Origin of the sequence: Micromonospora sp. NPDC005206, assembly GCF_040608175.1 — a bacterium.
Taxonomy (GTDB): Bacteria; Actinomycetota; Actinomycetes; order Mycobacteriales; family Micromonosporaceae; genus Micromonospora.
On sequence record NZ_JBEXHU010000006.1, the window covers coordinates 281687 to 339191 of the forward strand.

The 57505-nt window shown below is 70.9% G+C and carries 51 protein-coding genes and 3 pseudogenes (1 of these 54 only partly in view); 39 read left to right on the forward strand and 15 right to left on the reverse strand.

Translation table 11 applies throughout. The features are described from left to right. Nucleotides 1-253 precede the first annotated feature (253 nt). From ABZU69_RS11405 to argH, 11 genes are all read left to right on the forward strand, one after another. The gene (locus tag ABZU69_RS11405; RefSeq protein ID WP_354964263.1) at nt 254-1465 is read left to right on the forward strand and encodes a nucleotide sugar dehydrogenase; all 1212 of its coding nucleotides are present in this window, start codon (nt 254-256) and stop codon (nt 1463-1465) included. Continuing rightward, nucleotides 1462-2256 carry a glycosyltransferase family 2 protein gene (locus ABZU69_RS11410; RefSeq protein ID WP_354964264.1) on the forward strand — a complete coding sequence of 265 codons (795 nt, stop codon included), beginning with the start codon at nt 1462-1464 and terminating at the stop codon, nt 2254-2256. Before ABZU69_RS11405 ends, ABZU69_RS11410 begins: the two co-directional genes overlap by 4 nt. 8 nt (nt 2257-2264) lie before the next feature. Next, nucleotides 2265-3290: an NAD(P)-dependent oxidoreductase gene (locus ABZU69_RS11415; protein ID WP_354964265.1), complete on the forward strand. Its 1026-nt coding sequence runs from the start codon at nt 2265-2267 to the stop codon at nt 3288-3290. A 173-nt stretch (nt 3291-3463) separates the two neighbouring features. After that, on the forward strand, nt 3464-4465 hold the full coding sequence (gene argC / locus ABZU69_RS11420) for an N-acetyl-gamma-glutamyl-phosphate reductase (RefSeq protein WP_354964266.1): 1002 nt from the start codon (nt 3464-3466) through the stop codon (nt 4463-4465). 55 nt (nt 4466-4520) lie between these two features. Beyond that, entirely contained in the window at nt 4521-5693 is a 1173-nt protein-coding gene (gene argJ, locus ABZU69_RS11425) for a bifunctional glutamate N-acetyltransferase/amino-acid acetyltransferase ArgJ (protein WP_354964267.1), read from the forward strand. After that, nucleotides 5690-6631 (forward strand): acetylglutamate kinase, encoded by a 942-nt coding sequence (argB, locus tag ABZU69_RS11430; RefSeq protein ID WP_354964268.1) that lies wholly within the window; start codon nt 5690-5692, stop codon nt 6629-6631. The genes argJ and argB overlap by 4 nt, the downstream gene beginning before the upstream one ends. Further along, nucleotides 6628-7899, forward strand: a complete 1272-nt coding sequence (locus tag ABZU69_RS11435; protein WP_354964269.1) for an acetylornithine transaminase — start codon at nt 6628-6630, stop codon at nt 7897-7899. The genes argB and ABZU69_RS11435 overlap by 4 nt, the downstream gene beginning before the upstream one ends. Beyond that, a complete protein-coding gene (gene argF / locus ABZU69_RS11440) occupies nt 7896-8843 on the forward strand; it encodes an ornithine carbamoyltransferase (protein ID WP_354964270.1) in 948 nt (315 codons plus the stop codon). The genes ABZU69_RS11435 and argF overlap by 4 nt, the downstream gene beginning before the upstream one ends. Further along, nucleotides 8840-9355: an arginine repressor gene (locus ABZU69_RS11445; protein WP_074318603.1), complete on the forward strand. Its 516-nt coding sequence runs from the start codon at nt 8840-8842 to the stop codon at nt 9353-9355. Before argF ends, ABZU69_RS11445 begins: the two co-directional genes overlap by 4 nt. Next, nucleotides 9352-10563, forward strand: coding sequence for an argininosuccinate synthase (locus ABZU69_RS11450; RefSeq protein ID WP_354964271.1), 1212 nt, complete (start codon nt 9352-9354; stop codon nt 10561-10563). The genes ABZU69_RS11445 and ABZU69_RS11450 overlap by 4 nt, the downstream gene beginning before the upstream one ends. Before the next feature lie 8 nt (nt 10564-10571). Beyond that, nucleotides 10572-12035 carry an argininosuccinate lyase gene (argH, locus tag ABZU69_RS11455; protein ID WP_354964272.1) on the forward strand — a complete coding sequence of 488 codons (1464 nt, stop codon included), beginning with the start codon at nt 10572-10574 and terminating at the stop codon, nt 12033-12035. 46 nt (nt 12036-12081) lie between these two features. Here the strand turns inward: argH and ABZU69_RS11460 are convergent, their stop codons facing one another. After that, nucleotides 12082-12435: an MmcQ/YjbR family DNA-binding protein gene (locus ABZU69_RS11460; protein ID WP_354964273.1), complete on the reverse strand. Its 354-nt coding sequence runs from the start codon at nt 12433-12435 to the stop codon at nt 12082-12084. 101 nt (nt 12436-12536) lie between these two features. Next, nucleotides 12537-12962 (reverse strand): DNA-binding protein, encoded by a 426-nt coding sequence (locus tag ABZU69_RS11465; RefSeq protein ID WP_354964274.1) that lies wholly within the window; start codon nt 12960-12962, stop codon nt 12537-12539. 99 nt (nt 12963-13061) lie between these two features. On the opposite strand from ABZU69_RS11465, the gene ABZU69_RS11470 reads away from it, so the two are divergent. From ABZU69_RS11470 to ABZU69_RS11480, 3 genes are all read left to right on the forward strand, one after another. Next, nucleotides 13062-13697 carry a DNA-3-methyladenine glycosylase gene (locus ABZU69_RS11470; protein WP_354964275.1) on the forward strand — a complete coding sequence of 212 codons (636 nt, stop codon included), beginning with the start codon at nt 13062-13064 and terminating at the stop codon, nt 13695-13697. 85 nt (nt 13698-13782) lie between these two features. After that, nucleotides 13783-14868 (forward strand): exo-alpha-sialidase, encoded by a 1086-nt coding sequence (locus tag ABZU69_RS11475; RefSeq protein ID WP_354964276.1) that lies wholly within the window; start codon nt 13783-13785, stop codon nt 14866-14868. Between the two features lie 10 nt (nt 14869-14878). After that, a complete protein-coding gene (locus ABZU69_RS11480; RefSeq protein ID WP_354964277.1) occupies nt 14879-15145 on the forward strand; it encodes a ubiquitin-like small modifier protein 1 in 267 nt (88 codons plus the stop codon). 16 nt (nt 15146-15161) lie between these two features. Here the strand turns inward: ABZU69_RS11480 and ABZU69_RS11485 are convergent, their stop codons facing one another. Together ABZU69_RS11485 and ABZU69_RS11490 are read right to left on the reverse strand one after the other, a co-directional pair. Next, nucleotides 15162-15284 (reverse strand): DUF3224 domain-containing protein, encoded by a 123-nt coding sequence (locus tag ABZU69_RS11485; RefSeq protein WP_354964340.1) that lies wholly within the window; start codon nt 15282-15284, stop codon nt 15162-15164. Nucleotides 15285-15331: 47 nt separating this feature from the next. Beyond that, a pseudogene (locus tag ABZU69_RS11490) lies at nt 15332-15463 on the reverse strand (DUF3224 domain-containing protein); the annotation flags it as partial. Nucleotides 15464-15636: 173 nt separating this feature from the next. Here ABZU69_RS11490 and ABZU69_RS11495 point away from each other — a divergent pair. Both ABZU69_RS11495 and ABZU69_RS11500 read left to right on the forward strand, forming a co-directional pair. Next, nucleotides 15637-16776 carry an LLM class flavin-dependent oxidoreductase gene (locus tag ABZU69_RS11495; RefSeq protein ID WP_354964278.1) on the forward strand — a complete coding sequence of 380 codons (1140 nt, stop codon included), beginning with the start codon at nt 15637-15639 and terminating at the stop codon, nt 16774-16776. Then, complete coding sequence (locus ABZU69_RS11500) at nt 16773-17471, forward strand: FMN reductase (RefSeq protein WP_354964279.1); 699 nt, start codon at nt 16773-16775, stop codon at nt 17469-17471. Before ABZU69_RS11495 ends, ABZU69_RS11500 begins: the two co-directional genes overlap by 4 nt. Here the strand turns inward: ABZU69_RS11500 and ABZU69_RS11505 are convergent. Continuing rightward, nucleotides 17401-18288, reverse strand: a complete 888-nt coding sequence (locus ABZU69_RS11505) for a universal stress protein (protein ID WP_354964280.1) — start codon at nt 18286-18288, stop codon at nt 17401-17403. The genes ABZU69_RS11500 and ABZU69_RS11505 overlap by 71 nt on opposite strands. Nucleotides 18289-18592: 304 nt before the next feature. On the opposite strand from ABZU69_RS11505, the gene ABZU69_RS11510 reads away from it, so the two are divergent. Beyond that, nucleotides 18593-19054: a cyclic nucleotide-binding domain-containing protein gene (locus ABZU69_RS11510; protein WP_354964281.1), complete on the forward strand. Its 462-nt coding sequence runs from the start codon at nt 18593-18595 to the stop codon at nt 19052-19054. A gap of 75 nt (nt 19055-19129) precedes the next feature. Beyond that, a complete protein-coding gene (locus tag ABZU69_RS11515; protein WP_354964282.1) occupies nt 19130-19630 on the forward strand; it encodes a GNAT family N-acetyltransferase in 501 nt (166 codons plus the stop codon). A gap of 196 nt (nt 19631-19826) precedes the next feature. Here ABZU69_RS11515 and ABZU69_RS11520 read toward each other — a convergent pair. Then, nucleotides 19827-19994, reverse strand: a pseudogene (locus ABZU69_RS11520) (hypothetical protein); the annotation flags it as partial. A gap of 174 nt (nt 19995-20168) precedes the next feature. Here ABZU69_RS11520 and ABZU69_RS11525 point away from each other — a divergent pair. The 9 genes from ABZU69_RS11525 to ABZU69_RS11565 all read left to right on the forward strand — a co-directional run bounded on the left by ABZU69_RS11525 (nt 20169) and on the right by ABZU69_RS11565 (nt 34252). Next, on the forward strand, nt 20169-23123 hold the full coding sequence (locus tag ABZU69_RS11525) for an AAA family ATPase (protein WP_354964283.1): 2955 nt from the start codon (nt 20169-20171) through the stop codon (nt 23121-23123). Nucleotides 23124-23204: 81 nt separating this feature from the next. Then, nucleotides 23205-23366 (forward strand): hypothetical protein, encoded by a 162-nt coding sequence (locus ABZU69_RS11530; protein WP_354964284.1) that lies wholly within the window; start codon nt 23205-23207, stop codon nt 23364-23366. Nucleotides 23367-23380: 14 nt separating this feature from the next. After that, nucleotides 23381-29569 carry a S8 family serine peptidase gene (locus ABZU69_RS11535; RefSeq protein WP_354964285.1) on the forward strand — a complete coding sequence of 2063 codons (6189 nt, stop codon included), beginning with the start codon at nt 23381-23383 and terminating at the stop codon, nt 29567-29569. Between the two features lie 123 nt (nt 29570-29692). Beyond that, nucleotides 29693-30334 (forward strand): hypothetical protein, encoded by a 642-nt coding sequence (locus ABZU69_RS11540; RefSeq protein ID WP_354964286.1) that lies wholly within the window; start codon nt 29693-29695, stop codon nt 30332-30334. Between the two features lie 83 nt (nt 30335-30417). Beyond that, a complete protein-coding gene (locus ABZU69_RS11545; RefSeq protein WP_354964287.1) occupies nt 30418-31143 on the forward strand; it encodes an ATP-binding cassette domain-containing protein in 726 nt (241 codons plus the stop codon). After that, nucleotides 31140-31910 (forward strand): ABC transporter permease, encoded by a 771-nt coding sequence (locus ABZU69_RS11550; RefSeq protein WP_354964288.1) that lies wholly within the window; start codon nt 31140-31142, stop codon nt 31908-31910. The genes ABZU69_RS11545 and ABZU69_RS11550 overlap by 4 nt, the downstream gene beginning before the upstream one ends. A gap of 18 nt (nt 31911-31928) precedes the next feature. Next, nucleotides 31929-33254, forward strand: coding sequence for a sensor domain-containing protein (locus ABZU69_RS11555; protein ID WP_354964289.1), 1326 nt, complete (start codon nt 31929-31931; stop codon nt 33252-33254). 14 nt (nt 33255-33268) lie between these two features. Further along, the gene (locus ABZU69_RS11560) at nt 33269-33916 is read left to right on the forward strand and encodes a response regulator transcription factor (RefSeq protein ID WP_354964290.1); all 648 of its coding nucleotides are present in this window, start codon (nt 33269-33271) and stop codon (nt 33914-33916) included. Nucleotides 33917-33934: 18 nt separating this feature from the next. Continuing rightward, on the forward strand, nt 33935-34252 hold the full coding sequence (locus ABZU69_RS11565) for an NAD(P)H-dependent oxidoreductase (RefSeq protein ID WP_354964291.1): 318 nt from the start codon (nt 33935-33937) through the stop codon (nt 34250-34252). 43 nt (nt 34253-34295) lie between these two features. On the opposite strand, the pseudogene ABZU69_RS11570 reads toward ABZU69_RS11565, so the two are convergent. Beyond that, nucleotides 34296-34478: pseudogene (locus tag ABZU69_RS11570) on the reverse strand (universal stress protein); the annotation flags it as partial. Here ABZU69_RS11570 and ABZU69_RS11575 point away from each other — a divergent pair. After that, nucleotides 34478-34870 carry a GNAT family N-acetyltransferase gene (locus tag ABZU69_RS11575; RefSeq protein ID WP_354964292.1) on the forward strand — a complete coding sequence of 131 codons (393 nt, stop codon included), beginning with the start codon at nt 34478-34480 and terminating at the stop codon, nt 34868-34870. The pseudogene ABZU69_RS11570 and the gene ABZU69_RS11575 overlap by 1 nt on opposite strands. On the opposite strand, the gene rfbD is transcribed toward ABZU69_RS11575, so the two are convergent. The 4 genes from rfbD to rfbA are packed head-to-tail and all read right to left on the reverse strand — an operon-like array spanning nt 34867 to nt 38259. Next, on the reverse strand, nt 34867-35736 hold the full coding sequence (gene rfbD, locus ABZU69_RS11580) for a dTDP-4-dehydrorhamnose reductase (RefSeq protein WP_354964293.1): 870 nt from the start codon (nt 35734-35736) through the stop codon (nt 34867-34869). The genes ABZU69_RS11575 and rfbD overlap by 4 nt on opposite strands. Further along, the gene (gene rfbB, locus ABZU69_RS11585) at nt 35733-36746 is read right to left on the reverse strand and encodes a dTDP-glucose 4,6-dehydratase (RefSeq protein WP_354964294.1); all 1014 of its coding nucleotides are present in this window, start codon (nt 36744-36746) and stop codon (nt 35733-35735) included. The genes rfbD and rfbB overlap by 4 nt, the downstream gene beginning before the upstream one ends. Continuing rightward, on the reverse strand, nt 36743-37375 hold the full coding sequence (gene rfbC / locus ABZU69_RS11590; RefSeq protein WP_354964295.1) for a dTDP-4-dehydrorhamnose 3,5-epimerase: 633 nt from the start codon (nt 37373-37375) through the stop codon (nt 36743-36745). Before rfbC ends, rfbB begins: the two co-directional genes overlap by 4 nt. After that, complete coding sequence (rfbA, locus tag ABZU69_RS11595; RefSeq protein ID WP_354964296.1) at nt 37372-38259, reverse strand: glucose-1-phosphate thymidylyltransferase RfbA; 888 nt, start codon at nt 38257-38259, stop codon at nt 37372-37374. The genes rfbC and rfbA overlap by 4 nt, the downstream gene beginning before the upstream one ends. Before the next feature lie 481 nt (nt 38260-38740). On the opposite strand from rfbA, the gene ABZU69_RS11600 reads away from it, so the two are divergent. From ABZU69_RS11600 to ABZU69_RS11615, 4 genes are all read left to right on the forward strand, one after another. Beyond that, nucleotides 38741-40135, forward strand: a complete 1395-nt coding sequence (locus ABZU69_RS11600; protein WP_354964297.1) for a sugar transferase — start codon at nt 38741-38743, stop codon at nt 40133-40135. Nucleotides 40136-40208: 73 nt separating this feature from the next. Beyond that, nucleotides 40209-41561, forward strand: a complete 1353-nt coding sequence (locus ABZU69_RS11605; RefSeq protein ID WP_354964298.1) for a UDP-glucose/GDP-mannose dehydrogenase family protein — start codon at nt 40209-40211, stop codon at nt 41559-41561. A 170-nt stretch (nt 41562-41731) separates the two neighbouring features. Beyond that, entirely contained in the window at nt 41732-42808 is a 1077-nt protein-coding gene (locus ABZU69_RS11610) for a GNAT family N-acetyltransferase (RefSeq protein ID WP_354964299.1), read from the forward strand. A gap of 30 nt (nt 42809-42838) precedes the next feature. Next, nucleotides 42839-43771 carry a glycosyltransferase family 2 protein gene (locus tag ABZU69_RS11615; RefSeq protein ID WP_354964300.1) on the forward strand — a complete coding sequence of 311 codons (933 nt, stop codon included), beginning with the start codon at nt 42839-42841 and terminating at the stop codon, nt 43769-43771. Between the two features lie 6 nt (nt 43772-43777). Here the strand turns inward: ABZU69_RS11615 and ABZU69_RS11620 are convergent, their stop codons facing one another. The 4 genes from ABZU69_RS11620 to ABZU69_RS11635 form a co-directional block, all read right to left on the reverse strand. Beyond that, nucleotides 43778-44470, reverse strand: a complete 693-nt coding sequence (locus tag ABZU69_RS11620) for a polysaccharide deacetylase family protein (protein WP_354964301.1) — start codon at nt 44468-44470, stop codon at nt 43778-43780. Then, nucleotides 44451-45317: a glycosyltransferase gene (locus tag ABZU69_RS11625; RefSeq protein WP_354964302.1), complete on the reverse strand. Its 867-nt coding sequence runs from the start codon at nt 45315-45317 to the stop codon at nt 44451-44453. The genes ABZU69_RS11620 and ABZU69_RS11625 overlap by 20 nt, the downstream gene beginning before the upstream one ends. After that, the gene (locus tag ABZU69_RS11630; RefSeq protein WP_354964303.1) at nt 45314-46645 is read right to left on the reverse strand and encodes a glycosyltransferase family 4 protein; all 1332 of its coding nucleotides are present in this window, start codon (nt 46643-46645) and stop codon (nt 45314-45316) included. Before ABZU69_RS11630 ends, ABZU69_RS11625 begins: the two co-directional genes overlap by 4 nt. A 183-nt stretch (nt 46646-46828) precedes the next feature. Beyond that, complete coding sequence (locus ABZU69_RS11635) at nt 46829-47461, reverse strand: hypothetical protein (RefSeq protein WP_354964304.1); 633 nt, start codon at nt 47459-47461, stop codon at nt 46829-46831. 241 nt (nt 47462-47702) lie between these two features. Here ABZU69_RS11635 and ABZU69_RS11640 point away from each other — a divergent pair, with 241 nt between their 5' ends. From ABZU69_RS11640 to ABZU69_RS11670, 7 genes are all read left to right on the forward strand, one after another. Continuing rightward, nucleotides 47703-48677 carry a hypothetical protein gene (locus ABZU69_RS11640; protein ID WP_354964305.1) on the forward strand — a complete coding sequence of 325 codons (975 nt, stop codon included), beginning with the start codon at nt 47703-47705 and terminating at the stop codon, nt 48675-48677. Beyond that, entirely contained in the window at nt 48652-50019 is a 1368-nt protein-coding gene (locus tag ABZU69_RS11645) for an O-antigen ligase family protein (protein ID WP_354964306.1), read from the forward strand. Before ABZU69_RS11640 ends, ABZU69_RS11645 begins: the two co-directional genes overlap by 26 nt. Then, nucleotides 50016-51491 (forward strand): oligosaccharide flippase family protein, encoded by a 1476-nt coding sequence (locus ABZU69_RS11650; protein WP_354964307.1) that lies wholly within the window; start codon nt 50016-50018, stop codon nt 51489-51491. Before ABZU69_RS11645 ends, ABZU69_RS11650 begins: the two co-directional genes overlap by 4 nt. Nucleotides 51492-51505: 14 nt before the next feature. Next, nucleotides 51506-52309 carry a glycosyltransferase family A protein gene (locus ABZU69_RS11655; protein WP_354964308.1) on the forward strand — a complete coding sequence of 268 codons (804 nt, stop codon included), beginning with the start codon at nt 51506-51508 and terminating at the stop codon, nt 52307-52309. A gap of 25 nt (nt 52310-52334) precedes the next feature. Continuing rightward, on the forward strand, nt 52335-53540 hold the full coding sequence (locus ABZU69_RS11660) for a hypothetical protein (protein WP_354964309.1): 1206 nt from the start codon (nt 52335-52337) through the stop codon (nt 53538-53540). A 399-nt stretch (nt 53541-53939) separates the two neighbouring features. Then, nucleotides 53940-56933 (forward strand): N,N-dimethylformamidase beta subunit family domain-containing protein, encoded by a 2994-nt coding sequence (locus ABZU69_RS11665; protein ID WP_354964310.1) that lies wholly within the window; start codon nt 53940-53942, stop codon nt 56931-56933. Nucleotides 56934-57005: 72 nt separating this feature from the next. Further along, nucleotides 57006-57505, forward strand: the 5' portion of a protein-coding gene (locus ABZU69_RS11670; protein ID WP_354964311.1) for a glycosyltransferase family 2 protein. It continues 547 nt past the right edge of the window; 500 of the gene's 1047 nt are visible here — the first part of the coding sequence; its start codon is at nt 57006-57008; the stop codon falls past the right edge of the window.

Below are 57505 nucleotides of genomic sequence, written 5' to 3' on the forward strand. Positions count from 1 at the left end.
TAACGAAGGTTCAGGTGCGGTCGGGACGACGGATCCGTCGATGCGCCGGCGGACCGCGGGCCGTGCCGCGGCTCCCGAGGGCGCTCAGCCCGTCGCGCTACGTCACCGGCTGCGTTCACCGCGGGGGCTATCGGCCGAAAGGGCACCGGCCTCGGCATGTTTGGCTACCCGCGAGTCACCTCCGAGCGGTTAGCCTGCTTGGATTCCGGCGACCACCGGAACACACCCCCACCACCCCCATGGGAGTTGATCCATGTTCGAGGATCAGGCCGCGCAGGTCACGACGGCCGACGTCTGCATCGTCGGTGGCTGCGGTCGGGTGGGTCTGCCGCTGGGCATCGCCTTCGCCGCCCGCGGCCTCTCCGTGGTTCTGTACGACATCAACGCCGAAGCGGTGGCCACGGTGAACTCGGCGCAGCTCCCGTTCGCCGAGCCCGGTGCGGCGGAGCCGCTGGCGGAGGCGGTCGCCGCCGGGCGACTGCGGGCGACGACCGATCCGGCCAGCGTGGGCGGCTCCGAGCACCTGGTGGTGGTCGTCGGCACGCCGGTGGACGAGCACCTCAACCCGGACCTCGGCGCGGTGCCCCGGGCCTTGGAGCGGTGCGCCGAGCACCTGCGCGACGGGCAACTCGTGGTGCTCCGCAGCACCGTCTACCCGGGAGTGACGGCGCTGACCGAGAAGCTGCTGGTCGGCAAGGGCATCCGGGCCGACGTGGCGTTCTGTCCGGAGCGGATCGCCGAGGGCCGGGCGATGACCGAGCTGTTCGCGCTGCCGCAGATCGTGGCGGCCCGGACGCCGGCGGCGCTGGCCCGGGCCGAGAAGCTCTTCCGGCACCTGACCGAGGAGATCGTGCCGCTGGAGCCGGAGGAGGCGGAGCTGGCGAAGCTGTTCACCAACACCTGGCGCTACATCAAGTTCGCCACCGCCAACCAGTTCTGGATGATGGCCAACGACTTCGGGCTCGACTTCGCCCGGATCCGGCACGCCGTGGCGTACGACTACCCGCGCGCGGCGGACCTGCCGATGCCGGGCTTCGCCGCCGGGCCGTGCCTGTTCAAGGACACCATGCAGCTGGCCGCGTTCAACCGCAACAACTTCGTCCTCGGCCACTCGGCCATGCTGATCAACGAGGGGCTGCCGCTTTACCTGGTGTCCCGGTTGGAGGACCGGTTCGACCTGTCTGAGATGACCGTCGGGATCCTCGGCATGGCGTTCAAGGGTGGTAGCGACGACCCGCGGGAGAGCCTGGCGTACAAGCTGCGCAAGATTCTGGCGTTGAAGACCCGGGAGACGCTCTGCACCGACCCGTACGTGGTCGACGAGCGCTTCGTCGACCTGGACGAGGTGCTGCGCCGGGCCGACCTGCTGGTCATCGCCGCCCCGCACGAGCAGTACGCGCGGCTGGAGACCGACACCCCACTGATCGACATGTGGGGGCTGACCGGGCAGGGAGTGCGGGTATGACGCCGCGGGTGTCGGTCATCGTCCCGGTCTACAACGAGGGCGAGGCGATCGTCCGCTGCCTTGAGCGGATGCTGCGGGAGATGCTGCTCCCGGCCGAGGTGCTCATCGTGCACGACATGCCGGAGGACACGACAGTTCCGTACGCCGAGCAGATCGCCCGGCAGGATCCCCGGGTCCGGGCCGTGCTCAACACCTACGGTCGGGGGCCGGCGAACGCGATCCGGTTCGGCGTCGACGCGGCCCAGGCTCCCGTCGTGGTGGTCACCATGGCCGACGGCTGCGACGACCCGCGCCAGATCGACGAGCTGGCCCGGCTGGTGGACCGGGGCGTGGTGGTGGCCGCCGCCTCCCGGTACATGCCGGGCGGGCAGCAGGTGGGCGGGCCGCGGCTGAAGCGGATGATGTCCCGGTGGGCCGGGCGCAGCCTCTACACCTTCGCCCGGGTCGGCACCCGCGACGCCACCAACAGCTTCAAGGCGTACGACACGGCCTTCGTCCGCGAGGTGGGCATCGAGTCCCGGACCGGGTTCGAAATCGGCCTGGAGTTGACCGCCAAGGCCACCCGGCTGCGGCTGCCGGTGGCCGAGATCCCGACCATCTGGCTGGACCGGCCGCTGGGCGAGTCCCACTTCGACCTGGGCCGGTTCCTCCCCGGGTATCTGCGGTGGTACTTCTTCGCCTACGGTCGGCGGCTGGGCCGGGCGAAGCCCGTCGCGGGCACCGTCACGGCGGACGTACCGGCCCCGCGCGACCCGCAGGACAACAGCACCGAGTACGAGAAAACCGCTTAGGAGCGCACGTGGCGAAGGTCCTGGTAACTGGTTCGGCCGGATTCATCGGTGGCTACCTCGTGGAGGAGCTGTTGGACCGGGGCCACGAGGTGGTGGGGGTGGACAACTTCTCCAAGTACGGCCCCGTGACGCACAGCTACGACGATCATCCCGGCTACCGCTTCGTCGAGGGTGACGCCCGCGACGTCGACCTGCTCACCGATCTGCTGGACGGTTGCGACCACCTGGTGGCCGGGGCGGCGATGATCGGCGGCATCTCCTACTTCCACGCGTACGCCTACGACCTGCTGGCCACCAATGAGCGGATCATGGCGGCGACCTGCGACGCGGCGATCCGGGCGCACCGGGAGGGGCAGTTGGCGAAGGTCACCTACCTCTCCTCGTCGATGGTCTACGAGTCGACCGAGCAGTGGCCGAGCCGGGAGGGCGACGAGCGGCGCGTCCCACCGCCGCTGTCGTCGTACGGGTTCCAGAAGCTGGCCGTGGAGTACTACGCCCGCGCCGCCTGGGAGCAGTACCAGGTGCCGTACACGATTGTCCGGCCGTTCAACTGTGTGGGCGTTGGCGAGGGGCGGGCGCTCGGCCAGGCCGAGGTGCTTTCGGGCAACGTCAAGCTGGCCATGTCGCACGTCGTTCCGGACCTGGTGCAGAAGATCGTCAAGGGGCAGGACCCGCTGCACATCCTGGGCGAGGGCAACCAGGTGCGGCACTACACGTACGGCGGCGACCTGGCTCGGGGGATCGCCACCGCGATCGAGCATCCGGCCGCCCGGAACGAGGACTTCAACCTCTCCACCGCGGAGTCGACCAGCGTGCTGGAGCTGGCCGAGCTGATCTGGCACAAGATCAAGGGGCCGGACGTGCCGTTCCGGTACGTCAGCGACGAGCCGTTCCGCTACGACGTGCAGAAGCGGGTGCCGGACGTCACCAAGTCCCGTGAGGTGCTCGGGTTCACCGCGACCACGTCGCTGGACGTGATGCTCGACGAGGTCGTTCCCTGGGTGACCCGTGCGGTCGCGGAGGGTCGCCTCTGACCGTCGTCCCGTTCCGTTCCATTTCCGCCCGTCCGGCCCGGTCTCGCCCCCGCGACCCGGGCCGGACGTGTGTCCGGCGACATGCATCCCATTCCCATGCAATGGACTGCATGAACTTGCAGTGCCGCGATCATGGCTGCTAACCTTCGTTGCATAGTCATGCGGAGGTGAGTATGGGAATCCGAGTCGCGGTCGCCGGAGCGAGCGGCTACGCCGGGGGCGAGCTGCTGCGCCTGGTCACCGGGCACCCGGAGTTCGACCTGGTCGCCGCCACCGCGCACCGCCAGGCCGGGCACCGCGTCGACGTGGTGCACCCGCAGCTCACCGGGCTCGACCTGGTGCTCGGCGAGACCGACCCGACGACGCTCATCGACGCGGACCTGGTCTTCCTGGCGCTGCCGCACGGCGAGTCGGCGGTGCTGGCCGCCCAGATCCCGCCGCACGTGCGGATCGTCGACCTGGGGGCGGACCACCGGCTCGCCGACGCGTACCACTGGGCCCAGTACTACGGCGGCCCGTACGCCGGCCAGTGGACCTACGGCCTGCCCGAGCTGCCCGGCCAGCGGGAGCTGATCGCCGCCTCCACCCGCGTGGCGAACACCGGCTGTTACGCCGCCGCGATCACCCTGGCGCTCGCGCCGCTGATCGCGGCCGGTGCGGCCAACCCCGCCGACGTCGTGGTGGTCGCCGCGTCCGGCACCTCGGGCGCCGGACGGGCGGCCAAGCCGCACCTGCTGGCCAGCGAGGTGATGGGGGACCTGTCGCCGTACCGGGTCGGCACCCACCAGCACGTGCCGGAGATCAAGCAGGCGTCCGGGGCGACCGGTCTGTCGCTCACCCCGGTCCTGGCGCCGATGCCACGCGGCATCCTGGCCACGGTCACCGCGGCGCCGACGCACGGCGTCGACCCGCAGCACGTGCTGGCGCAGGCGTACGCGGACGCGCCGTTCGTGCACGTGCTGCCAGAGGGCAGGTGGCCGCACACCGCGGCCACGCTGGGCTCGAACTCCTGCCACCTGCAGGCAACCGTCGACGTGGACTCCGGCCGCCTGATCGTGCTCAGCGCGCTGGACAACCTCGGCAAGGGCGCCGCCGGTCAGGCCGTCCAGAACGCCAACCTGATGTTCGGCCTGCCGGAGACCACCGGCCTGTCGGTCTGGGGGGTCACCCCGTGAGCGCGAGGAGTGCAGCGCAGCGAAGCCCCGCAGTCGCGAACGAAAGGCCAGCACCGTGAGCGTCACCACCCCACGGGGGTTCCGGGCCGCCGGCGTGGCCGCCGGCCTCAAGGCCAGCGGTGGCACCGACATCGCGCTGGTGGTCAACGACGGCCCGGACGCCGGCGTCGCCGGTGTCTTCACCACCAACCGGATCAAGGCCGCGCCGGTGCTCTGGACCCAGCAGGTCGTGCACGGCGGCGTGGTCCGCGCGGTCGTGCTCAACTCCGGTGGCGCCAACGCCTGCACCGGCCCGGCCGGCTTCCAGGACACCCACGCCACCGCCGAGCACACCGCCGCCGCGCTGACCTCGGTCAGCCCGCGGCTGATACTCGGCGCGGGGGAGGTGGCGGTCTGCTCCACGGGGCTGATCGGTGAGCGACTCCCGATGCCGAAGCTGCTGCCCGGCGTCCGCTCGGCGATCCGGGGGTTGTCCCGCGACGGCGGCACCGCCGCCGCCGAGGCCATCATGACCACGGACACCCGATCGAAGACCACGGTGGCCCGGGGCAGCGGCTGGACGGTCGGCGGAATGGCCAAGGGCGCCGGGATGCTCGCGCCGGGGATGGCCACCATGCTCTGCGTCCTGACCACCGACGCGGTGGCCGGGCCAGCGATGCTGGACGAGGTGCTGCGCGCGGCCACCCGGGTCAGCTTCGACCGGGTCGACTCCGACGGCTGCATGTCGACCAACGACACGGTGCTCCTGCTGTCCAGCGGCGCGAGCGGCATCGAGCCGACGCCGGCCGAGCTGGCCGCCGCGGTCACCGCGGCCTGCCACGACCTGGCCCAGCAGCTGGTCGCCGACGCCGAGGGCGCCACCAAGCAGATCGCCATCGACGTGGTCGGCGCCGCCGACGAGGACGACGCGGTCGAGGTGGGCCGCACGGTGGCCCGCAACAACCTGGTCAAGACCGCGCTGTTCGGCAACGACCCGAACTGGGGGCGGATCCTCGCCGCGGTCGGCACCACCACCGCCGCGTTCGAGCCGGACGGGGTGGACGTGGCCGTCAACGGGGTGTGGGTGTGCCGGGGCGGCGGCGCCGCCGAGGACCGCTCGAAGGTCGACCTGACCGGGCGGGACGTGACCATCCGGATCGACCTGCACGCCGGCACGTCGGCCGCGACGATCTGGACCAACGACCTGTCCCACGCGTACGTGCACGAGAACTCGGCGTACTCCACATGAGCCTGAGCACCGACCTCACCCGCGCCCAGGTCAAGGCGGAGACGCTGATCGAGGCGCTGCCCTGGCTGGCACGCTTCTCCGGCTCCACGGTGGTGGTCAAGTACGGCGGCAACGCCATGACCGACCCCGAGTTGCAGCGGGCGTTCGCCGCCGACATGGTCTTCCTGCGGTACGCCGGTCTCAAGCCGGTGGTGGTGCACGGCGGCGGCCCGCAGATCTCCGCCATGCTGGGCCGGCTCGGCATCGCCAGCGAGTTCCGTGGCGGCCTGCGGGTGACCACCGCCGAGGCGATGGACGTGGTCCGGATGGTGCTGGTCGGGCAGGTGGGCCGGGAACTGGTCGGGCTGATCAACTCACACGGGCCCTTCGCCGTCGGCCTCTCCGGCGAGGATGCCCGGCTGTTCACCGCGGTGCGCCGCCCGGCGTACGTGGACGGGCTGCCGGTCGACGTCGGCCAGGTCGGCGACGTCGAGTCGGTGGACGTGTCGGCGGTGACCGACCTGATCACGGCCGGCCGGATCCCGGTGATCTCCACGGTCGCGCCGGACGCCGACGGGGTGCTGCACAACCTCAACGCGGACACCGCCGCCGCCGCGCTGGCCGTCGCGTTGCAGGCCCGCAAGCTGGTCGTCCTCACCGACGTGGCCGGCCTGTACGCCGACTGGCCGGACACCACCAGCCTGGTCTCCGAGATCGCCGCGGACGACCTCGCCACGCTGCTGCCCAGCCTCGAGTCGGGAATGGTGCCGAAGATGGAGGCCTGCCTGCGGGCGGTGCGCGGGGGAGTCCCCGCCGCGCACGTCGTCGACGGTCGGGTGGCGCACTCCACGTTGCTCGAGGTGTTCACCTCGGAAGGGTTCGGAACGATGGTCGTGAGCGCGAGGAGTGAGCTTGCGAGCCCCGCAGTCGCGAACAAGGAAGGCTCGGTTCCGTCATGAGTACGCTCGTACAGCGTTGGTCGCAGTCCATGATGGACAACTACGGCACGCCGCCGATGGCGCTGGTTTCCGGCGCCGGCGCCGTCGTGGTCGACGACGCCGGCCGGGAGTACCTCGACCTGGTGGGCGGGATCGCGGTGAACGCCCTCGGCCACGCCCACCCGGCCGTGGTGGCCGCCGTCTCGAAGCAGGTCGCCACCCTCGGGCACGTCTCCAACCTCTACGTGGCCGAGCCGCCGGTCGCGCTGGCCGAGCTGCTGCTGGCGCTCGCCGGCCGGCCCGGCCGGGTCTTCTTCGCCAACTCCGGCGCGGAGGCGAACGAGGCGGCGTTCAAGCTCTCCCGGCGCACCGGCCGCAGCCACGTGGTGGCCACGCGGGGCGGGTTCCACGGCCGGACCATGGGGGCTCTCGCGCTGACCGGCCAGCCAGCCAAGGCCGACCCGTTCCGGCCGCTGCCCGGTGAGGTGACCCACGTCGACTACGGCGACGTCGCCGCCCTCGAGGCCGCGGTCACCGACGCGACCGCCATGGTGATCCTGGAGCCGATCCAGGGTGAGAACGGCGTGGTCGTACCGCCGGCCGGTTACCTCGCCGCCGCGCGGCGGATCACCGCACGACACGGGGCACTGCTGGTGCTCGACGAGGTGCAGACCGGCATCGGCCGTACCGGGCACTGGTTCGCCCATCAGGCCGAGGGCGTGGAGCCGGACGTGGTCACCCTGGCCAAGGGGCTGGGCGGCGGGCTGCCCCTCGGCGCCACGCTGGCGTTCGGCCGGGCCGCCGATCTGCTCACCCCCGGCTCGCACGGCACCACCTTCGGCGGCAACCCAGTCAGCTGCGCCGCCGCGCTCGCCGTGGTGGCGACCATCGCCAACGAGGGGTTGCTCGATCACGTGAAGAGGGTCGGCGAGCGGCTGCGCAGCGGGATCGAGACACTGGGTCACCCGCTGGTGGCCGGTGTGCGCGGCGCCGGCCTGCTGCTCGGTGTGGCGCTCACCGCGCCGGTGGCGAAGGTGCTCAGCGAGGCGCTGCGCGAGGCCGGCTTCCTGGTCAACCCGGTGCAGCCGGGCGTGGTCCGGCTGGCCCCGCCGCTGATCCTCACGACCGCCCAGGCGGACGCCTTCCTCGCCGCGCTACCCGCCGCCCTGGCCGCGGCGGCTCCGGCAGCCGCCGGCAGCGCAGATCTTGGAGCGAAAGCGCCCCTGCAGGGGTCGGCATCTTCCAAGATCTCGACGCCGACCACGACCACGACGGGGACGACCGCATGAGCCGGCATTTTCTGCGCGACGACGATCTCTCGCCCGCCGAGCAGTCCACCGTGCTCGACCTGGCGGCGCGGATGAAAGCGGACCGGTTCGGCCATCGGCCGCTGTCCGGGCCGCGCTCGGTGGCGGTGCTCTTCGACAAGCAGAGCCTGCGCACCCGGATCTCGTTCGACGTCGGGATCGCCGAGTTGGGCGGGCACCCGCTCGTGGTGGACACCCAGGTCACCCACTTCGGCCGGGGCGAGTCGCTGGCCGACGCCGGGCGGGTGCTGTCCCGTTACGTCGCGGCCATCGTGCTGCGCACCCACGGCGACGACCGGATCGCCGAGGTGGCGGCGGGCGCGAGCGTGCCGGTGATCAACGCGCTCACCGACGGTTTCCACCCCTGCCAGCTGCTGGCCGACCTGCTCACCGTGCGCGAGCGGTGCGGCGGCACGGCCGGCCGCACCCTGACCTACGTGGGGGACGGCGCGAACAACATGGCGCAGTCGTACCTGCTGGCCGGGGCGACCGCCGGGATGCACGTGCGGGTCGCCGGGCCGGCCGGCTTCGCACCGGATCCGACCGTGGTGAGCCGGGCGGCGGAGATCGCCGCCGGCACCGGCGGGTCGGTGCGGGTGCTGACCGATCCGGCCCGGGCGGTACGCGACGCCGACGTGGTGGCCACCGACGCCTGGACCTCGATGGGGCAGGAGGACGACGGGCTGGACCGGATCACCCCGTTCCTGCCCTACCAGGTCAACAAGGAGCTGCTCGGCCAGGCCGCGCCGGAAGCGATCGTGCTGCACTGCCTGCCCGCGCACCGCGGCGAGGAGATCACCGACGAGGTGCTCGACGGTCCGCAGAGCGCGGTCTTCGATCAGGCGGAGAACCGGCTGCACGCCCAGAAGGCGCTGCTGGCGTTCCTGGTGGGCGCCGGGGCCGCGACGATCGGGGAGCCCCGGTGACCGCCCCGCTGACCCGCGCCGCGCGGCACGCCCGAATCGTGGAGCTGATCCGTGACAAGGCCGTCCGCTCGCAGACCGAGCTGGCCGACCTGCTCGCCGCCGACGGCGTCGGAGTCACCCAGGCCACCCTCTCCCGGGATCTGGAGGAGCTGGGCGCGGTCAAGGTGCGCGGCGGCGACGGGCCGGCGGTCTACCTGATCCCCGAGGACGGCCACCGGCCGCTGCGCGACGCCGAGGCGGCCCCCGCCCGGCTGGTGCGGCTGCTGCGCGAGCTGCTCAACGGGGTCGACTCCAGCGGCAACATCGCCGTGCTGCGTACCCCGCCGGGCGCAGCCCAGTACCTGGCCAGCGCGTTGGACCGAGCGGGCCTGCCCGAGATCGTCGGCACCATCGCCGGCGACGACACCATCCTCGTCGTGGCCCGCGAGGCCGTCGGCGGGGCCGCACTCGGCGAGAAGCTCGCCGGCTGGGCCCGCAGGGAAGACAACGTTGAAGGGAGCACGACACCATGACCGAGCGGGTCGTCCTGGCATACTCCGGAGGTCTCGACACCTCCGTCGCCATTCCTTACCTGGCCGAGCAGACCGGCGCCGAGGTGATCGCGGTGGCGGTCGACGTCGGGCAGGGCGGTGAGGACCTCGACGCCATCCGGCAGCGTGCGCTGGACTGCGGCGCCGCCGAGTCGGAGGTGGTCGACGCGCGCGACGAGTTCGCCGCCGACTACTGCCTGCCGGCCATCCGGGCGAACGCCCTCTACATGGACCGCTACCCGCTGGTATCGGCGCTGTCCCGGCCGCTGATCGTCAAGCACCTGGTGGCCGCGGCGCGCAAGCACGGCGGGACGATCGTCTCGCACGGCTGCACCGGCAAGGGCAACGACCAGGTCCGGTTCGAGGTCGGCCTGAACGCGCTCGCGCCCGACCTGAAGATCATTGCGCCGGCCCGGGATTTCGCCTGGACCCGGGACAAGGCGATCGCGTTCGCCGAGGAGAAGGGGCTGCCGATCGACGTGTCGGCCAAGTCTCCGTACTCCATCGACCAGAACCTGTGGGGCCGCGCGGTGGAGACCGGCTTCCTGGAGGACATCTGGAACGCGCCGATCGAGGACCTCTACTCGTACACCTCCGACCCGGCGCAGGACCGCGACGCCGACGAGGTCGTGATCACCTTCGACGGCGGCGTGCCGGTCGCCATCGACGGTGAGACGGTCACCCCGTACCAGGCGATCCTGGAGCTGAACCGGCGCGCCGGCGCGCAGGGTGTGGGCCGGCTCGACATGGTCGAGGACCGGCTGGTCGGCATCAAGAGCCGCGAGGTGTACGAGGCTCCCGGCGCGATCGCGCTGATCACCGCCCACCAGGAGCTGGAGGCGGTCAGCGTGGAGCGGGACCTGGCCCGGTTCAAGCGGGGCGTCGACCAGCGCTGGGGTGAGCTGGTCTACGACGGCCTGTGGTTCTCGCCGCTGAAGGACTCGCTGGACGCCTTCATCGACGACGCGCAGCGGCACGTCAGCGGCGAGGTGCGGATGACCCTGCACGGCGGTCGGGCCACCGTCACCGGTCGGCGCTCCGAGGCGAGCCTCTACGACTTCGGGATGGCCACCTACGACACCGGCGACACCTTCGACCAGTCCCTGGCGAAGGGTTTCGTGCAGCTGTGGGGCCTGCCGAGCCGGATGGCCGCCGCGCGGAACGCCCGGCTGGGCGACTCCGGCCAGTGAGCCCCACAATGGGCGGCGTGGACGACAAGAGCCTGACCGAGAACAGCGCCGCCACCAACCGGACGAGCCTGTGGGGTGGCCGGTTCGCCGGCGGTCCCGCCGAGGCGCTCGCCCGGCTGTCGGTGAGCGTGCAGTTCGACTGGCGCCTGGCCCCGTACGACATCGCCGGTTCCCGGGCGCACGCGCGGGTCCTGGCGGGCGCCGGCCTGCTCGACCCCGAAGAGCTGGGCCGGATCCTGGCGGCCCTGGACGACCTGGAGGCGGCCTGCGCGTCCGGGTCGTTCCGGCCCACCGTTGACGACGAAGACGTGCACACCGCGCTGGAGCGCGGGCTCCTGGAGCGGCTGGGCAGCCTCGGGGGCAAGCTGCGCGCCGGCCGGTCCCGCAACGACCAGGTCGCCACGGACCTGCGGCTCTACCTGCGCGACCACGCCCGGGGTGTGGCCAGCCGGCTGGTGGAGCTGGCCGAGGCGCTGGTCGAGCAGGCCGAGCGGCACGTCGACACCGCCGCGCCCGGCATGACCCACCTTCAGCACGCCCAGCCGGTCACCTTCGGGCACTGGCTGCTCGCCCACGTACAGCCGCTGCTGCGCGACCTGGAGCGGCTGCGCGACTGGGACCACCGCGCGGCGATCAGTCCGCTCGGCGCCGGCGCGCTGGCCGGCTCCGGGCTGCCGCTGGACCCGGTGGCGGTGGCGAAGGAGCTCGGCTTCCGCACGTCGTTCGCCAACTCGATGGACGCCGTCGCCGACCGGGACTTCGTCGCCGAGTTCCTCTTCACCACCGCCATGATCGGGGTGCACCTGTCCCGGCTCGGCGAGGAGGTGGTGCTCTGGACCTCGCACGAGTTCGGCTGGGTGGAGTTGGACGACGCGTTCGCGACCGGTTCGTCGATCATGCCGCAGAAGAAGAACGCGGACATCGCCGAGCTGGCCCGGGGCAAGTCCGGTCGGCTGGTCGGCGGGCTGATGACCGTGCTGACCATGCTCAAGGGTCTGCCGATGACCTACGACCGGGACATGCAGGAGGACAAGGAGCCGGCCTTCGACGCGGTCGACACGCTGGAACTGCTGCTCCCGGCCCTGGCGGGAATGATCTCCACGATGACGGTCCACGTGGACCGTCTGGTGGCCGCCGCGCCGGTCGGCTTCTCGCTGGCCACCGAGGTGGCCGACTGGCTCGTCCGCAAGGGCGTGCCGTTCCGTGACGCGCACGAGATCACCGGACGTCTGGTGGCGCTCTGCGCTGTCCGGGACTGCGAGCTGGAGGAGGTCTCCGACGCCGATCTGGCCGCGGTCAGCGACCACCTCGACCCGTCGGTGCGCGACGTGCTCTCGGTCCGTTCGGCCCTCGCGGCCCGGACCACCCCCGGCTCGACCGGCCCCGGGCCGGTCGCCGACCAGCTCGCCGCCGCCGCGGACCGGCTGGTCGGCTGGCGGGAGTGGGCCACCGAGCGGGTCGTCCCGCGCTGATCTCGCCGTGGCGCCGGAGCTGCCCGCTTCCGGCGCCGCGGCCGGCTCAGGCCGTCGGGTGCTCCCGCTTCGGAAGCTTGGCGACGACCATGTCGTACGACGCGTCGACGGCCTCGGAGAGCTCCTCCTCGTCGATCCCGCCGTCCAGGCGCAGCGTGTTCCACCCGGACCGGCCGATGTAGGCCATCACCCGGGCGTCGTCGGGGTGCCGGTGCAGCCACTCGTCGGCCACCTCGCGGGTCGGGCCGCACTTCACGCCGATGGTCGGGTTGCCGTCCCCGTTGCCGAGGAACGCGAAGATCCGGCTGCCCACCTTCACCACCTCGTCGCCCTCCCACGGCCGGTCCAGCCACGCTCCCGGCTTGGCAAGGCAGTACGCCAGCATCTCCGCGCGCTCCATGGTGCCTCCTCCCGGAATCGTCGTGCGCACAGTCTGCCCGCCCGGCCGCTGGTCGGCGCGCGCCGTGCCGGTCGGGTCGCCACCTCTGAGGGGTGGCGGGGTCAGCCGGTCTGGTCGGCCGAGCGGGCGGCGACCCGCTCGTAACGCTGCCGGGCGGCCTGCGCGCTGCCCAGGCCCAGCCCGTACGCGATGGCCTGCCAGGTCAGCCCTCGGTCGCGGGCCAGCGTCAACAGGCCGGCCTCCAGGGCGTCCAGCTCCGCGCGGACGTGCGGCAGCAGGGTCAGCGCGGCGGTGAGGTCGGCGCCGTCGACCGGCTCCTCCGTGGGCTCGCGCTCGGCCCCGCCCGCGGCCAGCGCGGTGACCAGGGCCACCGCCTCCCACGGATCCAGCACGTACGGGTGGGCCCAACGCCCTCGTCGGGCTTCGGTGCCGGCGTGCCGCTCGCTGATCCGTTGCAGCGCCTCGTGGGTGCGGTGGGTGCGGGCGCGGGCCGGGTCCGGCGCGGTGAACGGGTCGTTCGTCGTCATACCCCGATCACAACCCATCAACGAGGCCTTGTCAACAGATTGTTGAAAGACCTGCGCCCGGCTGCGGCGACCGGGCGGTGGGCTGGGTACCGTCGGGCCATGGACCTGCTGCCCGGTGACCGTGACGCCGACCTGGCGACGCTGGCGGATCTGCTCGCCGGCCCGCTGCTGCCGGCCGCGCGCGGGCTGCTCGGCTGTCTGCTGCACGCCGGCGGGGTCACCGTCCGGATCACCGAGGTCGAGGCGTACGCCGGCACGGCCGGGGACCCGGCCTCACACGCGTACCGCGGGCGCACCCCGCGCAACGCCGTGATGTTCGGGCCGGCCGGGCACACCTACGTCTACTTCACCTACGGGATGCACTGGTGCATGAACGTGGTCACCGGGGTCGAGGGGGAGGCCGCCGCGGTGCTGCTGCGCGCCGGCGCGGTGGTCGACGGGCTGGACACGGCACGGGCCCGCCGACCGGCCGTACGTCGGGACGTGGACCTGGCCCGGGGGCCGGCTCGGCTCTGCGCCACGCTCGGCATCGACCGCGCCGCGTACGGCGGGTACCTGCTCGGCGACGGGCCGGTCCGGTTGCGCCCTCCGGCGGGACCGGTGCCGGCGGAGGCGGTCGCCGCCGGTCCACGGGTCGGCGTGACCGGAGCGCACGACCTGCCGTGGCGGTTCTGGCTGGACGGCGACCCGACGGTCAGCGCGTACCGCCGGCACGTGCCCCGCGCCCGGCGCTGAGCGACCACGGCGTGTGCCCTGGCGAATCTGTCGGGGGGTGTGGCCATAATCACCGCACCTGCTCACCGACGGTTCGGAGGACGTCATGGCAACGCTGCTCGCGATCGGCACGGCCAAGGGATTGTTTCTCGCCACCAGCGCCGACGACCGGCGCAGTTGGGAGATCACCGGCCCACACTTCCCGATGACCGGCGTCTACGCGGTCGCGGTCGACACCCGCCGCCCCACCCCGCGGCTGCTCGCCGGGGTGACCAGCTCACACTTCGGGCCCAGCGTGGCCACCAGCGACGACCTCGGCGCCTCGTGGGACGAGCCCGACCAGGCCCCGGTCGCCTTCCCGGCCGACACGGGCGCGACCCTCGGGCGGGTCTGGCAGCTGATGCCGGCCGGCCCCGACGAGCCGGACGTGGTCTGGGCCGGCACCGAGCCCTCGGCGCTGTTCCGGTCCACCGACGGTGGCCGCAGCTTCGAGCTGGTCCGGTCGCTCTGGGACCATCCGCACCGCCCTGAGTGGGGGGCCGGCTTCGGCGGCCAGGCCGTGCACACCGTGCTGCCCCACCCGCGTGACCCGGCTCGGCTGCTGGTCGCGATGTCCACCGGCGGGGTCTACCGCTCGGAGGACGCCGGGGCGAGCTGGGCGCCGGGCAACACCGGCATCCGCGCCTACTTCATGCCCGACGAGTGGCCGGAGTTCGGCCAGTGTGTCCACAAGGTCGCGCGGGACGCCGGCAACCCCGAGCGGCTATACGCGCAGAACCACCACGGCGTCTACCGCTCCGACGACGACGGCCGCACCTGGTCCTCGATCGCCGACGGGCTCCCCAGCGACTTCGGCTTCGCGATGGTGTCCCACCCCGGGCGTGCCGGGACGGTGTGGACGTTCCCGCTGGTAGCCGACAGCGAGCGGTTCCCCACCGACCACCGCTGCCGGGTGTTCCGCTCCGCGGACGCCGGTGGCAAGTGGGAGCCGCTGTCGGTGGGGCTGCCCGAGGGCCCGTTCTACCCGGCGGTGCTGCGCGACGCGATGTGCGCCGACGACGCCACCCCGGGCGGGGTCTACTTCGGCACCCGCTCCGGCGAGGTCTACGCGAGTCGCGACGAGGGCGACTCCTGGTCGTTGGTGGCGGCGCACCTGCCCGACGTGCTCAGCGTCCGGGCCGCGGCGGTGTGAGGTGGTCACCGTGCTGCTGCCCGGTCCGCTGCGCGGCGAGGCCGGCGGCGCCAGCCGGTTGAGCGTCACCGCGGCCGGGACGCTGGGGGCGGTCCTCGACGAACTGGCCGCCGACCACCCGCGGCTGGCCCGGCGAATCCGCGACGAGCGCGGCGAGTTGCGTCGCTACGTCAACGTCTACGTCGACGGGGAGGATTGCCGGCACTCCGGCGGGCTGGCCACCCCGGTCGGCGATGACGCCGAGGTGCAGGTGCTGCCCTCGGTCGCCGGCGGCTGAGCCGGCCGGGCGGCGGTCAGGTCAGGTCGTAGTCGAGCAGGCAGGCGTGGCCGCCGTCCGGGCCACCGATGATCTGCCCGCCGCCGCGCAGGCCACGCAGCTCGCCGGTGCCCGAGTCCGGCACCACGGTCCAGGCCAGGCGGCGACGGCGACGGCTTGGCCCTGGCCTGGACCGTGGTGCAGCACGAAACCGCCGACCCGGCCGGCGAGCGAGCCGGTCAACCGCTCGAACCCCACGTACGCCGCCGACGTCTCCACCGGCGTGCGGCACATCAGGATCCGAGTGCGGCTGGTGGCCCCCCCGGCGCGTTCGGTCATGCCGTCCCCGAGTGACTGACACCTTCCGTCACGTTCCGGGCGGCGTGACCGGCCGCGGACGTGACCGGCGCCACCGGGGAACCGTCCGCCAGCGGAATAGTTGCGCCGTCAAATAAGTTGTGCGCAATGTTCGGGTACCACGACGGACCCGGTAGTCACGCGAGGAGCTGGTCATGCAGTTCGGAGTCTTTACCGTCGGCGACGTCACGGTCGACCCGACCACCGGTCGGGAGCCGACCGAGCATGAGCGGATCAAGGCGATGGTCGCCATCGCGTTGAAGGCCGAAGAGGTCGGTCTGGACGTCTTCGCCACCGGCGAGCACCACAACCCGCCGTTCGTGCCCTCGTCGCCGACCACCATGCTCGGTTACATCGCGGCGCGTACCGAGCGGCTGCTGCTGTCGACCGCGACGACGCTGATCACGACGAACGACCCGGTGAAGATCGCCGAGGACTACGCGATGCTCCAGCACCTCGCCGACGGCCGGGTGGACCTGATGATGGGCCGTGGCAACACCGGCCCGGTCTACCCGTGGTTCGGCAAGGACATCCGCGCCGGCATTCCGCTGGCGATCGAGAACTACGACCTGCTGCGCCGGCTGTGGCGCGAGGACGTGGTCGACTGGAAGGGGCGCCATCGCACTCCGCTGCAGTCGTTCACCTCGACGCCGCGCCCGCTCGACGGGGTGCCCCCGTTCGTCTGGCACGGCTCGATCCGCAGCCCGGAGATCGCCGAGCAGGCCGCGTACTACGGTGACGGCTTCTTCGCCAACCACATCTTCTGGCCCAAGGAGCACACCCAGCGGATGATCGAGCTCTACCGCGAGCGGTACGCGCACTACGGCCACGGCTCCGCCGACCAGGCCATCGTCGGCCTCGGCGGGCAGGTGTTCATGCGGCGCAACTCGCAGGACGCGGTCCGGGAGTTCCGTCCGTACTTCGACAACGCCCCGGTCTACGGCCACGGGCCGTCGATGGAGGAGTTCACCCGGGAGACCCCGCTGACCGTGGGCAGCCCGCAGCAGGTCATCGACCGCACGCTGGGCTTCCGGGAGTACGTCGGCGACTATCAGCGGCAGCTGTTCCTGATGGACCACGCCGGGCTGCCCCTCAAGACGGTCCTGGAGCAGCTCGACCTGCTCGGCGAGGAGGTCGTGCCGGTGCTGCGCAAGGAGTTCGCCGCGCTGCGTCCGGCGCACGTGCCGGAGGCGCCCACGCACGCGTCGCTGGTCGCCACGGCGGGCGGCGCCAAGGACAAAACCGTCCACGCCGTCGACGACGTGACGGGCAAGGCGCCGGAGGTGGCGCGATGACCCACCGCACCCTGGCCGTGGTCTCCGCGGGGCTGAGCCAGCCCTCGTCGACCCGGCTGCTCGCCGACCAGCTCGCCGCGGCCACCCGCGACGAGTTGGTCCGGCGCGGCTCCGAGGTGGAGCTGCGCGTCGTCGACCTGCGGGAGTACGCCCACGACGTGGTGAACAACATGCTCGCCGGTTTCCCGCCGACCGCACTGCGCGGGGCCATCGACGCGGTGACCGGTGCTGACGGGATCATCGCCGTGACCCCGATCTTCAGCGCGTCGTACAACGGGTTGTTCAAGTCCTTCTTCGACGTGCTGGACGCCGAGTCGCTGGTCGACCGGCCGGTGTTGATCGGGGCCACCGGCGGCACCGCCCGGCACTCGTTGGCGCTGGAGCACGCCGTCCGCCCGATGTTCAGCTACCTGCGGGCGGTCGTGGTCCCCACGGCGGTCTTCGCCGCCCCGGAGGACTGGTCCGACGGCACCGCCGACGGCGCGCTGCGGGCCCGGATCAGACGTGCGGCCGGGGAGTTGGCCGACCAGGTCGAGCGTCGACTACCGGCCACCGGCCCGGCCGACCCGTTCGCTCTCACCACCGACTTCCTGCAGATGCTCGGCCGGGCCGACGACGCCCCGGTCACCCCGCCCGGTCGTACGGGTGCGCCACCAGCACCGGGCAGTGCGCGTGCTGGATCGCCGCCTGGCTGACCGAGCCGAGCAGCATTCCGATGAATCCGTGCCGGCCCCGGGTGCCCACGACCAGCAGCGACGCGGTGCCGCTCGCCTCGATGAGCCCCTGGGCCGGCCCGGCCGCCCGGACCGGATGTTCTCGCACCAGCAGGCCAGGATGCTCCGCCCGAACGGTGAGGGAGGCGTCGGCCAGCAGCCGCACCGCCTCGGCCTGGTACGCGGCCTGAGACTCCTCCACCCCGTCCGGCACCGACCGGTCGCCGGCCGCCGGGCTGACATGCACCAGCACCAGCGGGACCTCGCGACGTGCCGCCTCGTCGGCGCCGTACCCCACCGCGAGCCGGGACGACTCCGACCCGTCCACGCCGACCAGCACCGGCGCGTCCATCGGGATCGGCTGCTCATCCGGGCGCACGACCAGCACCGGGCAGTGCGCGTGCGCGGCCACCTGCGCGCCGACCGACCCGAGCAGCAGGCCGGCGAACCCGCCAATCCCTCGGCTGCCCACCACCACGAGCTCGGCCCGGCGGGATTCCTCGACCATCGTCGCGCCGGGGCCGCCGGCGATCTGGCGCACCTCGACGGTGAGGCCGGGCCAGCGGTCGGTCAGGTCGGCCGCCGTCCGCTCCAACATCTTCTGCGCCTCCTCGGAGGGCGCCGGCACCCCGAGGTCGTACGGGTTGAGCGGCACGCCGTACCCGAGTGGGTGCAGGTAGCCGTGCACCAGAAGCAGCGGCCGGGCCCGGAGCAGGGCGGCGCGGGCCGCGTGCTCGGCGGCGACGAGGCTGGACGGCGATCCGTCCACACCCACCACGACAGGTCGGTTCATCGGCACTCCCAGGGTCGGTCAGGTCATTGTCGACCGCGCACCACCGCCGCGGTGCCGGGACGCGCCGTCTGGCCGGCGCAGGACGCGGTGTCACGCCCGGTCCGGCGTGGGTCCGCGCCGGCCGGGAAGGGGCCGGCGCGGACGAGGGAACAGCGGAAGGATCCCGCCTCGTCCCACCCTCCCGCCGCGGAATCACGCACGGCAGAGGCGTTGCGCCCGTGGGGCCCGGGACTCAATGGCCCTCGCGCGGTGTACCCGAAAGGAGTCGGATGGAGCAGGGACCGATCGCCGCGACGGAAGGGACCGCACCATGACCCCACTGGATCTGCTCCGGGAGCATCCCTTCCTGGCCGGCCTGCCGCAGGAGTGGCTGCCGAGACTCACCGGGTACGCCCGACCGGTGGTGTGGCACCCCGGGCACCGGGTGTTCCGCGCCGGACAGCCGGCCGAACGGTTCTGGCTGATCTCCGGTGGAGAGGTGGCGCTGGACTTCCCGGTGCCCGGTCGGGGCGACGTCGGCATCGAGCCCATCGGCGCGGGCGGAGTGCTCGGCTGGTCCTGGATCTTCCCGCCGTACCGGTGGCAGTTCGGCGCGGTCGCGGTGCGCCGCACCACGACGCTCGAGTTCGCGGCTGAGGGTGTTCGGCGGCTGATCGAATCCGATGATGCCCTGGCTCGGCAGGTCACCCTCCGGTTCATGGCCGTCGTGGTGGACCGCCTCCAGGCGTCGCGGGGCCGGCTGCTGGAGCTGTACGGCTACCCGAGTCAGTAGACGCACCGGTCCGCAGGTACCCCCGCCGGACGGTACGGTCGGCGGGCCGGAGGTCCCGCCGCGTACCCTCGGCCGATGACCTCCGACGTGCAGCTGCGCCCGGTCCGCGAGGACGACCTCGTCGAGTTCTTCCTGCACCAGCAGGATCCGGAGGCCAACCGGATGGCCGCGTTCGGCCCCGTCGACCCGTCCGACCACCGCGAGTTCGCCCGGCACTGGGCGCGGGTGCTCACCGACCCGGCGAACCGGGTCCGCACCGTCGAGGTCGCCGGCGAGGTGGTCGGCCACGTCACCGCCTTCCCGGTGGGTGACCGCACCGAGGTCAGCTACTGGATCGACCCGACCCGCTGGGGTCGGGGTTACGCCACCGCAGCCCTGGCCGCCCTGCTGCGCGAGCTGCCCCGGCCGGTGTGGGCCCGCGCCGCCAAGGACAACGCCGCGTCGCTCGCGGTGCTCCGCAAGTGCGGCTTCGTGGTGGTCGGCGAGGACTCGGGGTACGCCAACGGCCGCGGCGCCGAGGTCGCGGAGTGGCTGCTGGAGCTGCCCGCCGACGCCCCTGAGCAGGGTGGGCACTAAGGCGTGTTGCATAAGCCGGTCAGAGCCACTCGGTGATGATCGTGATGTCCGGCTGGCCCGGGTCCAGGTCGGCGCATCGGCGGATGAGCTTGGGGCTACTGAGCCCGGTCATCGAGTCGCACAGCGCCGGGTCGGCGTCAACGAGGACGGCTTTGAGCTGGTTGATGGCCTGCGCTCGTGATTTGGTGGCCGAGGCTTTGGCCAGCTTGAACAGCCGTATCCGCTCGACATGGCCGTCGCCTGCCTTGGCGAGGGCGGTAGCTCTGCCGGAAAGGACTGCTCGAGCTGCTGTTTCGGCATCGATGGCGTCGGTCTTGCCGCGGCGGCGCCGGGCCTCGGTGAGGCCTGCGCCCTGCCGCGTCAGCTCCCGATAGGTCCGGCCTGTATCCGGCGGTGGTGGGAAGCGTCTGACGTCCGGTGTCGGGCAGGCTGGCGAACAGGTGTGGGTGCGGCGGGGTGCCGCACAGGTCGAGCGCGAGGGCCTTCAGTCGCCGCGATGCTACTTGCGCACGAGCATCGAAAAGCGAGATCATCACGCATGCTCGACCCCTCGCCCGAGGACGACCGGGCTTCACCGACGGTTTCTACGCCGGATTTCGTGGGTCGTGATCGGGAGCTGGCGGCGCTCAGGGCCGCCTTGGCCCGGCCACCGGCGATCGTGCTGGTAGAGGGCGAGGCGGGGATCGGGAAGAGCCGACTGCTGCGAGAGTGGTTGGCCGCGCCGGACCAGCGCACTGCCTTGGTCTCGGTGTGCCCACCGCTTCGCGAGTCGCTGACGTTGGGGCCGATCGTCGACGCGTTCCGTGGGATCGACCGCCCGGTGTCGCGATTGCGGCTCACCGAGCTTGCGGGTGCGTTACGGCCCCTGTTCCCTGAATGGTCCTCGGACCTGCCGCCCGCACTGCCGCCCTTGGACGATGCGAAGGCGGCACGGCATCGCCTGTTCCGCGCCCTGGACGAGCTGCTGCGGGCCCTGCGTGTCGACGTTCTCGTGCTCGAGGACGCGCACTGGGCCGACGAGGTGACCTTGGAGTTCCTGCTGTTCGTCACCTCCCGACAGCAATCGGACGGGCCGAGCCTCGTGATCTCCTATCGGCCGGAGGAGGTGGACGTCGGATCGCTGTTGCTGCGGCTGACGTCCCGGTTGCCTGCTGGCGTGACCCAGCTGAGGATCGCCCTGGCGCCGATGCGACCCAACGACACGGCAGCGCTGGTGTCCTCGATGTTGGACGGCAACCCGATATCGCAGGAGTTCACGACGTTCATGCACGAGCGGACCGGTGGCGTTCCTCTGGCGCTGGAGGAGTCGGTTCGCCTCATGTGCGACCGCGCCGACCTGGTCTTCCGCGACGGACAGTGGGTCCGGCTGAAGCTGCGCGAGCTACAGGTGCCGCCAACGGTGCGCGACTCCACCCGGGAGCGGGTGGGCCGTCTGTCGCCGACGGCGCAGCAGGTGTTGCGAGCGGCGGCGACGTTGGCTGAGCGGACATCGGTGGCCACGATCGCGGTGACCGCCGGTCTGTCACCAGCTGCGTGTCGCGGCGCTATCGCGGAGTCGGCCAGCGCCGGCGTCCTGGACGGAGACGACCGCGGCCAGTGGCGATTCCGGCATGTGCTGGCCGCCACGGCTGTCTACGAAGCGATCCCGTTGACCGACCGCAGACACTTCCACCTGCTGGCCGGCCGGGCCTTGGAGGACATCCATCCGCCGCCTGTCGCACGCCTTGCCCACCACTTCCGTGAGGCGGGCGAGACGCAGTCCTGGGCGCGGTACGCCGAGCAGGGTGCCGAGCTGGCCATGGCCTCGGGTGACCACACCAAGGCGGTCGACTTGCTGGTCGATCTGTTGTCGTGGGCCGTGTTGCCGCCGACGGATCGGGCACGAGTCGCGCGCATCGCCGGAGTTGCCGCACTGGGCCGTCGTGAACCGGTCGACGAGGTCTACCACCGCGTGATCCGTACCTTGCGCTCGGTGCTGGAGACCCCCGGTCTCTCCGCCCGCCAGCAGGCCGAGATCCGCAACCCCCTGGGTCGGCTCCTGATCACCGGGGGTGAGGCGCAGGCCGCACTCAGCGAGCTCGAGCAAGCGGTGGCCAACCTCGACCATGACCCGGTCGAGGCGGCTCGGGCAATGACCTATCTAGGATGGGCCTATGCGGGACCGTGGCCGGCGTCGACCCATCGGCGTTGGCTGGATCGCGCCGCTGAGCTGACCGCCGAATTCGATTCTCCCGCAGAGCGGCTGAACCTGGCCGGCAACCAAGCCGCTGCATTGCTCATGCTCGGCGACGAGGAGGCCTGGGACGTCGTCGCTGACCTGCCCATCGACGGCGCGACCTCGGCGGAGCGTCTCGACGTGGCCCGCATCCACGCAAATGTCGGGACCGGCGCACTGATCTGGGGTCGGTACGCCGACGCGGAAAAACACCTCGCCGTGGCCATGCGCCTTGCCGAGGCCGAGCAGGCGTTCCGGCTGCAACACAACGTCCGACTCGAACAGGCCAACCTGGCGTGGCTCACCGGCCGGTGGGAGGGTCTCGCGGAGCGAAGCGCGGCACTCGCCGATGCCGACCGAGACCGGCCGGCGTACTACCTCGGCAGCATTCGCCTCGCGGCCCGGCTGGCAGCCGCAGCCGGACGGCGGCGCGCTGCGGAGGAGCAGTTCCGGCTGGTCCTCGAGGAGTCTGCCCGTCTCGGCGCAGCCGACGACACGATGGAGGCCGCCGCTGCGCTGGCCAGACTGTGGCTGACGGACGGAAACAGCGGCCGGGCGCTGCAGATCACGAACGAGCCGATGGACACCGTCCGGAGAAAAGGCATCTGGGTCTGGGCCACGGACCTCGTCCCCGCCCGGATTGAGGCGCACCTCGCCGCGGGCGACCTGAAGGCCGCTGCACGCCTGGGCGACCAGTTCGCCAGAGGACTGCGTGGCCGTACGGCGCCTGCGCCTCGCGCCGCCCTCACCGTATGCCGTGCTCTGCTGTTCGCCGCAGCCGGAGACCACGCCCGCGCGGCGACGGCATACGACCGGGCGGCGCGCGCCTGGAACGCGTTGCCGCGCCCCTACGACGCCATGCTCGCCCGCGAGCGTCAAGCCGAGGCACTCGTGGCGCAAGGCCAGATCGAACAGGGCCGAGAGCTGCTGGCCGCACAGTACGAGCAACTGTTCAGGCTCGGAGCCCGCGGCGATGCGGACCGTGTCGCACAGCGGCTTCGCGAACACGGCGCCGAGGTCCCGCGATTGTGGCGCGGCGGTCGACGGGGGTACGGCGACCGGCTCTCACCTCGTGAGCTCGACGTGGTCCGACTGGTTGTCGCCGGCATGACCAACCGGGAGATCAGCCGGATTCTGGCCAAGTCACCGGCCACGGTGGATCAACAGCTGCGTGCGGCGATGCGCAAGTTGAAGGTGACCTCCCGGACCGCGCTCGCGGTCAAGGCAGTGGAGGCCGGAGTGTTCGCAGAAGAGGACTCCCTCGACGACCCGTCGTGAAAATTGACGTATCCACTGGATAGCGACGGACACTCGTCCCCCCCGAGCATGACTCCATGATCCATAGCCCGACGGCAATGCATGCCTGAGCGACCTGTCGCGCGTGACGACTCCGCCATCGAGCACCAGCCACCACCCGAGCTGTCCCGCGAGCCGCGCGTCAGCGCCCCCGACGCCCCCGACGCCGACGGTGCCGACGGTGCCGACGACCACAAGAACCACGACCCCTATCAACCCCTGTAGGTCAAAGGACCCATATGAGACTCAAAGCCCTCGCGGCTTCGCTGGCCGTAGCGGTCGGCCTGAGCATGATCCAGCCATCACCGGCGTCCGCCGCTGAGCCGGATCCCGGCGCGGCCGCCAACAAGATCGCGTCGAACCTGAAGGACCGCTTCCGCACGGAGCCGGCGTCCGACTTCTGGATCACGTTCGACACCAAGGCCGACCTCGCGCCGGCGAAGAAGATCGCCGACTGGACCACTCGCGGTCAGTTCGTCTACGACGCGCTGAAGGCCTCGGCCAAGGCCTCCGCGGCGTCCGTCTCCGCCGAGCTCGACGCGGCGGGCGTGAAGTACACGTCCTACCCGCTCGTCAACGCCGTGCTCGTCAAGGGCGGCACGCAGAAGCTCGCGCTCGACGTCGCCTCGGTCGGGCAGGTCGCCAAGATCCACGCGTCGCCACAGGTCGCGCTGGTCGAGCCCGTGGACGAGAAGAGCCCAGCTGACCAGGCTGCCCGCCCCGCCGCCCCGAAGGCCGCCGCCGAGGCAGGCACCGCCACGTGGGGTCTGGACGCCATCCACGCCCCCCAGGCCTGGGCCATGGGAGCCACCGGTGCGGGCATCACCGTGTCCAACCTCGACTCGGGCGTCCAATTCGACCACCCCGCTCTGATGCACCAGTATCGCGGCACGAAGCCCGACGGCACCGTCGACCACAACTACAACTGGATGGCCACCCGGGGCACGTGCACCGGCGCACCGTGCGACGACAACGGACACGGCACGCACACCATGGGCACCATGGTCGGCGACGACGGCACCAACCACGTCGGCGTCGCGCCGGACGCGCAGTGGATCGCGACAAACGGCTGCTGCGACAGCAACGGCGTCGAGTCGTTGCTCCAGTCCGGCTGGTGGTTGCTCGCCCCGACCGACGTCCAGGGGAACAACCCTGACCCGTCCAAGCGCCCCCACGTCATCAACAACTCGTGGGGCCAGACCGTCGAGCACAACTTCGACGACTTCTTCCAGGCCATCGACGAGGCCTGGAGCGCCGCGGGCATCTTCAGCGCCTGGTCATCGGGCAACACCACGCCGTACGCGGCCTGCGACACCGTCTCCTCGCCCGGCTCCGCCGAGAGTGCCTACTCCGTCGGCGCGTACGACTCGAGCGGCACGCTCGCGTCGTTCTCCCGCAAGGGCGAGGGTGAAGGTGGCCGGATCAAGCCCGAGATCTCCGCTCCGGGCGTCGCCGTCCAGTCGTCCTACCCGAACAACAGCTACACCGAGATGTCCGGCACATCGATGGCGGCTCCCCACCTCGCTGGCGCCGTCGCGGCGCTGTGGAGCTATGACCCGACCCTCATCGGACAGGTCGAGGAGACCCGCCGCCTGCTCGCCGAGTCGGCCGTCGACGTCGATGACACCGAGTGCGGCGGCACCGCCGCCTTCAACAACAAGTACGGCGAAGGCCGGCTCGACCTCGTCCGCCTGCTCGAGCTCGCGCCCCGGCAGGGCGGCACCCTCACCGGTGTCGTCACCGCCAACGGCGCCCCGGTCCCCGCCGCCGAGGTGACGATCAGCGGACCGTTCAGCCGGTCGATCGGAACCGACAAGGACGGCCGGTTCACGACAAACCTCCCGGTCGGCGACTACCAGCTCAGCACCAAGGTCTTCGGCTACCTGACCGCGACCGCCAACGTCACGATCTCCCTCGGCCAGGACACCTCCGTCAAGCTGCCGCTCACGGCCGCCGCGAAGCACGACATCAGCGGCAGGGTCGTCGACGACAAGAAACAGCCCGTCCCGAACGCCGACGTCTCTGTCAAGGACACGCCGCTAAAGCCGGTACGCACGGATGCCAACGGCGCGTTCACGATCGCCGCTGTCCCCGAGGGCGGGTACACGCTGAACATCAAGCCCAACGCCTGCTACTCGCCCACGACCGTCCCGCTGACCGTCGGCGCGCAGAACGAGTCGCGCGAGATCCCCGTCGGGCTCGTCGTCGACAAGGGCGGCTACAGCTGCGCCGTCTCCGAAGGCGAGTACCTGCGCGGCACCGACCCGGTCGCGTTCACCAGCGGCGTGTGGGCGACGGTGAAGCTGCCGTTCCCGATCGCGCTCTACAACGGCAGCCACGACACCCTCGGTATCAGCCTGCGCGGCGTGATCTCCCCGGACACCGGCACCGGACCCGGCAGCGGCGGTGCGGGCATCTTCCCGTTCTACGTCCAGACCCCCGTCGAGTTCGCCCCCGGCGGGGGAGTCTTCACGGCAGCCACCAAGGTCAACGGCGAGGACGCGTTCGTCGTCGAGTTCCGCAACGCCAAACTCTGGGCCTATCCGACCCGGTCGGAGTACACGGAGCCGGTCAACTATTCGGCCACGCTCACCCGCTCCGGCACGGTGATCTTCGGGTACGGCGACGGCATCGGGACCAACGACCTGGTGACCGCCGGCGCGCACGCCATCACCGGCATGCAGGGCTGGGCCGGCGTCGACGGCATCCGGTTCTCCGACAGCGCCCCGGTGCTGCACGACGAGATGATCGTCACCTACGACATGCCTGACTTCGGGTACCTCGACGCGACCGTCGTTGACCAGAACGACGGGCTGCCGGTGGCCGGGGCCAAGGTCTCTTTCACGAACAAGAATGGGCTCGTCGAGACCGTCACGACCAACGGCACCGGCATCGTGCATCGCCAGCTTCCGGTTGGCGACTACACCATGACGGTCGACGCGCCGAACTACACGACCGCGGCATACCCCTTCTCCCTCGACAAGCTCTACGCGAAGGCCAAGATCGACGCGCGTCTGACCACGGGTGTCGCCGGCCTGAAGGCTGACGGCCTCGACGCGCTGTTGGGTACCGACCAGAACGGTGTGGGCTCGCTGACGCTGACCAACAACGGTTCCGCCCCACTCACGTACAACCTGGGCGAGGCCGCGCGCCACCCTGACCTTGACGACGCCGGCGCCACCGGGCGCACCGGGAAGGGTGCGGACAGCACGATCGACCTCACCACGTGGAAGGCCGGTGCGAGCGGCATGAAGCCGTCGAACGTCGACGGCAAGGCTGCGACGGCGAAGGCCGCGGAAGCACAGGCGGCCGGCAAGGTCGGCCCGACCTCCGGCGGGGACGTCATCACCCGGATCGCCATCCCGGGCACGATCGCTGAGAAGGAGCCCTCCGGCGTCGGGTACGACGGCGACGTCTGGGTCCACGACTACAACGCGCGGACCAACACCGCCTACAAGGTGACGGGCAAGCCGACCGGGAAGGTCTTCGACGCGTCGTGGAACCCCGCGTACCGGGCGTTCGACATGGCGCTCGACACCAAGACCGGTGACATGTGCCAGATGGAGGACAGCCCGGCCAGCTACATCCACTGCTTCGACCGGGAGACCGGGAAGGAGACCCGGCAGATCAAGGGTGACTGGTCCACGCTGCAGCTGACCGGACTCGCCTACAACCCGACGGAGGACGTGTTCTACGTCGGCGGCCGGGCGAACGGCATGATCGGCACGGTCGCCGGGACGTCGCACGACAATGCGGGTGCGCTGCTGTCCTTCTGCGCGCCGCCGCTGCCCGAGGTGATGGGCCTGGCCTACAACCAGGCGTCCGACACCATCTGGTACACCGACCTCACCTCGAACAGGCCCACCCGCCTGCTGCAGGTCGACCCCGACGACTGCTCGCTGGTGAACGCGTGGTGGTTCCCGGGCCAGAAGGTGAGCCAGGGCGGCGGCCTCGAGACCGACTCGACCGGGGCGCTGTGGGCCGCGGACCAGGTCGCCGACGACGTCGTGCTGGTCGACGTCGAGGACGACCTGATCACCGACCTGCCGTGGCTGTCGCTCTCCTCGACCGGCGGCACCCTTGCCCCGGGTGAGTCGACGACCGTCAAGGTCTCGATCTCCTCAAAGGACGCCACGCCCGGAGTCCTCGGCGCGAACATCGTGGTGAGGTCCGACTCCGGACGCCAGTCCAAGACCTACGTCCCCGTGACGCTCACGACCACGAAGTACCAGGTCGGCATCAACGCCGGCGGCTCAGAGTTCACCGACGGCTCCGGCTACACCTGGTCCGGCGACCAGGCCGCCGGCAAGAAGGCGTGGGGCTACGAGGGGAAGACGAAGGTCACCTCCACGAAGGCCGGGATCGAAGGCACGACGGACGACGCCCTGTTCCAGTCGCAGCGCACCACGCCGGACAAGCAGCTGTTCTACAGCTTCCCCGACGCGCCCAAGGGCACCTACGCGATCGATCTCGGGTTCGCCGAGATCGAGAAGGTGGCCAAGGGCAAGCGGGTGTTCGACGTCCTCGTGGACGGAACGCTGACGGAGTACGCGTACGACCCGGCCGCGGCCGTGGGGCCGAACGCCGCCGACTGGCGCACCGCCGTCGTGAAGCACGAGGGCGGTCCGCTGACCGTGGAGCTGCGGGGCTCGAAGGGCCTACGGGCCCCGACCATTGCCGCGCTGCGTGTGACGCTCGACCCGCGCGCAGACAAGGCGGAGCCGGAGCCCCAGCCCGAGCAGCCGGAGCCGGGCCCCGTGCCGGTGGCCCCCGCCGGTCGCTCGTACTCGATGAAGGTGACCGACGGGCTCTACCGCCAGGGCACGGAGGTGTCCGGGTGGCACGGCGATGACGTCTGCGGCGTGCTGTGGTTCGACTCGAGCTTCCTGTTCCCGTTCTACGACACGGCCTGGGACGGCGTGTGCGTGACGACGAACGGCCAGCTGATCTTCGACCAGGCCAGCGCCGTGGGGAACAACACGGAGCTGCCGTCGCCATACGCCTTCGACGCGATCTATCCGCTCTGGGACGACCTGGTCGTCGACGACCAGGCGGACATCTACTTCGGCAAAACCGAGGTGGACGGGCTGGCCGCTGAGGTCATCGAGTGGCGCAACGCCACCTTCTACAGCGACCAGACGGCTCGCGTGAGCTTCTCGGTCACCCTGATCGAGGACGGACGGATCCAGATCGGGTACGGCGACGGCGTCGGCGGCGACAACCCCGTCACCCGCGGGTCGTCGGCGACGGTCGGCCTGGAGAGCCTGACGCGCAACCCCGCGAGCCAGTACTCCTTCAACCAGCCCGTTCTGAAGGCTGGCCTGGGGCTGGAGTACACCCTCCCGGCGTCGGGCACGATCGAGGGCACGGTCACCGACGCGAACGACGGCAAGCCGATCGAGGGCGCGATCGTCACGCTCAGAGGGCCGAGCGGTGACCGGGTCATCACGGCCGACGCAAAGGGCCGGTGGAAGGCCCAGGCGCTGGTCGGCGAGAACACCGTGGAGGTCTCGGTGCCGAACTATGTCACCGCCAGCCGCCCGGTGACCATCGCCAAGAAGGATCAGGCCGAGGTGATCGACACGGCGTTGACCGCGGGCGTCGCCACCGTCACCGGAGGTGACCTCGACTGGCTCGTCGGCCCGGACCAGAAGGCGACGGCCGACGTGACCGTGACCAACACCGGCTCCGCCCCGCTCGAGGTGCGGATCAGCGAGCAGAAACGCACCGGCGACGGCGGGCACGAGGCCGCCGACCTTCCGTGGCTGACCCTCACGGGCGCGGCCGCAACCGGCACGGTCAAGCTCGCGGTCGGCGAGTCCACCACGGTCACGGCGACGGCCGACAACGCCGACGTCGAGCCCGGCGTGCTCGTCGGGGACGTGCTCGTGGCGTCGAACGCCGGCAAGGGCGAAGCTCGGCTCAAGCCGGTCCGCCTGGCGACCTCCGCCTACTGGAAGGGCGTCGACGTGGGCGGATCCGGGTACGTCGGTGCCGACGGCTTCGTCTGGTCGCCCGACCAGGAGGTCGGCTCGCGGCCGTGGGGCTACGTCGGCGGCAAGGCGCGTGCCACCAAGGCCGACATCGCCGGCACGGAGGACGACGCGCTGTTCCGCACCCAGCGGACCGGCGAGACGTTCAGCTACGTGTTCAAGAACGCGCCCGCCGGGAAGTACCGAATCGGCCTCGACTTCGCGGAGATCGAGAAGGTCAAGGCCGGCAAGCGTGCCTTCGATGTTCTGGTCGACGGCAAAGCCGTGCTCCACGACCACGACGTGCAGGCGAGGGCGGGTGCGCTGACCGCGGACGTGAACGCGGTCACCGTCGAGCACGCCGGTGGCGATCTGAAGGTCGAGCTTCGCCGCGAGATCGGCGAGGGCGACCCGATCCTCAACGCCCTGAAGGTCCAGGAGGACCCGCGCCTATGAGATAGCCAACCAATCCGCCAGCAGTGGTCAGAGCCTCCTCGGAAAGGATCGTCGTGGAGGCTCTGACCACGACTACCGGGTTTGCAGCTTTGGCCCGTACTCGCGCACTTGTAGTCTCACCAGGTGAACTGGTTGGATCTGGTCGGCTGGGCCGGCTCTGCGGTGCTGGTCTGGTCTCTGCTGCAGTCACGCATCCTGCGGCTGCGCGGGCTCAACCTCGTCGGCTGCCTCGTGCTGATCGGTTACAACGCCGCGATCGAGGTCTGGCCGATGGTCGGGCTGAACATCGTGCTCGCGGTGATCAACATCTGGTACCTGCGCGGGATGCTGGCCACCCGGCACGACGAGCAGACCTACCAGGTGGTGGAGGTTGGCGTCGGCGACCAGTTCCTGGCGCACACACTGCGGGTGCACGGGCCGGACATCGCCCGGTTCAATCCCGACTTTCGCTGGAACCCGGATGCCCCGGGACGCTCCGCGTTCCTGGTGGTCACCGCCGACGAGGTGGTCGGGGTGGTGCTGTCGCACGCCGAGGCCCCCGGGGTCGCCCAGATAGACCTGGACTACGTGACCCCGAAGTTCCGCGACTTCACGCCCGGCGAGTTCGTCTACCGGCGCAGTCGCCTCTTCACCGAACGCGGCTTCCACCGCGTGGTCAGCCCGCCTGGGATGGTCGCCCCCTACTACCACCGGCTCGGCTTCCGCCCCGACGGCGACTCGTACGTCCTGGACCTGCCCGCGCCATCGGGGGCCGAACCGGCCTAGCCTGATGGGGGCGGAAAACCTCCAGACGGAGTCGGATGGTTTCCGGCTTCTGACCGCCGTCGGCGTTGCCTAGCGTCGTTCCTATGATCGAACTACGTGAGCTGACGAAACGCTACGGCGGCCGGGTCGCGGTCGACGGGCTGAGCGTCCGGGTGCAACCGGGGGTGGTGACCGGCTTCCTCGGCCCGAACGGATCCGGCAAGTCGACGACGATGCGGATGATCCTCGGCCTGGATGCCCCGAACCACGGCGAGGCACTGATCGGCGGGGTCCGGTACCCGGACCTGAACTGGCCGTTGAAGACGGTCGGCGCGCTCCTCGATGCCGGGGCCTTCCATCCCGGCCGCAGCGCCCGCGCGCACCTGACCGCGCTGGCCGCGAGCAACGACATCTCCGGCTCCCGCGTCGAGCAGGTGTTGCGCATCGTCGGGATGTCCGACGCGGCAGCGCGGCGTGCCGGTACGTACTCGCTCGGCATGCGCCAGCGGCTCGGCGTCGCCGTGGCCCTGCTCGGCGACCCGGGCGTCCTCCTGCTCGACGAGCCGGTCAACGGGCTGGATCCGGAGGGCATCCGCTGGATCCGGGACCTGCTGCGCGGACTCGCCGCCGAAGGCCGGACGGTGTTCGTGTCCAGCCACCTGATCGCCGAGATGGCGCTGACCGCCGACCGGCTGGTGGTCATCGGTCGCGGCCGGCTGCTGGCCGAGACGACCGTCGCCGAACTCGCCGCCGGCGACGACAGCCTGGAGGACGCGTTCTTCCGGCTCACCGCACAGGCCACCGACTATCGCGGAGTGGGAGCGTCATGAACAGGTACGGATTCCGGCACGCGGTCCGGATGGAGCGGATCAAGCTGAGCAGCGTCCGGTCGACGTGGTGGTTGACGATCGCCGCGGTGGTCTCGATGGCCGCGGCCGGGGTCGGGGTGGGACTCGGGTACCGATCGCACACCCCGGTCGCCACCGCCGCCCAGATCCTGAACAACAGCCTCGGCGGCGCCATCGTGGCCCAACTGCTCCTCGGAGCGCTCGGCGTCCTGGTGGTGACCGGCGAATACGGCAACGGGATGATCCGCTCGACGTTCGCCGCCGTCCCGCGGCGTCGGATCGTCCTGGCCGCGAAGGTCGCCGTGTGCGGCGGCGCGGCCCTCACCGTCGGCCTGGTCGCGAGCTTCGCCGGCTATCTGGGCGGGCAGCTCGCGATCCGCGGCACCGCCATCCCGGCCGCATCCCTCGCAGACCCGGCGATCCTACGCGCGGTCGTGTTGACCGGCGTCTACCTGGGCGTCACCGCGCTGATCGGGGTCGGCATCGGGACGATCGTGCGGCACTCCGGCGCCGCGATCGGCACGCTGTTCGGTCTGATGTTCGTGCCGATGATCGTGGCCGGCCTGTTCGGTGAGAGCGGAATCCAGGTCGGCCGCTTCGTCCCGCTGTTGATGCTGCTCAACTCGATCGCGGTGACCTCGCCGGTACCCGGGCTGTTCTCCAGCTGGATCAGCGCGCTGCTCATGTGCGGGTACGCGGCGGTGGCGATTCTGTGCGGCGGCGTCCTGCTCCGCCATCGCGACGCGTGACGAGCGACAATGGGGCTGATGACCGCGCTGCGTGCTCCGTTCACCACACTGGCCCTGCGTCGGGCGGTGTTCTGCGTCGTCGGCGTGCTCAGCGCGGCCGCGGTGCTGAGCGTGCCGGCGATCGTGCCGGCCCTGGGCGTCCTCATCCTCTGGGCGACCGGAGCCATGTCCAAACAGCCCGCACCTGCCGTCGCACCGATGTTCCTGGTCCTGTTTCCGGTCACCATCGTGCTCCTGGTCGTGCTGGCCGCCCCGATCGGGCGCGCGATGGCAGCCGTGCATCGCTCACTCGCCGGCCGGCTGCTCGACGTGCACGTGGACGCGCCGCCGCCCCGGCCCTCGAAGCGGATCAGCGCCGTGGTCTCCGACGGACCGGGCTGGCGCGCCGTCGGTTACGGCCTACTCAAGGTGCCACTGGCCATCCCGGAGGGCTACGGCGCGTTCTGCTACGTGTTCGGCCTGGTCAACCTCAGCTACCCGGTGTGGTGGCCGCTGTTTCGCAACCACCCGGCCGGAACGCGCCTCGGACCGGTGTGGGCGCTGACGCCGTTCGGCGCCATCGGTACGCGGACGTTCACCGGAACGTTCCTCATCGCCGCGGCCGGCCTCGCCATGCTGCTGGTCGCACCGTGGTTGATGCGGGCCGGTACGAACCTGGACCTTGCCGCGATGCGACGGCTGCTCGGTCCGCGTCGGCTCGCCGAGCGGGTACGCGAACTGCAGGTCACCCGGGCCCGCGCGATCGACGACGCGGCCGCGATGATGCGCAGGCTGGAACGGGACCTGCACGACGGCGCGCAGATCCGGCTGGCCACGCTGGCGATGAACCTCGGCATGGCGACCGAGAAGCTCGGTGTCGACGGCCCGCCACCCGACCTCCCACAGGCCCGCGAACTGGTCGCGCTCGCCCACCGCGGAGCGAAGGATGCCCTCGCCGACCTGCGCGACCTGGTGCGTGGGATCCACCCGCCGGTCCTCGACAACGGTCTCGGCGACGCGCTGGCGACGCTCGCGACGAGCAGCGCCATCCCGGTCGCGGTGAACGTCGAGCTGCCCGACCGCCCGGCGCCCGCGATCGAGACCGTCGCCTACTTCTGCGCCTCCGAACTGCTCGCGAACGCGGCCAAACACAGCCGGGCGACCCGTATCGGGCTCGGCGTCGTCCGATCCGGCGAGCAACTGATGTTGACCGTCACGGACGACGGCATCGGCGGGGCGAACCCGGACGGCCCCGGCCTGTCCGGCCTGGCCCGCCGCATCGCCGTCGTGGACGGCCGGATGCGTGTACACAGTCCGACCGGTGGTCCGACCCGGGTCGAGATCCAGCTGCCCACACACGTGTGAACGGAGGCGACGACATGCGGGTGGTGATCGCGGAGGATGCCGCGATGATGCGCGAAGGGCTGGTCCGGCTGCTCACCGACCGCGGTTTCGAGGTGTGCGCGGCGGTGGCCGACGCGGATGCGTTGCGGTCCGCGATCGCCACCAGCATGCCGAACGTAGCCATCATCGACATCCGGATGCCACCGACGCACACCGACGAGGGACTGCGCGCCGCGATCGACATCCGACGCGACCATCCCGACGTCGGTGTGTTGATGTTCTCCCAGTACGTGGAGACCCGCTACGCGACCCGCCTGCTCGCCGACCGGCCGACCGGCGTCGGATACCTGCTCAAGGACCGAGTCGCCGACGTCGCCGATTTCGTGGACGCGCTGACCCGCGTGGCATCCGGCGGCACCGCGCTGGATCCGGAGGTGGTCGGCCACCTGATGCGGGCCGGGCAGCACACGGCCGGGGTGGCGTCGCTGACCCCCCGCGAGCGCGAGGTGCTGTCGCTGATGGCCGAGGGACGATCCAACGCCGGAATCGCGGCGGCTCTTGTCATCACCTCCGGAGTCGTGGAGAAGCACGTGGCGAACATCTTCGCGAAACTCGGTCTGCCGTCCTCGGAGAGCGACAACCGCCGCGTCCTGGCCGTCCTCCGCCACGTCGGCGGCGGCTGATGCTGAGCTCCTGCGCTCATGACCGCCCGGGGCAGGATCGGCCGGCCGGTGCTGATCGGCGCCACCGGTGGCACCGCCCGGCACTCGCTCTCCCTGGAGCACGCCGTGCGGCCCATGTTCAGCTACCTGCACGCCGTGGTGATGCCCACCGCGGTCTTCGCCGCCCCGGAGGACTGGTCCGCCGGCAGCGCGGACGGCGCGCTGCGGGCCCGCATCGACCGCGCCGGTCGCGAGCTGGCCGAGCAGGTCCGGCAACGCCCGCCGGCGGCCGGCCCCGCCGATCCGTTCGCCCTCACCACCAGCTTCGAGCAGCTGCTCAACCGCACCGAGTCCTGACCACCGCCGCACCCGCCGGGGCGTCCACCCCGGCGGGCTGCGGTCACCTCTCGTGGCGGTGGACGACCAGCACCGGGCAGTTGGCGTGCTGCACCACCGCCTGGCTCACCGAGCCGAGCAGCAGACCGGCGAAGCCGCCCCGCCCCCGCGAGCCGACCACCAGCAGCCCGGCCTGGCCGCTCGCCTCGATGAGCGCCTGCTCCGGCGCTGGCGCCCGGACCGGACGTGGCCGCGTTCGGCCCGGCGGACCCGGCCGACCACCGGGAGTTCGCCCGGCACTGGGCGCGGGTGCTCACCGACCCGGAGATCCTGGTCCGCACCGCAGAGGTCGACGGCGCGGTGGTCGGCCACGTGAGCGCCTTCCCGGACGGCGAGCGCACCGAGGTCACCTACTGGATCGACCCGGCCCGCTGGGGGCGGGGCCACGCCACCGCGGCCCTGGCCGCGCTGCTGCGCGAGCTGCCGCAGCGGCCGGTGCACGCCCGCGCCGCCAAGGACAACGCCGCATCCCTCGCCGTGCTCGGCAAGTGCGGCTTCGTGGTGGTTGGCGAGGACCACGGGTACGCCAACGGCCGCGGCGCCGAGGTCGAGGAGTATTTGCTGGAGCTGCCCGCCTAACGGGTCCGACCGGTGGCCAATGCCTCAGCCAGGGCCGAGCGCCAGTCCGCCAGCGGCCGCAGGTTCGCCGCACGCCAGCGGTCGTGGCCCAGGACGCTGTACGCCGGACGGGGCGCGGACCGCCGGTAACCGTCGCTGGTTGTCGGCCGGATGCGGTCCGGGTCGAGGCCGCGCAGGTCGAACACGGCGCGTGCCAGGCCGTACCAGGTCGTCTCGCCCGAGGCGGTGCCGTGGTAGACGCCGGGGGCGGCGTGGCCGGCCAGCGCCGCGCCGGTCAGCGCGACGAGCTGCTCCGCCAGCCGGTATGACCAGGTGGGTTGCCCCCGCTGGTCGTTCACCACGTCGAGCCGCTCGCGTTCCCCGGCGAGCCGCAGCATGGTCGCGACGAAGTTGGGCCCGTGCGCGCCGTAGAGCCAGGCGGTGCGCACGACGTAGCCGGCGTCGGGGAGCAACCGGGTCACGGCGAGCTCTCCGACGAGTTTGCTGCGCCCGTACGCGTTGACCGGACAGGTCGGGGCGTCCTCCGGGTACGGCTCGGTGGCGTCGCCTCGGAAGACGTAGTCGGTGGAGATGTGGATCATCCGCGCCCCGGTCGCGGCGCAGGCGCTGGCCAGGTTGGCGACCGCGTCGCCGTTGACGGCGGTGGCGGCCTGCTCCCGGGCTTCGGCCCCGTCGACGTCGGTCCACGCCGCGGTGTTGATCACGAGGTCGTGCCCGGCGACGGCGTCCCGCACCGCGTCCGGGTCGCCGATGTCGAGGTCGGCGCGGGTGGTGGCGGTGACCGACAGGTCGTCCCGCGGCCGCAGCGCGGCCAGCAGATCCCGCCCCAGCATGCCGCCGGCGCCGGTGACCAGCAGGCGACTCACGCGGCGACGGCCGGCCTGTTGGCCGCCTTAAGCGGCGCCCACCAGGCCCGGTTGTCCCGGTACCAGCGCACGGTCTGCGCCAGACCGCGCTCGAGGTCGATGCTGGGGGCGTACCCTAGCTCTTCGCTGATCTTGGTGATGTCCAGCGAGTAGCGGCGGTCGTGGCCCTTGCGATCGACGACCGGTACGACCCGGTCCCAGCCGGCGCCGCACGCCTGCAGCAGCCGGCCGGTGAGTTCCTTGTTGGTCAGCTCGGTGCCGCCGCCGATGTTGTACACCTCACCCGCACGGCCCTTGTGCTGGACCAGCGCGATGCCTCGGCAGTGGTCGTGCACGTGCAGCCAGTCGCGGATGTTCCCGCCGTCGCCGTAGAGCGGCACCGTGCCGCCGTCGAGCAGGTTGGTGACGAACAGCGGGATGATCTTCTCGGGGAACTGGTACGGCCCGTAGTTGTTGGAGCAGCGGGTGACCACCACGTCCATGCCGTGGGTGCGGTGGTAGGACAGGGCGAGCAGGTCGGAGCCGGCCTTGGAAGCCGAGTACGGGGAGTTCGGCGACAGCGGCCAGGTCTCTGTCCAGGAGCCCTCGTCAATGGAGCCGTACACCTCGTCGGTGGAGACGTGCACGAACCGCTGCGTGCCGTGCCGCAGTGCGGCGTCGAGCAGGGTCTGGGTGCCGAGCACGTTGGTGACGACGAACGGCGCGGCGCCCTCGATGGAACGGTCCACGTGGGACTCGGCGGCGAAGTGGACGATCACGTCATGGTCGGCGACGACCTCGTCGACGAGGGCACTGTCACAGATGTCACCCGGCACGAGCCGCAGCCGTCGGTCATCCCGCACCGGCGCCAGGTTCTGCGGGTTTCCGGAGTAGGTCAGCTTGTCCAGCACCGTGACGGCGGTCGGCTCGACCTGCGGGTCCCTCGGGCCGGTGCTGCCCGGCGCGGCCAACAGCATGCGCACGTACTCCGACCCGATGAATCCGACTCCGCCGGTGACCAGGATTCTCACGGGTGACTTCCTTCCGTCGAGGCGGGCGTCGTACCGGAGGTCCGGCCGGCCAGCTGGGACCGGCAGGTCGGGTAGTCCGGGAGCTGGCCCGCTGCCCGCGCTTCGGCCAGGGTCGGCGCCGTGGCATCCCGCGCCGACAGCAGCGGCGCCTCGGTCGGCCAGCTGATCGCCAGCTCCGGGTCGAGCGGGTGCACGGCGTGCTCGGCGGCTGGGTTGTACCTGGTGGAGCAGAGGTAGCTGAGGGTGGCATCGTCGGTCAGCGCGCAGAAGCCGTGTCCCAGGCCCTCGCTTAGGTAGACCGCGCGACGGTCGTCGTCGTCGAGACGGACCGCCTCCCACCGCCCGAACGTCGGCGAGCCCATTCGGACGTCCACCACCACGTCGATGACCGCCCCCCGGACGCACGTCACGTACTTGGCCTGGCCGGGGGGCACGTCGGCGAAGTGGATGCCACGGACGACGCCGTGCGCGGAGATCGAGAGGTTGGCCTGGGCGAGCCGCAGCGGATGGCCGACCACGGCGGCGAGCCGGTCGGAGCGGTACCACTCCAGGAACAACCCGCGCGGATCGCCGTGCTGCTGCGGGCTGATCTCCCAGGCCCCGTCGATGCTCAACGGCCGGATCTTCATCGGCGTACCTCCCGGCGGTGGTGCTGGTCCAGCAGGCCGAGCAGGTAGTCGCCGTATCCACTCCTGGACAGTGGCTCGGCCAGCGTCCGCAGCTGGTCGTCGTCGATCAGGCCTGCCCGCCAGACGACCTCCTCGACGCACCCGATCTTCATGCCCTGGCGCTCCTCGATGACCCGGACGAACTCGGCGGCCTGCATCATTGACGTGAAGGTGCCGGTGTCCAGCCAGGCGGTGCCCCGGTCCAGCACTGTCACGGACAGCTCGCCCAGCTCTCGGTAGATCTCGTTCAGCGCTGTGATCTCCAGCTCGCCACGGGCGCTGGGCGTGAGCTTGCGGGCGAAGTCGACCACCCGGTTGTCGTAGAAGTACAGCCCGGGCACGGCGTAGCGGGACTTCGGCCCCGCCGGCTTCTCCTCGATCGAGAGCACTCTGCCGTCGGCGTCGAAGTCGACCACTCCGTACGCCCCGGGGTCAGCCACCTGGTAGGCGAAGATCCGACCGCCGACGAGGTCTCCGTGACCGGCGAGCTGCCGGCCGAGCCCGACGCCGTGGAAGATGTTGTCGCCGAGCACCAGGGCCACGGATTCGGCGCCGATGAAGTCGGCGCCGACGAGGAAGGCCTGCGCGATTCCCTGCGGGCGTGGCTGTACGGCGTACTCCAGCCGCAGCCCCAGTTGGGCCCCGTCACCGAACACGCGACGGAACTGGTCCTGATCCTCGGGTGTGGTGATCATCAAGATCTCGCGTACGCCCGCCATGATCAATGTGGACAGGGGGTAGTAGATCATCGGCTTGTCGAAGATTGGCATGAGTTGCTTGGACACTGCACGGGTGATCGGCCACAGCCGCGTTCCGGTGCCGCCGGCGAGAAGTATTCCGCGCATGGCGCGAGGCTACCGGCCGCGAAGGGTCACCTGGGGACCGGAAACCGAACGATTCTGACAACGTCCGAAAGTGTCACCGCCGCCTCGTTCGGTTGACCAGGGCAACTGGACGGCCATTGTGAAACGCCGGTTCGGTATGCGGTCGGCCGCCAGTCAGCGCGTGCGTAGTCGGCAATTCGACTTTGGCTCAGAAATGCCGAACACGATGCTGGCGCATTGAGTCCGTGGTCAGCATGCTCACCTCAGTCGGTCCCGCCTACGCCTCTGGGAAGGGGATCCCGGACGCATAGTCTTCGCGGGTACCACCAACTCGAGCCGGACGACGAGCCGCAGGGGTGTGGCTGGTCGGCCCGTGTACGTGGGGCGGTGTGCATTGGTAGAAATCGCGCAGGTCATTGACGACACGACTAGGCGGCAGGGTGAGTGGGCGCCGATAGGCCATTCGGTCAATCCACTGCGGACTGGATGGCAGTCCCGTTACGTGGCCACACTCTGCCTCGTCGACCTCGCGGCCAGTGCCGGGTCGGCCGGGGTGGCGCTGAGCCTTAGATTCGGGCCGGCGACGGCGGAGCCGTACAACCGTGGTCATCTCTGGCTCACCCTTGCGCTGCCGTTCGCCTGGGTGCTGGCGCTCACCCTCAACCGAGCGTATGAATCGCGCCATCTATTCGTAGGAAATGATGAGTACGTCCGGGTCTTCCAAACCGGTCTCGCCGTTACCGCCATGTTGGCGGTCGTCTCCCTCGCGTTCGACTTCCGACTCGCCAGAGGCTACGTGATCATCGCAATGCCACTGGTCACCGTCGCCGGCGTCGCGATGCGCTACCTGGTCCGCCAGCAGCTTCACCGGTCGTGGGCCCGCGGTGAGCGGCTGCACCGGGTGATCCTGGTCGGGCACGAAACCGCCGTCGCGGAGATGACCAGGAGGCTGCGCCGCGAGTGCTACCACGGGCTCGGCGTGGTCGGCGCCTGTCTCCCGCATCTGCCGGTGGCAACCGCGGAGCCACGCGCCAGCGGGCTGCCGCCGATCCTCGGCACCTTCGCGGACGTTCCGGCGGCCGTCACGGGCGCGGGCGCGGACACGATCGTCGTGCTCTCCTGTCCCGAGATGGCGGGATCCGCCCTGCGCCGGTTGGGATGGCAACTCGAACGCGACGAGGTCGACCTGATCGTCGCCAGCAACCTCGTGGACGTGGCCGGCGACCGCACCACCGTCCGACCCGTCGACGGCCTGCCGATGCTGCACGTCGAGCACCCTCGGTTGAAGGGCGGCCGGCGGGTCGTCAAGGCGGTCTTCGACCGGGTGTCGGCGTTCCTGCTGCTGATCGTCGCCGCCCCGGTGCTGCTCGCGATCGCCGTGCTGGTCCGGATGAGCCCGGGTGCCGGCGGGCCCGCCATCTTCCGTCAGGTGCGGGTGGGCAAGAACGGCCGACCGTTCCGCATCTACAAGTTCCGGACCATGTACGTGAACGCCGAGGAACGCCTGGCGGAACTGCTCGACCGCAACGAGACCGACGGGGAGCTGTTCAAGATGCGCCAGGACCCCCGGGTGACCCGGGTCGGGCGCTGGCTGCGCCGGCTCTCGCTGGACGAGGTCCCGCAGCTCGTCAACGTGCTCAGGGGCGACATGTCGCTGGTCGGACCGCGGCCGCCGCTGCCGGGTGAGGTGGCCAACTATCCGTCGGACATGCGCCGGCGTCTGGTCGTCAAGCCCGGCCTGACCGGGCTGTGGCAGGTTTCCGGCCGGTCGGACCTGTCCTGGGAGGAGTCCATCCGACTCGACCTGTCGTACGTGGAGAACTGGTCGCTGACCATGGACCTGGTGATCCTGGTCCGCACGCTGAGCGCCGTCGTCCGGAGCTCCGGAGCCTACTGACCGCGCCGCACCCCGTCATCGCACGACTGGCGCACGCGCTGTCGGTCGCGTCCTGATCCGTCTGGAGGAAACCATGGACACCGGGTGCATCGAACCGGTGGGTTGCACTGCCCCCAAGCTCACCGTCATCGGCACCGGCTACCTGGGGGCCACCCACGCGGTGTGCATGGCCGCGCTCGGCTACCAGGTGCTCGGCGTCGACGTCGACGCGAACAAGATCGAGCGGCTGGCCGCGGGCGAGGTGCCCTTCTTCGAACCCGGGCTGCCCGAGTTGCTGGCGAAGGCGCTGGATTCGGGGCGGTTGCGCTTCACCACGTCCCTGGCCGAGGCGGCCGACTTCGGCGACGTCCATTTCCTCTGCGTAGGGACCCCGCAGGGGGCCGGTTCGTACGCGGCTGACCTGCGGCATGTCGAGGCGGCGCTGATCACGTTGGCCCGTGGCCTGCACCGACGTGCGCTGGTCGTCGGCAAGTCCACGGTTCCGGTCGGCACCGCTGCCCGGCTCACCGACCTGATGCACGCCGTCTCGCCGGCCGGCGATGCCGTGGAGCTGGCCTGGAACCCCGAGTTCCTCCGTGAGGGCTTCGCCGTCGACGACACGATGCGTCCCGACCGGTTGGTGTTCGGCGTTTCCTCCCGGTGGGCCGAGCGACGCCTGCGCGAGGTGTTCGCTCCGATGGTCGACCAGGGCTGCCCGGTGCTGGTGACGGATCCGCAGACCGCGGAGCTGGTCAAGGTCGCGGCGAACGGCTTCTTGGCCACCAAGATCTCGTACATCAACGCCATGGCAGAGGTGTGCGAGGCCAGCGGCGCGGACGTCCACGACCTGGCCACGGCCCTGGGACTCGACGAGCGGATTGGCAGCCGGTTCCTGCGTCCGGGGCTGGGCTTCGGTGGCGGGTGCCTGCCCAAGGACATCCGCGCGTTCATGCACCGGGCCGAGGAGTTGGGCGTGGGGCGGGCGGTGGCCTTCCTGGGCGAGGTGGACGGGATCAACCAGCGCAGCCGGGAACGCATGGTGGACCTGGTACGCGATCTTGCCGGCGGGGACCTGCGCGGGGTCCGGGTGGCGGCCCTGGGCGCGGCGTTCAAGCCGAACTCTGACGACATCCGGGACGCGCCCGCGCTCGACGTCGCGAGCGCCCTGCACCGGGCGGGGGCACGGGTGCGGGTCTTCGACCCGGTGGCCATGGCCAACGCGCGCCGGGCGTATCCGGCGCTCGAATACGGTGACAGCGCCTTCGATGTGGCGACCGGCGCGGACGTGGTGGTGCTGCTGACCGAGTGGTCGCAGTTCCGGGAAATCGACCCGGCGGCGCTGCGTACGGTGGTGGCGAGGCCGCGTATCGCCGACGGCCGGCACGCCCTGGACCCGGCCCGATGGCAAGCGGCGGGTTGGGAGTACCGGGCCCTTGGCCGCCCGTGAAGCGCCGGAGCGTACCGACGGCTGGGCCCGGCCGTCCGAACGGTGCCGACGGGCCACCACAGGTCCACATGCGCAGACGGCTAACCGACACCGGCCCCGGTTCACCTTTGCGTCGGGAGCGGGCACGATGAACCGCGGCGAAAACAGCGTTGTCCCGGGAAAGGCGACCGATGCAGATCTCCGTTGTCCGTCCGAGTGACCTCGGCCCGGCCGAGGTCACCGAGTGGCGGCAGATGCAGGAGTCCCAGCCGAGGCTGCAGAATCCCTTCCTCGCCCCGGAATTCGCCCTCGCGGTCGGTCGTAGCCGCCCCACTGCCCGGGTGGCGGTGCTGCAGGACGGCCCGAAGAGCGTCGGCTTCTTCCCGTATGAGGTGAGGCATCGGGTCATCGGAGTGCCGATCGGCTCCGGCATCTCCGACTGTCAAGGCCTGGTGCACCGTCCCGGCCTGGACTGGGACCCGGTCCGGCTGTTGAAGGCGTGCGGGCTGGCCGTGTGGGAGTTCGACCATCTGCTGGCCGATCAGGCACCCTTCGCGCCGTACCAGGCTCGGGTGGCCGGGTCTCCCATCATCGACCTGTCGAAGGGCTACCAGAGCTACGTCGACGACCGGATGACCGACGGGAACCTGATTCGGCAGGCGCTGCGCAAGCAGCGCCGCATGGTGCGCGAGCTCGGCGAGGAGCGGTTCGAGTGGGAGGACCGCAGCGAGGGCGTGATGCTCGCGCTGCGGCGCTGGAAGTCGGACCAGTACCGCCGGACGCAGCAGTACGACCGGTTCCGGACGCCGTGGATCCAGGCGGTGCTCACGGAGTTGTCCCAGTCCTCCGCGGCCGGCTGCCGGGCCGTCGTCTCCACGCTCTACGCCGGAGACCAGCCCGTCGCCGCCCACCTCGGGCTGCGGAGCCGGTCGGTGCTCGCCTACTGGTTCCCCGCGTACGACGTCGACCTGGCGCGGCACTCCGCCGGCATCCTGCTCTGCCTCCGCATGGCCGAGGCCGGTGCGGCCGATGGGATCGAGCACATCGACCTCGGCAAGTCCGAGGCGCTCTACAAGAGCCGGCTGTCAAATGACGAGGTGCCGGTGGCCGAGGGACGCGTCGGCCGGTCGTGGGCGGTGGCCGGCGCCCGGCGGGCACAATTCGCGCTGGCGCGCTCGGTGCGCACCGGCGCCGTCGGGGCTCGACTCCGCAGCGGCGGGACGGGCCGAATCCTGCGCGGTCTCCGCGCCAGGCTGCACGAGCGGTGACACCCGGCATTTCATGGATGGGAGCACCTGATGAGCGTTACCGAGGTGAGGGTTGCCGTCGTTGTGGTGACCTACAACAGCGAGCGGCTGCTGCCTGATCTCCTCGCGGCACTGGGCCCGGGGCTGGGCGGGTTGTCCTGGCACCTCACGGTCGCCGACAACGCCTCCGCCGACGGCACCGTGGCGGCCCTGCGTCGCCTGGCGCCCGAAGCGACCGTGGTCGAGATGGGACGCAACGCGGGCTACGCCGCCGGTATCAACGCGGCCGTGGCCGCGGCGCCGCCGCACGCGGCGGTGCTCGTGCTCAACCCCGACGTCCGGCTCCGGCCAGGCTGCGTCGAGACCCTGCTGGCCGCCCTCGGCACGAACGGCACCGGCATAGCGGTGCCGCATATCGTGGATGGTGTCGGCGCGCTCATCACGACGCTGCGCCGCGAACCCACCATCCTGCGGGCCCTCGGGGACGCCATTCTCGGGGCTCGGAGAGCCGGCCGCTATGCCGTGATCGGCGAGGTGGTGACCGACGATCGCCGGTACGCCCGGGAGACGGTCACCGACTGGGCCGAGGGTTCCACGCTGCTGATCAGTCGAGAGTGTTGGCAGCGGTGTGGCCCGTGGGACGAGTCCTTCTTCCTCTACTCGGAGGAGACCCACTTCGCCCTGCGGGCCCGGGACGCGGGTCTCGTCACGCGCTTCGTACCCGGTGCCCGCGCCGTGCACCTGGAGGGTGACTCCCGGCACTCGCCGAAGCTGTGGGCGCTGCTCACGCTCAATCGGGTACGCCTCTACCGCCGTCGGCACGGCCTGGCGTCTACCGCGGTCTACTGGTTCGTGCTCCTGGCTCGTGAGGCCAGCCGCGCCCTGCTCGGTCGGCAGACCAGCCGGGCAGCAGCGCGGGACCTGCTCAGGCCCGCGAAGATCCGGGAGGTGCCGGGGCCGGCGACCGTGCACTCCGCCGGGTGACGCCGGCTACCGCCAGCGCTTGGCCACGCTCACCAGCTCGCCCCGGATCCGTCGGGGCCAGCCTCGGCTGGCCCCGACGGCAGCCCGCAGAGTGGCGGGCGTGTCGTCGCGGCGGACGCTGAATCTCGGCTGGAGCCATGCCGCTCGCCTGGCCGGCCGGCGATCACTGGTGAAGACTGCGGTGTAGCCCAGCCGCCGGAGCTCGCCGAGCGCCCGCCGGTCGTACTGCCCGAGCGGGCAGGCGGCCGTCGTGATGTCCTGCTCGACCACCTCGACGAGACGGTACCGGGCCGTCACGAGCTCGTCGTACGTGGTCTGCTCGTCCATTCCGCGCCACGAGCGGTGGTGCAATCCGTGCGTGCCGATCGTCATGCCGTGACCCTGCAGTTCCCGTACGTCGTCTGCGTCCAGGCTGCCGGCCGTCCCGAGCCGCCCCGCCAGGACGAAGAACTCGGCCGACAGGCCGCGGGCGGTGAGCCCGGGCAGACCGATCCGCACGTCGGAGAGGTTGCCGTCGTCGAAGCTGATCCGCGCCGACGGCCAGCTGAGCAGGTCGTCCAGGATGGCGTGGAACTGGTCCGGCCGGATCCAGTAGCGCTCCTCGCCGGGCTCGAGGTCCCGGCGCGGCTCGCCGATGCCGTGGAAGCAGATGTTGACCGTGGTGCCGGTCGGCACGTGCCTACCGTCGGACTGGGGCATGCGCCTCTTCCTGTCGGGACGAGTCGTCGCGCCCCCAACCGGCCGCGCCTTCAGCGTGGCTCCGGGCGGATAGCGCGGCGAGGACCGTGATCGCCACATAGCAGAGCGCCGCCGGGGCGAGCCAGGGCCGGGGGAGGACCACGTCACGGAGCCAGGAGAGGCGGGCCGCGGGGTGGACGCGCGCCCCGACCTGGCCCTGGCCGGCGGCGGCACGCATGGCCGAGTTGCCTCTGCGGACCCGGCTTAGCCGGCGCACCAGGTCCCCGGTGCGCCGCGGGGTCGCCACCCGTGAGCTCACCGTGTCGACCTGCCGTTTCTCGGCTGCCCCGAACAAGGAGTCGAGGAAGAGGTCGTCGGCCACGAGCGCCGGGAACCGGTCAAAGCGATGCCGACCGGCCTCGGACAGTCCGATCACGCCGCGCCCGAAGAGACCGTCCCGGAAGACCGGCAAACGGCGGTGGACGCTGAAGTAGGCGCGCACCAGTATCGGCCGGCCGGTTAGGTCGAGCTCCCGGCGGACCGTCGCGGCCAGGTGCGGTCCGTCAAGCGCCGCGGCGACGGCCCGTACCCCCTGTGTGGAGAGCACGATGTCGGCGTCGAGATAGATGCGCGGGAATCCGCGCGTGGCCTCGTCCCCCGCGTTCAGGGCGGCCGGCTTGCCGGCCTCGGCGAGTTCGACGACCCGTACCCCCGGTCGCGCGGCGGCGATGGCGGCGGTCTCATCGGTGCAGCCGTTGGCGACGACGGTGACCTCGAACTCGCCGGGCGCGGCCTCGGCCAGCAGGGCATCGAGGCAGCGGCCGATGACGGCGCGCTCGTTGTGGGCGGCGATGACGATGCTGGTCACCGCGTGGTTACCCGGTCCTCGGTCGCCGCCGACGGGTGGTGCTCGGCCGGCGCCGCGTCGCCCGCCCGCGTGGCCGGTCCGGCCACCGCGCCGGCGGGGGAGGCGGGCGTGGCAACGCCGTCGGTGAGTCGCTTGGCGAGGAGCCGGCGCCACACCGCGACGTAGGCGTCGGCCTGGTGCTCCCAGGCGAGGGTCTCCCGGAAGCGGGCCAGCCCGACGGCCCGCATCTGCGCCCGGCGAGCCGGATCGTCCAGCAGCTCGTCGATGGCCTCGGCGAACTCCTCCGGTGCACCGGTGGGGACGTAGGCGCCGGCCTCACCCACGCTGCGACGGGTCTCGAGGAGGTCCACCGCCACGACCGGCACACCACGGCCGAGGTACTCGACGGTCTTGGCCATGGTGGACAGTTCGTTCATCCGGGTCGGCAGGTCGGGCTGGATCGCGACCGTCGCGGTGCGCAGCAGTTCGTCGACGGCCACACCGTCGAGCCAACCGGTGAACTCCACGACGTCCGTCAGGCCCCGGTCCGTGGCGAGCCTGGCCAGCGCCGGCATGCTCTCGCCGTCGCCGGCGAGCACCATGCGCCAGCCGGTACGCCCGCGGCGACGGATCAACTGCTCGGCGGCCAGCACGGCTCCCTCCACGTTGTCCTGTGGTCCGAAGACACCGAGATAGACCACCTTCTGGTCGGCCTGGCGGCCATCCGCCGGGTCGGTGGTTTCGCCCGGCTCGGCGACCTCCCCCCGGGTCGGACCGTTGCGGACCACCGTCACCCGTGCCGGCGAGACGCCACGCCGTACGGCGTTGTCCCTGAACGACTCGTTGGTGGCCACGACCTCGGTGGCCGTATGCAGGGTCAGCCACTCGAAGGCCCGGAGAACCCGGAAGGCCCACTTGTTCGGGGTGCCGACGCGGGACGCGTAGACCTCGGGGCATAGGTCGTGGTGGTCGAAGACCCAAGGGCGGCCCAGGGCCCGCAGCAGCAGCGCCAGCGGCCAGTAGACATCGGGCGGGTTGCACACCTGCACCGCGTGCGCCCGTCCACCGAGCACCTCGGCCAGCAGGCGGACGGCGATCCAGAGGAACGACCAGGCGAATTCGACGCCGTACGAAAGTACCCCGTGGCCGTAGACAAAGGTTGGATAGGGGCGTAGCCGAGTGCTCCGACTGCCCGGCAAAGTGCGCAGGCTTTTGTCGCCACGTGGCGCGATGACGGTGACGTCGAAGCCATATGCCTCGAGGCTCAGGCATTCCCTGATGACTCGGCGATCGCGTTCGGCGGGAAGGTTGGCCACGAGGATGGTGATGTGGGGCCGGGAATTGATCACGTCCGGGTCACCTCGGTTCACGTTCGAGCTGATTCCCTGCGTACGCTCCCCGCCGCTGATTGAGTAAACAATCAACCGTTGGGTCGCCCGGCGTGTCGGGATGTTTACAGAGGACTCACCGAATGTGCCCGTTTCCTGGCCCTGACCTGCGGCAACGTCGGCAACTCTGATGCGGACGATCGGTCACCGGGTCACGTTCACCGATCGGCGCGTGCCGCGGCGGCGGAGAAATTCGTCGGTCCAGAGGGTCACCGCCAGGGTCGCGATGACGCCGAGCAGCCCGGCGCCGACCAGGGCCCGTGACGGCGAGTGGGGCTGCAACGTCGCGCTCGGCGGGACGAGGACGGCGGTGGTGATGCGCAGTTGCCGAGCCACCTTCCACCGGTCCTGCAAGCTCTTGAGCTCCTGCTCGAAGGCGTCCCTGAGCACGGCGAGCGCGCGCAGCCCACTCTCCTCGTCGGATGCGATCGTCGTCATGGTCATCGAGCCGATCACGTACCGGGGCTCCTGGTTGGTGCCGGTGTTGCGGGGCTGGAAAGCGTACGGACCGGTCACTCCCGCCGTCCGCAGGCGCGCCTTCGCGTCGGGCGTGCTCAGCCGCTGCGCCACCGCCGCTCCGGTGATCGAAATCGACGGGTAGAGCCCGGTCATCGGGTTGGGCGCGTAGGGCGAGACCGGCGGCTGCATCACGACGACCTCCGAGGCGAGGTAACGCGGCGTGACCTGGGGCGCGCCCAGGCCGGCCAGCGCGGTGACCACCAGGCCGGTGGCGACGAGATACCACCGCCGACGCAGCGTCGCCAAGACATCAGACATATACACGCCCTTCGGGTCCTTTCTGGTCCGCTCGCCGCTTATGCTGTGTGACGACTCAGGCGTGGAGGATGCCACGGGGCATGGACGAATGCAGCAAGCAACTCGACCGGATCGGCGGTAGCCGTCGTGCCTCCGGTCTGTATAGCTTGACTTCGACCTTCGGCGCGGAACCGTCCCCGGTGTCGAGGAATGCTCTTTCAATTACCGACGACTGACGTCCTAGAGAAGTTGGAGGGGCGTCGTGGACCTAGGCGAGATCCTCTCGGTGGCTCGCGCCCGCTGGTACATCCTCCTGCCGATGATGGTCCTGGCGGTCGGGCTCGGCATTGCCGCCTTCGTGCTGGTGCCGACCTCGTACCAGTCGACCACCACCGTCAGCCTGCTCAGCTCGCCGGTCGCGACCGATGCAGCCACGCCGGGCGAGCACAACGACAACCCGTTCCTCAACTTCAACGGTTCCCTGGTCGCCACCGCCGACTTCCTCGGTCGCAGCCTCCAATCCACCGATGCCCAGGCGGAGCTGCTCAAGATGGGGGTGACCGAGGACTTCGAGGTCGGGCTGGCCGAGGGCGCGCAGGGACCCTTCCTGACCTTCACCATCACCGGCACGGACCAGGCCCACCTGCTCGCCTCGACCGCGACGATCGCGCGGTACGCCGAGGCCAAGCTGGCGAAGATCCAGTCGGAGAACGACGTCAAGGAGCGGGACATGATCCGGATGACCGAGATCATCCCGCCACAGAAGCCCGAACCGCAGCTCAAGGACAAGCTCAAGTTGGTGATCGCGGCCGGTGGCGGCACCGCCGCGCTCGCCCTGCTGCTGACGTTCGTGGTGGAGAGCCTGGCGCGGTCCCGCCAGCGACGCCAGGAGCTGGCCGCCGCCGCCGCGCCCGCCCCGGTCGCTGCCGGCGGCTCCGCCAACGTGCCCGGCCGACCGGCCCCGGCCCGGCCCCCGCAGCGGCCGCCGAACCCCGAGCGGGACGACCGTGCCGCCCAGGGAAAGCCCGCGGTGGCCACGAACGGCGTCGAGGGTCGCGGCAATCGCGGCGGAGCCGACGAGACGGTGATCCTCAGGCGGCCCGGGACGGGGCCGGCTCCGCGGCCGGAGAGCGGGGCGTGGAAAGCCTCGCCGTCGGGGCCGCCGTCCACCACGTACCGGTCCTCGGAGAGGTCCCACCACAGAGGCCAGAATGTCGACCGGCTTAACGGAACCTAGTTTTTCCGCCGCGGTCCCGGCGCCGCGGCGAGCCAGCCGGGTCTACCTCTCCCAGCAGCGCCTCGCCAGCCTCGGACCCCATTCGCTGCTGACCCTCTACGTCGTTTTCCTGATGCTCGTGCCGTCCCGGTTGGTCTTCCCTGGCATCGGGGCAACCGGGACGGTGGCGAGCCTGTTCGTCCTCGTCGGCCTGGTGTGGTTTCTGGCCAGTTGGCTGATGCGGCGGGCTCGGCCGGCGCCGTTCACCCGGGCGCCCCGGCTCGCTCTCTTCGGCGTCGCGGTGGCCGTGCTGCTCAGCTACGTCGCCGCCGCCCGACGGGACGCGGAGCCGCTGGAGGTGAGCGCCGCCGATCGGGGGCTGATCCAGCTCCTGGTGTGGACGTCCATCGTGCTCCTCGCCACGTCGATCCGGAACTACGACCACCTCGACCGGCTGTTGCGGGTCTTCGTGCGGTGCTGCACCGTCATCGCGGTCGTCGCCCTGGGCGAGTTCGTGCTGGGGACGAGCCTGACCGCCTGGATCCAGATCCCGGGGATGTCGAGCGGCGCCCAGGAACTGGTCACCAGGGGTGCCTTCGTCCGGCCCACCGCGACCGCCGCGAACACCCTCGAACTCGCCGCCGTCATGGCCCTGGCGCTGCCGTTCGCCCTCCAGCAGGCATTCCACGGGGGTGAGCGCAAGGCGATGCGCCGCTGGTTGCCGGTCGTGCTGATCGCGATGGGCGCCATCACCACCGTCTCCCGGACCTCCGTGGTGGGTCTGGGCGTGGTGCTGCTCGTGCTCCTGCCGACCTGGAACGCGCGGCGGATCGGGTGGACGTTCGCCACCGTGCTGCCGTCGCTGGCCGTGGCGAGGCTGGCGCTGCCGGGCCTCTTCGTGACGATCATGGGCCTCTTCACCGCGATGTTGAACGGCGGCGACAACAGCACCCAGTCCCGCACCGCGACGAGCGCGGGCGTCAACGCCTACATCGTCGAGCGACTCTGGACGGGCCGGGGTTTCGGCACCTTCCTGCCGCTGATGTACCGCTACACCGACAACCAGTATTTGCTTGCCCTGTTGGAGATGGGCGTCGTCGGCGTGGTGAGCATCGTTCTCGTCTACGTCACCACGCTGCACTGCGGCGGCGCCGGCCGGCGGCGGTTCACCGATCCGGCCCGCCGGGAGACCGGCCAGGCCTTCGTAGCTGTCGGATTCGTGATGCTGGTGGTGACCTTTACCTTCGACACGCTTAGCTTCCCGATGGTGGCCGGGACGTCGTTCCTGTTTCTCGGTCTTTCGGGCGCGTACCTCGGCATCGCCCGCTCCGAGGAGTTCAAGAGGGGAGACCCGGCTCTGTGACGGACCTGAACCAGAAGGTCGCCGCGGCGACCCGATGGAGCATGATCAACACCATCGTACGTCGAGGGGGCACGTTCGCGACCGGCGTCGTGCTGGCGCGGCTGTTCTTCGGGCCGTACGAGTGGGGGCTGTACGCCGTCGGGTCGCTGGTCCTGGCGATGCTGCTCTCCCTGAACGAGATGGGCGTCAGCCTGGCCCTCGTGCGCTGGAACGGCGACATCAAGCGGTTCGCGCCGACCGTCCTGACGTTGTCGACTATCTCCAGCAGCGCCTTCTATCTCGTGCTCTTCGTCACGGCGCCGACGGTGGCGCGCCTGCTGGGGTCGCCAGAGGCGACGGCGATGCTGCGGCTGCTCTGCCTCACCGTGGTCATCGACGGCATCGCCTGTGTGCCGATCGGCAAGCTGAACCGGGAGTTCCAGCAGTTCCGGCGCACCGTTGTCGACGTCGCCAACTTCCTCGTGAACACCGCCGTCACGATCGCCCTGGCCGCCGCCGGGATGGGGGCGATAGCCTTCGCGTGGGGCTCGCTCGCGGGCAACATGGTGGCGCTGGTCGGGTTCGCGCTCTGTGCCCCCGACATGCTGCGATTCGGCTGGGACCGGACGCAGGCCGTCCGGTTGCTGCGGTTCGGGCTTCCCCTGGCGTCGGCGAGTCTGCTCACCCTCGGCATCGTCAACGTCGACTCCGTCGTCGTCGGCTCGGTGCTCGGTCCGGCCGCGCTCGGCCTGTACGCGATGGCCTTCAACATGTCGAGCTGGCCGGTCCGGATCGTGTCGGACACCGTCCGCCGGGTGTCGTACGCCGGTTTCTCCCGCCTCGCGGATTCGCCGGAGGCGTTCGCCGCCGGCTTCCAGCGGGCGCTGGCCATGGTGCTGGCCGCCGCCGTGCCCTGCTGCGTGCTGCTGGGGGTGCTCGCCGACCCGGTCGTCCGCCTGGTGTACGGCGACCAGTGGGCCGGGGCGGCGGTGGCGCTGCAGTTCCTGGTGGGGCTGGGCCTGATCCGGGTCGCCGTCGACCTGGCGTACGACTGCCTGGCCACCCGGGTGCGCAAGACCCTGATGCTGATGCAGGCCTGGTGGCTGTTCAGCCTGACTCCGGTGCTCCTGTTGTTCGCCCACCGGCTCGGCATCGCGGGCGTGGCCGCCGGGCAGGTGGTGGTGGCCGGTCTGCTCGTCACGCCGGTTTTCGTCGTGGTGCTGTCCCGGTTGGGCATCCGGCCCGCGCTGATGCTGCGCGCCTGCGTCCGGCCGGCGCTCGGCGGGGTGGCGGTGGGCGCCCTGGCCTGGGGGATGCACCTCGTCCTCGGCGGCGGCTTCCTCCCGCTGGCAATCATCGGGCTGGCCGCAGTGGCGGTCTATCTGCCCTTCGTCCGGCCGCTGCTGCGCAGCGGCCGGGCGGACCGGTCGCAACCCGGCCGCGAGGCGGAGCCTCACGGTGAAAAGCCGTTGGCGACGGTCACACGGAGCTGAGTGGAGACTCATAGATGAGTTGGGTGAAGCGGCGCCTGCGCGCCACCTTTGGCTGGCTGCCTCTCGAGGAGTTGCGCAACAAGGTGCTGCTCGGGCACACCGCGGTCGGGCTCTACCGGTTCGAACGGTCCGAGATCGCCCGGTTGCTGGCCACGCTGCCCGGCGGCGTCAAGCCCCGGGCCCTGGTGGCGACGATCGTGTTGACCTACAAACGGCCGGATGGATTGCGGCGGGCGGTGGAGTCGGTGCTGGCCCAGACCGTGACCGACCACGTCGTCATCGTGGTCGACGACGGCGGCGGCCAGATCCCCGAACTGCCGGCCGACCCCCGCCTGCACGTGGTCAGCCTGCGCCGCAACATCAACGTGCTGGGGATCAGCCGCAACATCGGGATGGGCCTGGCGGATTCCCGGTTCGTGGCGTTCCTCGACGACGACAACGCCTGGCATCCGCATCACCTGCAGACCGCGCTCGCTCGGCTGCAGGACGACGACCCGTCGCGCCCACGGCCGGACGGGGTCTACACCGCGATGCGCCGGGTGACGCCGGACGGGCTCCAGCGCGACATCCTCTCCGTGGCGTTCGACCGCAAGCTCGCCTGGGAGAAGTGCTTTTTGGATTCCAACCCCTTCGTGGCGAGACGGTCGTCGGACCTGGTGTTCAGCCGGCTGCGCCGCAGTTCCACCGTGGCGCCGAAGGAGGACTGGGAGCTGATCTACCGGTTCAGCCGGCGCCACCGGGTGGAGCACATCCCCGAGCCGACGGTCGACTACGTGATCAACCCGAATAGCTACTGGACGGCCTGGGAACGGACCTAGGTCGGGGGGGCCGGAAGGAGGTCGGGTGTCGATGCCGGGGAAGAGGCGTAGCACCGGCAGGCGTTGGCCGGTCCTGGCGGCGGCCGGCGCGCTCCTGGTCGGGGCCGCCGTCACGGTGGTGGCACTGGACCGCGGCGTGGCCGAGCCGACCGGCTGCGCGATCCCGGCGCGGTGCCAGGCGGCCACCGCTGCCGGGGCCACGTCCGCGCCGACCCGCACCACGCCGGCCACTCCCGCGCCGACCCCCACCGCGGCGGGATCCGCACCTGCCTCCGCCACGGCGCGAGCCGCCGACCCCACCGGTGGTGGCCGCTATCCCGCTCGCTTCTCAGTCGGCGCACCGGGCGTCGGGCGTTACCGGCAGTCGGACGCCCAGCTGCCCGTGCCACGCGGCTACCGGGTGTACGAACCGCACGACGGGGCCAGCAAGGAATGGGACCTGTACGACTGCAAGGGCACGGTCAACCTGGACCGGATCTACTTCCGTGCCTTCATCTACATCGGCACCGACTGTCACGGCACGGTCAACATCACGAACTCGATAATTGCGCCGCCGCCGGGCTCGGCCAACCGGGCCATCCTGGTCAACGCCAACTCTGCCGGCCGCCTCACGCTGAACATCAGGAACACGACCATCCGGCCGGAGCCGGTCGCCGGCGGGCAGCAGAACGCCGCGCTGACCGATCACGCGATCAACGACTGTGCCACCTGCACGATCCGGATCAGCGGCGTGGACGTGGCGAACACCGGCGGCATGTGCCTGTGCGGAGCCAACGTCACCATCGAGCGGAGCTGGCTCCACGACAACTACATCGCCCACCTCGCCGACCCGTCCCAGGCGCACACCGGGGGCGTCTTCCCGTACGGCGGCAGTGGACCGGTGACCATCAGCAACAGCCGCCTGGAACCGGGGGTCGACGCCTTCACCGGAAAGGAGGTGCCGGGCTACTGGAAGGCGATTACCGCAGTGTTGTTCACGCAGAGTGAGGGCCCCTCCACTTTGCGGGATTACCTGGTGCGGGACAGCTTCATCTCGCTCGGCGCATTCGGCCTGTACGCCCAGGACGGGATCGGCCTGCGGCTGCGCGACAATGTCTTCGGCCCCACCCATTGGGGGCACACCAGCCAATGCGGTGCGGACTGCTCGGTTACGTATGCGGAGTGGTTCAACAATGTCGTGGGTTCGATTGACGGTACGCCCACCGGTAAGGCGGTGCCCCGACCGTCCTGACCGGATTCCGTCCGGTCGGCTGCGCGTGGCGAGCCGAGTGGCTGCGCGTCGGGAACGATCATCCGCCGATACTCGGCGCGATACTGACCGAATGGTGTCGCGGCGCGACACCTGCAGATCTGGTATCTCCCCGGCGCTTACGTACGCTCAGTAGCGTCCGGCGGCCCTCCTTTGAGAAGCAGGCGATCCGTTATGAGGTCTCGGGTGTTTCGGGTCGCGGTAGCGGCCGCCACGGGAGCAGCCTTGGTGCTGGTTCCCGCGTCAGCAAGTTCAGCTGTGTCCGATCCTTGTGGCACCGGCTCCAACCCTGTTGTCTGTGAGAACTCGAAACTGGGCACACCGCTTGACGACTGGTACGGCGAAAGTGCCTGGGGCGATATCGAGGGATTCGGCACCCGGATGAGTGTGCAGCCGGGCGAGACGCTTCAGTTGAAGGTGCAGTCACCGACCACCTTCGAGGTCGACATCTACCGGCTCGGCTACTACGGCGGTGACGGTGCGCGGAGGATGCCGACCTCACCGACGAGCAGTTTCCCCGCCCGGACCCAGCCGGCGTGCCTGCACGACGCGGGCACGGGACTGGTGGACTGCGGCAACTGGACCACCAACGTGACCTGGACGGTGCCGTCGAACGCCGTCTCCGGGGTCTATCTCGCGACGCTCGACCAGCCCAACGGCGCGGGCTTCGCGCACGTGCCGTTCGTCGTCGTGGATCCGGCGAACCACTCCGACATCCTGGTGCAGACCTCGGACCAGACCTGGCAGGCGTACAACGACTGGGGCGGTCAGGACCTCTACGGCGGGGGCGGGCCGGCGTACGACGGCCGGGCCTACAAGGTGAGCTACAACCGTCCCATGCGGATTGCCGGGGACAACGGCGTCCTCTCGGCCGAGTACCCGATGATCTACTGGCTCGAGCGCAACGGGTACGACGTCAGTTACGCCTCGAGCATCGACGTGAGCACCAAGCCGGCGAGCCTGCTCGACCACCGGGTCTTCATGTCCTCCGGGCATGACGAGTACTGGAACCAGGCCCAGTGGAACAATGTGGTCGCCGCCCGCGAGGCCGGCGTCAACCTGGCCTTCTTCAGCGGCAACGAAATCTTCTGGCGCACCCGGCTGGAGCCGTCGGTTGCCAGCGGCGGCGGGGACAACCGCACCCTCGTCTGCTACAAGATGACCAAGATGCGGCAGAACCCGCCGAACGGGATCGCGGACCCGAGCGGGCAGTGGACCGGCACCTGGGTCGACTCGGTGGGCGCCGGCTCCGGCGGCGCCACCCCGCCCAACCAGCTGACCGGAACCATCTTCACCGTCAACGGCTACCGCAACGACGCGATCACCGTCCCGGCCGCGTACCGGAACCTTCGCCTCTGGCGGAACATCCCGTCCATCAACAACCTGGCGCCCGGGCAGGTGGCCACGTTCCCCGTCGGCACGCTCGGCTACGAGTGGGACTCCGACGTCGAGAATTCGGTCCGCCCGCCGGGCGCGGTGGCGTTCTCGTCGACGACGCTGGCCATCACCGACGGCACCTTGCTGCTGGACGAGGGGAACGACTACGGGAACGGCACGGCCACGCACAGCCTGGTGGCCTATCGCGACCAGTCCTCCGGCGCGTTGGTCTTCGGCGCCGGCACGGTTCAGTGGTCGTGGGGGTTGAGCAGCCTGCACACGATGCTGCCCTCCACCGAGGACCAGCGCATGCAGCAGGCGACCGTCAACCTCCTCGCCGACATGGACGCCCAGCCGCTGACCCGGCAGGCCAACCTCTTCGCCGCCGTCAGGTCCACCGACGCCACCGGACCGGCGGTGACCATCACCGCGCCGGCGGCCGGTAGCATCCTGGCGGTCCTCACGCCGGTGACCGTCACCGGGACCGCGACGGAGGTCGGCGGCGGCCAACTGGGCCGCGTGGAGGTCTCCACGGACGGCGGCAACACCTGGGCGGCGGCCACCGGGCAGGGAACCTGGTCCTACACCTGGACGCCGAGCACCCAGGGCACCGCACAGATCATGGTGCGGGCCTCCGACGACAGCTTGAACATCGGGGCGGTCACCACCCGGAGCGTGACCGTCGGACCGCAGCAGTGCCCCTGCACGGCGTTCCCGGCCACCGCCGTGCCGACCGGAGTCGACTCCTTCGACACCTCGCCGAACGAGCTCGGGGTGAAGTTCCGGGTCGGCGCGCCGAGCCTGGTGACCGGCGTCAAGTTCTACAAGGCCAGCACCAACACCGGCACCCACCTCGGCAAGCTCTGGACCGCCTCGGGCCAGCTGCTCGCCTCCGGGACGTTCACCGGCGAAACCGCGAGCGGTTGGCAGACCCTGACCTTCGCCAACCCCGTGCCGGTGGCCGCCAACACCACCTACGTGGCGTCGTACTACACGCCCACTGGGCACTACTCGTACACCAGCAACTACTTCGCCAACCAGGGCGCGGGGTTGACGGCCGTCCGGTTGCTGCAGTCGGGGGTGGACGGCGCGAACGGCGTCTACCGGTACGGCTCGGGCGGCGGCCTTCCGAACCTGAGCTGGAACAACACCAACTACTGGGTCGACGTCGTCGTTGACACGGTAGGCGCGGAGACCGAGCCAGCGACGATCACCGCGAAGACCCCCGCGGCGGGCGCCGCAGGTGTCGCACTGAACGCCACGCTGAGCGCGACCTTCAGCCACGACGTCGACCCGGAGAGCATCGAGTACGCGCTCACCTCCAGCGGCGGATCCGTCGCGGCCGGCTTCCGCTACGACAACACCACCCGCAAGGTCACCATTCAGCCGCAGAACGCCCTGACCCCGTTGATTACCTACACCGCCTCGGTGAGGGCGACCGACGCCTGGGGCAACACCATGCCGGCCCCGTATACCTGGACCTTCACCACCGGCACGTCGGTCAGCTGCCCGTGCTCGGTCTGGAACGACTCCGTGGTGCCGGCGATCCCCAACGCCGCCGAGGTGAGCTCCCTGGAGCTGGGCATGCGGTTCACCTCGGCACTGGACGGCTACGTGACGGGCGTGCGGTTCTACAAGGGCAGCGCCAACACCGGGACGCACACCGGCACCCTCTGGTCGAACACCGGCACCCAGCTCGCCACCGGAACCTTCACCGACGAGAGCAGCAGCGGCTGGCAGAGGCTGCTGTTCGACCAGCCGGTCGCCATCACGGCCAACACACCGTACGTGGTCTCGTACCACACGGACGTGGGCCGGTACGCCTACACCGGCAACCAGTTCACCCAACCGACGGTGTCCTATCCGCTGACCGCGGTGGCCGACTCACCGAATGGCGGGAACGGGTTGTTCCGGGCCGGTTCAGGTGTCGCCTTCCCGACCTCCACCTGGAATTCGGCGAACTACTGGGTTGATGTGGTCTTCACGACGACCCCGTGACCGACCGCGGGCCCGCACCGGATCGGTGTGGGCCCGCGGCACGGCCGCGGACGGGCCAACGGAAGGGTGTCAGTGAGTACGGTCAGCGTGGTCATTCCCTGCTACAGGTACGGGGACTATCTCCAGGCATGCGTGCGCAGCGTGCTCGACAACCAGCCCGGCGTCGACGTACGCGTGCTCATCATCGACGACGCCTCGCCGGACGACTCGGCCGAGAAGGCGCGTGCCATTGCGGCGGCGGACCCACGGGTGGAGGTCCGGGTCCACGAGACCAACCGTGGCCACATCGCCACCTACAACGAGGGCCTGCTGGAGTGGGCGGACGGCGACTACACCGTCCTGCTCTCCGCGGACGACCTGCTGACGCCGGGCGCCTTGACCCGGGCGGCGCGCGTGCTCGACGCCAACCCGAGCGTCGGCTTCGTCTACGGGCGCCCGGTGCACTTCACCCACCCCGGTCCGCCGCCGCCGGCCCGCACCCGGGATCTGGGCCATCGTGTCTGGCCCGGGCACTGGTGGCTGGAGCGCCGCTTCCGCGAGGCCACCGGCTGCATCACGTCGCCCGAGGTCGT

Coding starts and splice junctions, on each gene's coding strand:
- ABZU69_RS11405 (WP_354964263.1), top strand. CDS start 254: ATGTTCGAGGATCAGGCCGCGCAGGTCACGACGGCCGACGTCTGCATC.
- ABZU69_RS11410 (WP_354964264.1), top strand. CDS start 1,462: ATGACGCCGCGGGTGTCGGTCATCGTCCCGGTCTACAACGAGGGCGAG.
- argC (WP_354964266.1), top strand. CDS start 3,464: ATGGGAATCCGAGTCGCGGTCGCCGGAGCGAGCGGCTACGCCGGGGGC.
- argB (WP_354964268.1), top strand. CDS start 5,690: ATGAGCCTGAGCACCGACCTCACCCGCGCCCAGGTCAAGGCGGAGACG.
- ABZU69_RS11435 (WP_354964269.1), top strand. CDS start 6,628: ATGAGTACGCTCGTACAGCGTTGGTCGCAGTCCATGATGGACAACTAC.
- argF (WP_354964270.1), top strand. CDS start 7,896: ATGAGCCGGCATTTTCTGCGCGACGACGATCTCTCGCCCGCCGAGCAG.
- ABZU69_RS11450 (WP_354964271.1), top strand. CDS start 9,352: ATGACCGAGCGGGTCGTCCTGGCATACTCCGGAGGTCTCGACACCTCC.
- argH (WP_354964272.1), top strand. CDS start 10,572: ATGGGCGGCGTGGACGACAAGAGCCTGACCGAGAACAGCGCCGCCACC.
- ABZU69_RS11460 (WP_354964273.1), bottom strand. CDS start 12,435: ATGGAGCGCGCGGAGATGCTGGCGTACTGCCTTGCCAAGCCGGGAGCG.
- ABZU69_RS11465 (WP_354964274.1), bottom strand. CDS start 12,962: ATGACGACGAACGACCCGTTCACCGCGCCGGACCCGGCCCGCGCCCGC.
- ABZU69_RS11470 (WP_354964275.1), top strand. CDS start 13,062: ATGGACCTGCTGCCCGGTGACCGTGACGCCGACCTGGCGACGCTGGCG.
- ABZU69_RS11475 (WP_354964276.1), top strand. CDS start 13,783: ATGGCAACGCTGCTCGCGATCGGCACGGCCAAGGGATTGTTTCTCGCC.
- ABZU69_RS11495 (WP_354964278.1), top strand. CDS start 15,637: ATGCAGTTCGGAGTCTTTACCGTCGGCGACGTCACGGTCGACCCGACC.
- ABZU69_RS11500 (WP_354964279.1), top strand. CDS start 16,773: ATGACCCACCGCACCCTGGCCGTGGTCTCCGCGGGGCTGAGCCAGCCC.
- ABZU69_RS11510 (WP_354964281.1), top strand. CDS start 18,593: ATGACCCCACTGGATCTGCTCCGGGAGCATCCCTTCCTGGCCGGCCTG.
- ABZU69_RS11515 (WP_354964282.1), top strand. CDS start 19,130: ATGACCTCCGACGTGCAGCTGCGCCCGGTCCGCGAGGACGACCTCGTC.
- ABZU69_RS11525 (WP_354964283.1), top strand. CDS start 20,169: ATGCTCGACCCCTCGCCCGAGGACGACCGGGCTTCACCGACGGTTTCT.
- ABZU69_RS11530 (WP_354964284.1), top strand. CDS start 23,205: ATGCCTGAGCGACCTGTCGCGCGTGACGACTCCGCCATCGAGCACCAG.
- ABZU69_RS11535 (WP_354964285.1), top strand. CDS start 23,381: ATGAGACTCAAAGCCCTCGCGGCTTCGCTGGCCGTAGCGGTCGGCCTG.
- ABZU69_RS11545 (WP_354964287.1), top strand. CDS start 30,418: ATGATCGAACTACGTGAGCTGACGAAACGCTACGGCGGCCGGGTCGCG.
- ABZU69_RS11550 (WP_354964288.1), top strand. CDS start 31,140: ATGAACAGGTACGGATTCCGGCACGCGGTCCGGATGGAGCGGATCAAG.
- ABZU69_RS11555 (WP_354964289.1), top strand. CDS start 31,929: ATGACCGCGCTGCGTGCTCCGTTCACCACACTGGCCCTGCGTCGGGCG.
- ABZU69_RS11560 (WP_354964290.1), top strand. CDS start 33,269: ATGCGGGTGGTGATCGCGGAGGATGCCGCGATGATGCGCGAAGGGCTG.
- ABZU69_RS11565 (WP_354964291.1), top strand. CDS start 33,935: ATGACCGCCCGGGGCAGGATCGGCCGGCCGGTGCTGATCGGCGCCACC.
- rfbC (WP_354964295.1), bottom strand. CDS start 37,375: ATGAAGATCCGGCCGTTGAGCATCGACGGGGCCTGGGAGATCAGCCCG.
- rfbA (WP_354964296.1), bottom strand. CDS start 38,259: ATGCGCGGAATACTTCTCGCCGGCGGCACCGGAACGCGGCTGTGGCCG.
- ABZU69_RS11605 (WP_354964298.1), top strand. CDS start 40,209: ATGGACACCGGGTGCATCGAACCGGTGGGTTGCACTGCCCCCAAGCTC.
- ABZU69_RS11610 (WP_354964299.1), top strand. CDS start 41,732: ATGCAGATCTCCGTTGTCCGTCCGAGTGACCTCGGCCCGGCCGAGGTC.
- ABZU69_RS11615 (WP_354964300.1), top strand. CDS start 42,839: ATGAGCGTTACCGAGGTGAGGGTTGCCGTCGTTGTGGTGACCTACAAC.
- ABZU69_RS11620 (WP_354964301.1), bottom strand. CDS start 44,470: ATGCCCCAGTCCGACGGTAGGCACGTGCCGACCGGCACCACGGTCAAC.
- ABZU69_RS11635 (WP_354964304.1), bottom strand. CDS start 47,461: ATGTCTGATGTCTTGGCGACGCTGCGTCGGCGGTGGTATCTCGTCGCC.
- ABZU69_RS11645 (WP_354964306.1), top strand. CDS start 48,652: ATGTCGACCGGCTTAACGGAACCTAGTTTTTCCGCCGCGGTCCCGGCG.
- ABZU69_RS11655 (WP_354964308.1), top strand. CDS start 51,506: ATGAGTTGGGTGAAGCGGCGCCTGCGCGCCACCTTTGGCTGGCTGCCT.
- ABZU69_RS11665 (WP_354964310.1), top strand. CDS start 53,940: ATGAGTGTGCAGCCGGGCGAGACGCTTCAGTTGAAGGTGCAGTCACCG.